Raw genomic sequence first — 57,671 nt, 5'->3', positions numbered from 1 at the left:
TTTTTACAAGCACTTATTAGTAACGATAAACCGCTCTGTGAACGCCCGTTTTTCGAGCAAGGCAGCGTGCATTTAGAGCAACAGCTTAGGCATTATTTAAGCAGTGAAGGCATTGGGGAAAATACCTTTGAAAAATCAATCGAAGCGGCTCAAAAACTCAGTAACATAGATACTAATAAGCGCTTTTGGTCTGCGCTAAAGGTTTTCAATGCAGCAGCAGGTAACTATTTTTTTGCGGAAAACACCAGTTCAAACAAAAAATGGCTACGCTTCATCAATATCATTGAGTCGTTACAAGGCTATAACGGTAGCCAAATATTCGCAGGCGTGGGCATTAAAAAAAGTCGTTTATATCGTTTGTATTTCGCCTATATGCTAACCTGGGAACACTTAAGATATCTCGCCGGAGATGATGACGACTTCACTCCAAGTGCGCAAATTATGGATAGATATGCCGATTATGAGCATGACCATCACCATGAATAATAATTAAACCGTATTGATATCAATACGGTCAACTAACTCAGCGTAACAATAGCGATCTATTGGTAGCTGAGTTAACGCAGAAAAACCCGAATGCTGAGCAAATATTATTTTAAAATGTATTTTTCAAAAACATGGGCAACACCTTCTTGGTCGTTGCTAGCGGTAATATAGTCAGCGTGATATTTTACTGCATCGGTTGCATTTTCCATTGCCACTCCCAAACCCGCAAATTGAATCATTTCTAAATCATTGGCGGCATCACCCACACAAATAATTTGCTCTGCTGTCAGTCCAAGATGCGCTGTTAATGCTGCCATCCCTTTACCTTTATTACTGTCTTTATTCATAAACTCATAAAAATGCGGCGTGCTTCGCGCCATTGAGTATTTTTCTTGTAACTCGGTCGGCAATAAAGGGATCGCATTTGAAAGTAATTCCGATTCATCAATCATCATCACTTTGAGAATATCTTCATCCACGTCAAGCAGATTAAAGTCAAACTCAGAAAATTCAATGTCATTCAGTGTTGCTTCAAAATCCGTATATTTATTCTTTTTAGGTGTAATCAAACCTCGCGTCATAGAATAAGCAAGAATATTTACCCCTAATTCATTTGCTAGTTGATGCAGTTCGATTGCATCTTGCCCTTTTAAAATCGCACGACTAACAACGGTTTTACAAGCAACTTTAAGAATTAGCGATGCATTGTAGGTCAGTACATAATCTTCTTCGCCATCAAGGCCAAGCGCTTTTAATGTCGGTAACATTCCCTCAAATGGGCGACCAGATGCAAGCACCACCTTGACTCCTTGTGCTTTAGCTTTAGCTATTGCAGCACACACTCTGCTTGTTAATGCTTTTTGGCTATCAAGCAAGGTGCCGTCCATATCTAAAGCAATCAGTTTATACATCAATTTTTTCCTTATCATTTAATCTGCGGACAGTGTATGTGAAATTGATTTGAGAATCGAATCCTCCTTTACAACAAAAAAGACCTTTATTTCTGCTCATTCGTTCTTTTTAGGTACTAAACCGCTTATCTATGTATTTTATAAAAATCACGTATGATTTTCGCTATCTGTCGTTTTTCTTTTTCTGTTACGGCACATCGATTGGTATTTGGAAAAATAGCTAACAAGGCGGTAATTAATTTATCTTTAGGTGCGACGGTTTTTGCAATCCAACGACTTAGCAGATCGCGACTGATATAGGCAGGCAAAGATCCTAATGTACCCAGATCATTCTGATCATGGGCTAATAACCCAGCAGTCGTGCCTCTATCTAGAGTGAGCACCTGATAAAAATAAAGAGTGTGGTAAGCCAATTGAGTATTTACCTGCTCTTTAGTTTTTGCCTTTACCCGCTTTGATTTATCACTAATTATTTCCGTATAAGCATTGATCATCGTCTCCGCAAAATTACTGGGAAATGCTAGAAATTCAGCACAATCGGGGTTGAAGCCTTCAAGATAGAAATGACTGACACCACGATGTACAGCCAAGGCAGGAATATTAAAATACTGTTCACCCAATGCACAGCCCTGCGCATAATACTCAGCGGCAGCAACACGAAGCGCATTATCAAAGGTTTGTTTATCGCTAAGATCGACGATAGCCGGATTTAAATCCGCCATTATTCGCCAGTAACTCTGACCATTTTTAAGTAATGTCCAACTGATATGCAGATGAAGTGAAGGAAGGCACGGATGTGCCGGATGGACAATGGTCGATAATGCGGTTGCGACGGTGAATTTTTTATCATCACTATATTCAAAATGAACCTGCGAGACATTCACTGAAGCTCGACTAAATAGGCCTGTCACGGCTAGCTGATAACGCAAGCCACCACCATGTTCACCTTTATCACGTAACCACTCTACCTTTTCAAAGGCATTGGGCTTGCCCGCTTGAGTACTCATAGTAATTAACTGCTGAACAAATTGTTTCTGAATCTGAGTCAGTAGTACCATCACCTGTCGTGCTTTTTCTGAAGTTGCTGCAACGCGCATAAAAGTCCTGTTATATTAGTTAGCTCAACATTGCGGCGCTGGCCATTCATAAATAAATTTGTTCTACAGTTTAAATAATGCCAGCTGGATATGATGAGCCAGCATCTGCTCTTGTTTTAAGGTTTTGCGACTGAGCATCATCTGCGCCAAGGCATCTTGGCACTTTTTAGGAAGGGCAGATCTATCTTGTAGATAACGGATAGCAGATTGCTGATTAAACCATTCATTTTCTTCACCCTGTAATGCCATATTGATAACGCCGCTGTCTTGCGGTGTTAACCAATAATGAGCATCACAAGTTAGCGCTATTTGTATGCCCGCAGGATCTAAATCACTAAAACAGATTAACTGATTGGTTTCTCTAAAACGACGGAAAAACTGATAAGCACAACTTGTTTGCTGCTGCTTTTTAAAATCGCCACGATAAAGCCATAACGCACTACGCAGCGAAGCTGGAATCACTAACGCATGCAAGTTAGCCATAATGGTCAAATTTTCGACCAGCACAATCTGCGGATGTTCAACAGAAATGATTTCATCCGCTTTGAGATACATACCTAATGAAGTAAAAGGATTACCCTGAAATTGTTGCTTATTAAGTTGCATCGTCTGTAAGCTATTGAGCAAAATAAAATCTTGGCTGACTGTATAACTATTGGTTTTTTCATTACGCTGTACTTTTGCAGTCAATGCACGGCTTTGCGCCTCTGGGTAGAGATCGCGAAAAAGATGCAAACAATTTTCCAATTGCACCCGCTCAATCAGAGAAGCCCTATCTTTTTCCGTGAAATAGAGATAATTGCCGTCAATCAAGCCAAAACCATAATCATCATTTAAACGGCTTAATAAGCTCGACAGTTTTAACTTACCCTTGTGTAGGGTTCTAAATTTTGCTTGGCAGAAAATATAGAGTGCTTTATTCATGCTTACCTGTGCAAATTTTCTTTTGCTAGTGGCTTTCTTTTAAAACAATGCGCAGATCACTGTAACTGTAATTATCAGAAGTACCAGAGACAAGTATGCCTGCCATTTTGATATCTAAAGCGGCCTGCTGCTCAAGTGTCAATTTGCAATAACTGCTAAACACCAGTTCAATCCAAGCTTTAGGCTCGATTGTTTGTGCGCTTTGCGACCAGTTTTGCAACTCACTCTGCCAATAACCGATAGCCGAAATAGACTCACCTGTGGTAATGGCCAGTTCAAACAATAATTCTGTTTGCTCTCCAAAATAATCCGGTTCAACAACCACTCGCTCGATAGGCTTAATCTCAACAGTACCCACTTCACGCGGATTAATAGCGGTTGGTTTAGTTTGCTTACGCAATGATTGCACTAATGCGAACAGCGGCTCTTCTACCGCACTGTCTTTAATATCTACATAACATTTAAGCTTAAGCGGTGCGGCAAACTTTAACTTTTCATTTAAGCTGGGATCTTCAAACAGTGCATCGCTAATTTCAAATTCAGGATGTTTACGCAGATAACGCGCCATATTACGCAGTAGGCTGGCCTGTTTTTCATCACGGCGTAACCTAAATAAACTCAGGCGCATATTGTCGATAATAAAACGCAAGCGTGCCAACGTTTGATTAAACCAGTAGATAAAGCCACTTATTTTTCGAGTGAAATCAACGGGCGCAGCCCAATTTGTCCACTCATAACAGGCTTCGGGATCTATCTGCTGCAACTCGGTCAAAAGTTTTTGTGCATAATCTAGCGCTTTTTCGTTTTCGCGGACCTTAGCACTTAAGGTACTGACAAAACCAAACTGACTGGAGATAGCATAATGCATATTATCTAAACTGACATTGAGATTGTCTTTTGCTTCATAAAGAAGATCGTCTAATTGATCCAAGTAATATTCAGCATCTTCATGCTGATTGCTTTGCACCGATAGCTGAAAATCGTTAACCGTATCATCTAAGATATCGATCACTTTCCCCATATCGGTTAGTTGCCGATAGCTGCTCTGCTTACGCATCAAACGATTGAGCATACGTTTTAATTCAGCGGTTACACGGTAATCACCGGGCTCATCATCAGGCCGCAACAAACCTTTTTTCTGGAGTAAATTAAGTTTACCCGCATCGAGCTGATCGCCGGCAATCGAACCATATACATAAGCATCTGCTAACAACTGTCCATTGCTACCGATCTGTTTTAGTAATTCAGCAACATCGCCTACATCATATCCCGCCATTAAAAGAGCAACTCCTCTTGTTGCTGCTGATCATTTTCCGGCAGTTCAACACGTTCAGAATCGTTTAGAAACTCGATTAACAGATAGATAATATCAAAACGTGCGGTGCCATAATAACGGCTACTACCGATGTTTTTACGCACTAAATAGCCCATCTCTTCGAGCTTTTGAAATACAAAAACTAACTGCTCACGGGTTTCTAATTTATTGCTTTTAAAAGGTTTGATAGAGGTTAAGTGGCGCAAATGCTCACGTAAGGTTTGGTCATGTTCAAAGGGATCGAACAACTCGTTAATATTCACTACCGATTTTGCATGCAGAGGCAGATCCGTTTGACTGACCGTCAGTAACAGCTCTAAAAACTCAACTAATGGACGAAAACTACTGCGCACCTCGCTAAACAAAACGCTTAATTCCGCACTATTACTTTGATCAACTTGCTGAAAAGTACAGTAAAACGCATCGGCGCTGTCAAGGTAGGTTAAATTTCTGTCTAAATTCCCTAAAAAATCGTTTACACGTTGACTATTATCATTGGCTTGTAGATATTCATATTCGTCAGCAAACGCCGTTTCGCAGATAATAGCGCCGGTTAATAGTTTTTGTACAGTCTGTTTAAACATTATTCAACCTCCACAGTTTGCTGTGCACTGCTCTGTTGTTTACGTTGCGCTAATAACTCATCTAAACGTGATATCGGTATTTCCGCATGGTAAATTTTATTGTCTTTTAATTTGTAATGGCGATCGTAAAGCGAAAGGATATGGCGATCCGTTGACGGAGAAGCGGACAACATGGAGATATTATTTTCATTAAACATTTTCAATAACTGATCAATGTTTTCAGCCGCTAATTCACCTAATTCATCGACTGGTAAAATAATCACAGAAGGCGTATCACCAGACCCCCGTAACATTCCTAAAATACCCGCAAATAAAGATAACATGGCCAGATAAGAAAGCCCGGTTGAGCTTATTTTTTTCAACTGACGCGCATTTCTTGCGTGTTTTAACTGCCCATTCTCGGTAATAGTGAATTCGATATCAAAGAGATTATTATGCGCCAATACAAAGCCATCACTAGGCAGATAAGCAGAAAGCTTGTGCATCGCATAGATAAGTTCATCTGGAATTTCACCGGTCCCTTCACGTAAATCATCACGATGTAGCTCAAATAGTTTTGAGAATTGCTGTAGAGGCCCCCAATATTCAAGCTCTTCCTGTTTCATCACGGTATAAACGTTGATATCTGCCAGCGCTTCAAAATGCGCTAAGGCAGTGACGTTTGTTGAAAGCTGCTTACCAATAATTTTAATGCGTCGCCCAAAGTTTTCGATATGCTGATAGAACTCATTAATCATGTTGGCATTGACCGTCACCAACTGATAAGTGTTTTTTTGTTTCTGCTCTGCAGAGCTCAGGAGGTCGGCAATCGGGGTACGGTATTTAAAAAGGCTTCTCGCACCTTGATAATTATCATTGTCAGCCACCAGTTTAAGCCAGTTTTCAAAGAGTTCGCTGCCGGCATGATTTTTTCTAAAAGATTCATTAAAACGGTTAAGTTGCTCCGTTAAACGTTTTTCAACGTTCTTAAACTGCTTTAACCAATCAAAACAAAAACTGACGGCTAAATCCGCTTCATTATGAGGTTCGGTTTCACTGGTTAATGGTGCAATGCCACTCATTTCACACAAACGTTGGCTTTCACTTAACTGTATTAACAGATCATCACTATCACGTAATTGTGTGGTTAATTTTTTCAGTAGCGTTTGATTGACCGCAATTAACTGCCCTTTTTCAGCAAGTAAATCTTCAAGGTTATTTTCTAATCCCCGTTTTTTTATTTCTCTGTTTTGATTAAGCTCAACCAGTTTATCGCGATGCACATAACGCTCATTCATAAACTGCTGATATTCTCGCGCCTTGCGTGCCCAGACGGCACATTCACCTAAAGCAAGCTCAAGCGTTTTACGCTCACGACTGCGTTTATCTACTTCACCATCAGGGTCGAGATCGCTAAGCGCGCTATTTTTCTGTTTTTTATAATCACGTAAACGCGTAGTCGCGCTTTCTTCAATGGCAGCAAGCTGTGCTTCAAGTTGATCAAGTTGGCTATCACGATCCGACTCCACCACCATGCGTTGATCCAGCATTAAGGTGTTAAGTTCAAACTTTTGCGTTTGCTGTGATTCTGTAAAGGCTGCAATTTTTTTTGTTATCTGCTTTTTATCACTGTTTAAGACTTTAATCTGCATTTCAACAGCGAGGTTTGCCTCTTTTATCGCACGTTGTTTTTTATCAACAAGGTTCTGTTTTTGCACATTAAGTTGGCTTAGCTTTAATTCACTTTGCTTAAGGGTTTGCTTAACTTCACTAATAGTGATTTTTTGCGCTGCAATCTGTTTGCTAGCAGTAATAAGTTGCTGATCAAGATCGGCTATTTGCTCGCTTAGTATCAACCTCTTGCTATCTAAATGGCTTAATTTTTCACGTAACTCATTTTCATTAAGCTGCAAATCATTATCTTGCAGTTGCTGTAAATCCAATTGCAAACCATAGAAACTATCATTTTGCCCACCCCAACTAGGGTCTAAATCAGTGCGAGACATTTGTTCGCTAGATAATAAACGCCCTATATTATCTTTCCAATGGCAAGCTAACGGCTCATTGCTTAAGTAGTATTGCAGCGAACCGACTTCGGGCAGCAGCTGCAATTCCAGCGCCGCACACTGTTGTTTTAGCAGCGCTAAATTACGGTTATCTTGTTTATGCTTATCAAGCAGTTTTTCCCGCTGTTTTTCAAGTAACGCAAGATGTTCATTTTGCTCATTAGTTTTTTGTAAAATAAGCATCTGTGTTTCATGGGTTTGCGCTAAATTATGTTGATTGGCTTCAATCGCCATTAATAGTTCAGCATCTATGATCGGGTTTTGTTGCGCTAGACTGGCCTGAGCTAACTGATTATCAAGCGTTTGTTGCTGCATACTGAGTTTTAAATAGGTGCTGTTTAATAATTCATTCAACTGTCCAAGCTGTGCTTGGTAAGATTCACTGATCACATTAAGTTGCACATTCGCAGATTCTTTAATCGAGGCAGATTGTTCTCTATTAGCGGCCACATCAGTGACTTTTTGCAGCGTTAAGTCTTGTATTAACTTTTCAAATTTGCGCTGAATTTTATTGATATTGCCTTCAAAGGCTTCAATGACATCATTTACTTCATTAAGCTGCTGCTGAATGCGTGGCGCCTGATCCGCTTGTAGCTGAAAACTAGCGGCATCATTATCATCATAATTCAGTTTATCTTGATCAAGCAGATCAATGCGGCTCTGATCCGCCTCCATCAAGGCCAATATATTAGCCATTTCTTTACGTAAAGATTCGCCACCGATTTTTAATTCGGTTTCGAGTTCATCTAATGTTTTACGGGTGACCTCTTTGCTCTCTTTACGTGTCTCCTGTAATGTCTGTAATTTTTGCTGATGATTAATGATTTCAAAATGCAGATGCTGCAATTTAATGAGTAAGCTATCAAGATTATTAAAATCACTCTGCCATATTGAAATTTTTTCAGCTACTTTTTGGATGGCGCGGCTCGCCTGAATATCCGCTAACCAATGAGTAATATCCTCTTTATTAAGGCTTATCTGCTCTTTCTCTTCAATGCTATTTCGCGCCAGATGATCACTGGAAATCGCCACCAGCATACGTTTAACCGCATCGAAATCGAGATTCTTTTCGATAGTGCCATTAATTACTTTATCAATATGCGGCGTCGGCAAATCGCTAAATGCGAAACGACTTTGCAATTGTCGTACATCTTTCAGTTTGCGCCCACTGCGTAAATTTTGGATCACTTGTCGGTATTTATCGACACCTAAATAACTAGAGCAATAACAGCCTGCACTGCGATAAATACGCTCAATCTCCGCGACTGCTAATGGGTGCTTGTCTTCACCAATAAATGAACTGCTATTATAAGATCCATCAATCAATTTAAATTGCACACTACGGCCATCACTGCTTGCCAGCACCATACAAGTTTGTCCATAGGGACGTTGGTATTCATACACTAATAAACTTGAATCGCGTGGCAAATAATAATCGGCAAAATTCCTCGCTTGATCAACCTTACTGACAATATCACTCGGTCGCATGCCATAAAATAGCGGTAACAAACGCATTAAAGAAGTTTTGCCCGCACCGTTGGTGCCTTCAAGTTGAGTGTGCCCAGTTAAATCGAGTTCATTAACCTGACCTTTCCAGAAACTGTCGATAATAATAATTCGCAGTAGAGAATAGGCTTGCTGAACCATAGTAAATCCTTGTTTGAACGGTTTTTATACAAAAAGTAATAGAGAAATAGTGATCGCCACAATTTATAAGGAATGGCCTCTTTTGTCGATGCTTTTTAGGTAACTTTGTGGATTTAAGCGTAGCAATAACCGCTGCGAAAAATGAGTGTAACCGTTTAGCTTATGGATAATTTAATAAAGCAGCGCCACGCACACCACCAGCAGCACCGAATGTCGCCGATCGAAGAGTCGGCAGACGCATGCCCTTTAATAAATGTTCAGGTAAGCGAGCAGTTAATGCCGGCACTAATGCTTCAAAGTTTGATAAACCGCCTCCTAAAATAATAACATCGGGATCAAGTACTAATATAACGCAGCCTAATCCGGCTGCAAACAGATCCAAATAAATATCAACCACGTTTATTGCAGTTTTATCCCCTGCACGGTATTTATCCAAAATATCAGGTGATTTCAGCGGCATACCTGCATAGTGTTTATATAAATTAGCTAACCCGGTGCCGGAGATATAGGTCTCTAAGCACATCTTCCGCCCACAACCACAACTAAACTGAGGCAATTTCGGGTATTTTAGAAGCATGGTTGCGGGTATCGGGCAATGACCTATTTCCCCTGCAAACGCATTATATCCACGGTGAATAGCACCGTTAACAAAAATCGCAGCACCAACTCCCGTACCGAGGGTTATCCCCAGTACCGTAGCGAAACCGTCACCACTTCCGCCATGACACTCAGAGAGTAAGAAACAGTTAGCGTCGTTTTCTAGAGAGACATCTCGTCCTAAGGTTATTGTCAAATCATCCGCTAAGTGCCGCCCTTCAATGGCGGGAACATTGGCACAATGCAAACGTCTATCACATGGATTTACGGCCCCTGGGAATCCGATCCCTACCGTTCCCCGACAAGAAAATCGCAGATCCGCTTGTTTAACCCAGTCATTAATCAACACCATAAAATCGGTGTATTCATGGGGGGTCGGTTGCTGTTCCGAAAAAACACAAACTAACTGCTGATCAAATACCGAAAAAGCGATTTTTGTACCACCAATATCAAATCCGTATAGCAAAAAAATTCCTTAACCTAATGTTATCGTCAGGCTCAATTTATCTTATTATCCATTCTTTAAACAAGCCGCTAATAGATTAACAAAAAATGCCTCCCCTTTTTTGCGGCAGAATTCAATATTACGTTGTGGAATAGCATCCGGATCCGGGTGCATATCTAATACACGAGCCATACTGGCTTCTCTTATTAAATGCAAACAAGGGTAAGGTGAACGATTAGTATAATTAGCGGGATCGCTTTGTGGCTCGCCAGCAAAACAGTAATCAGGATGAAACGTTGCTAACTGATAAACACCTTCAAACCCCTGTTCAAATAACAGATCATTCGCCAAGTCCACTAAATCTAGAAAATCATCAAACGGAGCAAACCCATCGGGCAGAATAAACAAAGTTGTTTCTGTGTGTTGATTTTGGTCTAAATATTGACATTCTTTAATAAGCTCAAGCAATACATCAGCGACCTCTGTTTGCTCAACAACGGTATAACGAATAGAACCACGCTCAACCTCTTGACGTGCAAAAGGGCAGATATTGTACTTAACGATAACTTGCTTAACCCAGTTTTCAGTCTGCGTTATAATTTCATTGTCAGCGTTCATTTTTACCTTCATTTCGGTGCATACTTATTCATATTGTATATGATATTGGCATTGTATCAGGGGAAACCGTGAAGCGATGCAACGTTGAATTAAAAAGGTAAGAATCAGCACATTATACGTACTGTTAAGCGAGTTTGTTGGTTCTTGGTAAGTTCAAAAACAATTAACAACGAAAGAAAAGGAAGGTCAAGTTCCACACGTTTTGTTGAGTAAACTAGGCAACAAGCAATAAAACCACTGGCTGTTCATAACATTATAACTAAGAAAGTGATTATCCGTTAAGGCCGTATAAGAAGCAGTGAGAAAGAAGCGAAACCTAGTAACCAAGGTGATCGCTTCTCAATGAGGTAAGTGAAATATTTACTTAAAAGTGGATTACTATTATGCCGTTGTATTAATAATAGAATCGTCTTCTTCCAATCCAAATTTTTCTAGCACACTCGAATAGATAGCTTGTTTGTCTTGATCGGTAAGAGTTGAGGTATCAGTTGATGCAAGTCTTTCTTCCATCAAATCCGCTAAATAACTTACCATAGAACTTATTTCCACTTCGTTTTGTGCTGGCGGAGGTGGTGGTGGCGGTCTGCTTGCATCACTGTCATTATTAACTAAGTCACCAAGAGTTTGAGCATCAAAGCCAAGCGCTTCCATCGCATCGCCAAGCCCAGAACCAGGTTGAATTCCGGCCTCCGAAAATGTCTCAACGATGCTCAACGCATCAGATTCTGTTAAATTTTCTGGGTCAAAATCAGCTAATGTATCTGAAATCAATGTCTTCTGTTCATCATTCAAAACTTGCTCGGTGCGTTTTGAGGGCATCGAGATTGACATAGAAGAACTGGCTGAATTAATAGAACTAATCATATAATATCCTTATATTATGGCTTTGGTGGGCGAGGTGGTTTGTGACTGTTATATTCTTGACTACTAAGAACACCATCCCCGTCTGTATCAATATCCGAAAAAACGGTTTGATAATCACCAAAAGGGATTTCTTGTAAAGAAAACTCATCAAAATCAATTGTGCCATCAGCATTGGCATCAATTTCTGTAAAACTAGGACGAGGTGACTTTCCCTCCTTTGGTTGCCCCTTTTCTTTGGCACTTACTTGGATCGAAAATGCTAAACTTATCGTTACGGCAATCAACAAATTACTATTTATATTCATTTATTTCCCCTGTGGCTCAAGTATAAAATCACAATAACAATAGAATGTGCAAATAAGGTGCAAGAAATAAGGAAATACTCAGATTTGTTATGGTAAAACTAAACAATATCCAGTGCCATAAACTGATTGAATCAGATCCACTCCTTGGCTTATATCATCCAATTTTCTACGCAACTTTTTTATATGGCTATCAATGGTTCGATGATTAACGATACGATGGTCAGAATACATACTTTGCATAAGTTGCTCACGCGTAAATATCTGCCCTGGTTTATGCGCCAAAGGTTTCAATAGTTGAAACTCAACTGATGTTAGCGAGACTTCTTGCCCACAGAAACTAACGCTCAAGCGGAACTCATGTAATGTAAACGCCGTAATATTTGTTTCTATGGTCACCGTTCTTCTTAAAACGGCCTTCACTCTGGCCACCACTTCTCTTGGACTAAATGGTTTGCAGATATAATCATCAGCACCTAGTTCCAACCCTAATAGTCTATCAATTTCCTCAACTTTAGCGGTGATCATCAGTATCGGCACATTCGAAAACTGACGTATTTCTTTGCACAATTCGATGCCATCTTTACCGGGCAGCATTAGATCTAATAAAATAGCTTTGGGCTGATTCGCTTTCACCCATGCAATGACTTCATCACCATGATGGATTTGATACGGCTTATACTCAGTTAAGTTAAAGTAATCTGCTAGCAGATTTGCCAGTTTTATTTCATCTTCTACGATTAATATTGAATTAGACATACTACTTTCCTGTATTTATTTACTCAGTGGTAATTCAATGATAATAGCTAATCCACCTAAATTAGACTGCGCTGCACAAATTTTTCCTTGGTGTGCAGCCACAATGTGTGCGCAGATAGACAACCCAAGTCCGGATCCCCCAGTTTTACGATTTCGAGAGTTTTCAACACGGTATAAATACTCAAACAAATAAGGCAAATGTTGTTTTTCCACACCGACACCATCATCTTCCACTTTGACAATTACCATTGCTTGGATTGGGCGTCTATCTATTTCAAGGGATATTTTGACTCGTTTTGCTTGTGCATATTTAACACAGTTATTAATTAGATTATCAAATAACTGGCATAGTCTGATGCTATCTGCAAAAATATTAGCCTGTTTAGGCTCTATCATAAGTTCGAGTGTAATACCGGCATCTGCCAAATAACTTCTATATTTATGCGCTGCTGAATTAAGCCATAAAGATAAGTCTTCATTTACCTTTTGACAATGTATACCGCCTATATCCGCACTGGTTAATTGCTGAAGATCATTAATCAAAAAATGTAAATGTTTTACTTCATCATTAGCTGACGCTATATTTTTTTTATTTAACGGCCGAACATCGTCCAGCATGGCTTCCAGTTCGCCGCGTAATATAGTAACCGGTGTCCGCAATTCATGAGATATATTCGCCAACCACCGTTTCCGAGCCTTATTATTTTGATCCAGCGTTAAGGTTAATTCATTAACATCTCGACTTAGTTCACCTAGTTCATCATTGCTCTGTGAATCAAGAGACTGTTCATAATCACCTTGAGTCAATTTATGCGTAGCTTGGGTTATTTTTTTAATTGGGCCAACTAAATGCCGTGCAAGTATTTGTGCAAGCAAAGCCACCAACATCATGATAACTAAAGCGATAATCCATAAATAACTTCGCTGCTGTTCAATAAAATCTAACTCATAACCATTCGTAATTTCATTTCGTTTGGGTATTGCTAAAAACCCCACATTTTTATTATCGACAATAACGGCTGTTTTACTATATTTAATATCTTTGCGGTAATGCCCAACGATAAGGTTTTCCCTTGCATCCAATAAAGCATAATTAGCTTGATGTACTGGCGGAAAATTTTTCTCTCGAGCCCTATTTTCGTTCCTAATTTTATTATCTCCACCTTCAAAAAAATCATTTTCAGGCGGTGGAGGTGGCCTACCTAAATGGAATGGAGGAGGTCCTGGCATATAATTATTTTTTTTAAAATTTAAAAACACCAGTTGTTCAAATGCCCTTTGCTGCCCTTGCATTTCTGACCAGTTATTTTGTTTTTGATAATGTAGCCCAAGATCAGCCACTAAAGGTTTCATCGCTTCAACCTCTTTAGTATTTACATACTCAACCATGCCCCGGCCAATACTCCATTGTATTAATAGAACCAGTGCGGTTACAAGTAACAGGCTAAAACCAAACAAAATTACAAATAGTTTGCGATGAATTTTCATTACCATGGATCTCTTTAAAAATAAATAACTGTAAACTTTAATCGTATCCACTTGTGGGTCAAGAAATAACAAGCAAAAGTACTTAATAATACCCAGTGATGATACAGTGAAATTGTGCAAGAAACGTGCAATTCCCACAAATGACGCTATCGATTAGTTTGATAATGCACTCAAATAGTTATTCTGCGTGTAAATAGGCTCTTTATCTCTTTAGCGCATGTAAATCTGATTGACCTTTTACAACTGATTTTATAGTGATGACAAAATTAAACGACTTACTTGTAGTTCCCTACTTGTGACTCGTCTTATTGCCTGTCATAATTTGCCCTTGCTCGCCCGCTCATATAGCGGCTCATACAATAGGATTGACATGGTTCTTTTTTCTCAAGAAATTTATACACTAATTAATGACGCTCTCACTGAATTAACTGCATCACAAGCATCAGGACGGACACCACACAACCCCCTCAGTGAAGCCCATTATTTAGGCGCCTGGGTAACCAATGCGATGAAAAAGAAACGGTTTGACGCAATTGTATTAGCAACCTTAAAGGGCTGGCAAAGACAAGCACGCAGTTTCGGCAAAGACGCAGGATTAAAAGAGCAATTTCTTTTCTTACAAAACTGTTATAACCAAGTGTTAGATGTAGATAAACAGGTTCAGCCAGTTCATCTTGCACAGCTTAAGCAGCTTTTTACTATTCTTTCAGATAAGCAATGGATGGTAACCACAGACCTTGAAGTAGGTGAAAAACTGAATCGCCATAGTGGTGGAAAAGAGTCATTAATTGTATGCGCACAGCAACTAAGCAATCACTTTGATGAGCAAGGTATTTTAATCAAACCACTGTCCTTATATGTTAGAGGTAATCAGCAAACTATTGTTGATCTTGCATTTACCCAAGATCTACTCTTATATAAAATAACGGATTATAAATCTAAGGTTAAGTACCACGGTGAATTTATCGTTTATCCTAATAATGATGGGACTTCGCTACCAGAATTTCCGCTTATAGCAGATGAAGAAACAGCAGATTAATTTAACCTTGTTAAAATAGCGTTATTAAATAATTAACTCTCATTCGGATAAGCAAATTGACACAGTGCAACTAATCCCAAGTGAAGGTTAATTATTAAATTGCAGCCCTTGTATTTTTTTTTAAGCTTAAGTACTGATTTAGAATAGCATGAGCATCGACACTTGAATTTTGAGTACTACGTTGATAATGCTGAATTGTTTTATCCAGATATTTTCGATGCATTGGATTGTTAAAATCCCACATTACACTTCCAACAGACGAAAGTGCTTTTAAGCTTTGCCGAGAGACATGCAGCAGCTCATAAAAACGCTTATTTTCTGCCACCAGTGATTCATTAATCAACCCCAGTTGATGAGCAATTAAAAACTGCCGCACTTTATAATTATGATGCACGGGGCACAAAACAAATTCTATCTGGTCGCTTGTACAAAGCGGCAACAACGCCCGCATAATCTCAATCAGTAACTCACCGCCAATACCCGCTATGATAATAAGGTGCTTATCTGTTTGCGCTAGCTGTTTAAGCGGCAATTCCGCCGCATCGAGGCAGTGTACCTGCCATGCTTGCTGACTTCCCTGCCAATGATTTTGCAGTTTTCCCTCTATATCGGTCATTAAGTCCGGCACAATATCAACAAAATGGACAGTCTCTGCGACTTGTGCGTTTAGTAAGCTAAAACCTAATAATCCATGATCGCAGCAGCAATCCCATATATGATCATAGTGCTTGGTTATCATCTGCTCAATTTGCTGCAACCGACGGCCTGTTTTTAGGTTTGTATTTGTCAATGTTTAACTCTTCTCTTTTACTTTCAGCTAGTTTTTTTATAAGCGCATTGTTAAAGCAACCCGTTTTCTGTTTAGGTCTAGTTCAAGCACTTTCACTTCAACTATTTGACCAGCCTTAACCACTTGTAATGGATCAGAGACAAATTTATCCGCCAATTGTGAAATATGCACTAACCCGTCTTGGTGGACACCAATATCCACAAAGGCACCAAAACTAGTGACATTAGAGATCACGCCTTGTAATACCATATCAAGCTTTAAATCAGTGAGTTTATTAACCCCTTTGGCATAACTCACGGTTTTGAACTGAGGACGCGGATCTCGGCTAGGCTTGCCTACTTCATTAATAATATCGTGGATCGCTATAGCGCCAAATTCGTGATTAACCAGCCTCTCAACATCTACTTTATTTAATATATCAACATTATTAAGCAGTTGTTTGACCCCCCTATTTTGCTGCGTAGCTATTTCATTAACCAAATTGTACGCTTCCGGATGCACTGAGGAGTTATCAAGTGGATGGTCTCCATCAATAATACGTAGGAAACCAGCCGCTTGCTGAAAAGCTTTGGCGCCGAGACGCGGCACTTTTTTTAATGTCTGGCGTGACCTAAAAACCCCATAAGTATCGCGGTAATCAACGATGTTCTGAGCAATCGTTGTATTTAATCCGGCAATAAAACTAAGCAATGATACCGAGGCACTATTAAGATCAACCCCCACCGCGTTAACACAATCCTCAACCACAGCTTGCAGCCGTTTACTTAATAAACTTTGGTTGAGATCATGTTGATAGAGCCCGACACCGATCGCTTTGGCATCTATTTTGACTAATTCAGCCAAGGGATCTTGTAGACGGCGTGCAATAGAAACCGCTCCACGTATTGATACATCTAGCTGAGGAAATTCCAATGATGCAAGTTCAGAGGCAGAGTAAACAGAAGCCCCCGCTTCACTAACAATCAGCTGTGTGACTTTGGCTGTTTGTTTACTCAAGGTTTCTCGAACAAAACTGTCGGTTTCTCGCGAAGCAGTACCATTACCAATAGCGATTAAGTCGACTTTATATTTTTCTATTAATTGCAGTAATAACCGCTCAGACGGGGCGCTTTTAAAAACAGGTGCGTGTGGGTAAATAGTTGCATAATCGAGTAATTTTCCCGTTTCATCAACTACCGCCACTTTACAGCCACTTCGAAAGCCAGGATCAAGCCCTAATACAACTTTACGCCCAGCAGGTGCCGCCATTAATAGGTCTTTTAGATTTCCAGCAAAAACCTCAATTGCGCTGTCATAAGCATTCTCTTTTAAAGCCGAGATTAACTGTGTTTCTAATAAACCCGATAATTTACTTTTCCAGCTTTTTTTAATCACCAGTGCCCGCCAGCTATCCAGTGGCACACTTTGTAATGAAAAACCTAAATGGTTGGCAATTAATACTTCGCAGTAGGATTGTTTATTGGCTTTATCTTGCTTGGGATCAGTTTCTAGTTTTAGCTTTAAGAAACCTTCGCTTTTACCGCGTAAAAGCGCTAATAAACGATGTGATGCTATTTTATTTAGGCGTTCACTATAATCAAAATAATCTTTAAATTTACTACCCGTCTGCTCTGCACCTTTAACAACTTGGCTGGTAAGCAACGCATTACCCAACAAATATTTTCGTAGTTTTTCTAGTAATGCACTATCGTGGCTAATACGCTCAACCAGTATCTCTAGTGCGCCATCTAATACCATTTTGATATCATCAAAACCTTTGTGACGGTTAATATACCGCCCTGCAAGGATCATTTTATCGGCGTCAGCCTGATACCATAACTTATCTGCAAGCGGGCCAATACCCGCTTCAAGCGCCAAGGTACCTTTGCTAATACGTTTGCTTTTGAAAGGCAGATATAAAAGTTCAAGTTCATTCTTACTTTCACAAGTCTCTATTTGCTTTCGCAGTTGGCTAGATAATTTATCTTGCTCGGTCAATGCTTTTAAAATGGCCACACGGCGAACAGCTAATTCACGCAGATAAATTAAGCGGGTTTCCAACAAACGAAGCTGGTTATCATCGAGGCCAGAAGTTGCCTCTTTACGGTAGCGCGCAATAAATGGCACCGTATTACCGTCATCATAAAGTAAAATGAACGCATCAACCTGTTGCTTGCTGATCGATAATTCAGTGGCGAGTTTTGCTTTAATTTGCGTTAAATTTACACTCATAATTTTTCACTACTTGTTTTATTGTTTCAGTTCAACATACTTATCCCCATGTTACTTAAAGATGCAAAATCAGCAAGCCAAATTACACTTAGATACAAGGCATTAAATTACAATATAATGGTTTTATATTGAGACTTTATAACGATGCAAATAAGGGGGCAGTATGCTTTTTTCTGTGGGAGCTTCGCCAGAAACAACACATGCAGCCTTAGACACGAAGCAGATAATATCCTCACTGCATTATAAAAGCGGATATCGATATTTTACTTTCGAGCAAGTATATCGCGCTATGGTGTATGACAGCGTAAAAATAGCCAACTGGGTATAATAAGAAATCACAGCAAGGAGTCACCTTCGTTATTTTAAAAATGGCGCGTTACTGTTGTACATTCCACTTCGCGTGAGATTCAATAGTTAATATTTTAATATCAGGATGATCGGATAAGTTGATGATTTTACGGGGTACATAACAGCGTTTTTTGCTATTGAGGATTAATTCGACTTGAGGTTTAAGCATATTGCCATCGATCTCAACTACCTTGGCCAAATAATCGTTACTTAACAAAACCAAACTTCCCACTGGATAGATACCCACGGATTGAATAAATTTATTGACCAACTCAGGATTAAAGTGGCTGCCGCGCCATTTTAGCATTAATCTCAACACTTCTGATGGCTCGCTCCCTTTGTGATAACAGCGATCCGCTGTTAGTGCATCATAGACATCAACAATAGCCGCCATTTGCCCATAAAGACTAATTTGCTCGCCTTTTAAACCCAAAGGATAACCCTTGCCATCAAACTTTTCATGGTGCTGTGCAACAATTTCCATTGCTATTTTAGAAAACCCTTGGCTTTTCTCTAAAATAATACGGCTGCCAACAACATGCTTTTTCATCACTACAAATTCTTGCTCAGTTAATTTCCCGGGTTTATTGAGAATATGGCTGGGCGTGAGTGTTTTACCTATATCATGAAGCAAACCGCCCATACCAACCTGTTTAATCACAGTAAGCGATAATCCCATGCTTTTAGCAAAAACCATCATTAACACAGAGAAGCCAACGGAGTGCTCAAAAGTATATTTATCCATTAAACGGATACGTGACAACCCTAATAAAGCATTCGGGTTACGCAAAATGGACACACTCATTTTGTTGATCACCGGTGTCACTTTTTCTAATTCAACATGTTGCCCCATTTTTACGTTAGCCATCATTTCAGTAATAAATTGTCCCGCTTCTGCATAAGCGACTCTTGCTCGGCCAAGCTCTTGCTGCGCAGTTATTTTTTTAGATAACGCCGCACTTAACACGTTCTCAAAAGGAACTTGCTGTGTTTTTAGTTCTTCAATAAAAACATCATCGCCTTTCTCGGTGTCAATTTCGACCACCTTTACACCTGCGGCAATAATTCTGCGAATAGCCGTTTCATTGTCTACTTTAAAACGGTTAAGTGTAAAAGGATGGTCCAACCAACCACAGTTTAAGTCGTTGATATACATCCCTTTACATAATTGTGTTACCTTTATTTTTTTTAACATAATGTCATCATGGTTGCTTTCATTATCATACTGATAATACCATTATTGCTAATGGGGTTGCATTTTATGAAAATTTATCGGCCAAAGTACTGATTGATAAGGCTCTCGAGATTATCAGCAAGTTGCTCTTCAAAATCATCTAAATTTTGGCCAAAGATGGTTAAGTATTGCTCCGCCTTACTTCGAGGTAATTTTTTTGATAGTATATAAAATTCCATCTCTGTTAAGGTTTTATCTAATCGGGGCTCAATTGACCAAATGATGTTCGTACTCGCACAGGCTTGTAATTGTTGTTGTGCAAACTCACAAAACTCCTTTATATAATCGCTGCCATTAGGCCCCAAAGAGCCAGGCTCCATACGGAATTTCACCAACAATTTTTTACTTTCAGCAAGCCCTCCATCTAGTGTCATTTATTGTCCTTTTAACTTATTAATACCAATATATAACAATAAGATAATACAAAAGAGAATCTAAAAGTAACAAAAATTTCACGGAAACAACGATTGACTCAAGTTAAACGGATAAAACGGCGAAATAAAAATAGCGAGGGAATCGTTTTAACTACAGCAACTGCAAAGTCGCCTCTTACATGTCCACATGAGACGTCCAGAGAGATGCTTTCGGGCACCAATATAAGGCACTGCATGAGGTATTGCGAGTGATTAACGGTGGTAATCCTCTATCTGCAGATGTCAATGCAGGCATTTAGCATCTTTAATAGCACTTCCCTTATGAAATGCGGCAGCGCAATACTGGTTTCTAGCAGAGTCCCACAGGGCAGTAAAATTACGCATAACTTGATAAGTTTAGAGCGCATTTTCCGAACTAATTAACGCAACGCAACTTAACTTAATCAGTAACCGCGAACTAATTTAATGCAGCAATCAATTCTTTTACATTTTTCAATGGATGAATCGACTGATCGGCTTTTACAAATTGCTGCATCGACTTATGATAAGCAACCGCGGGAATATAAATCTGCTTTTTACCATGGCTTAACGCCTCACGCACACGCGGTACAATTTGCGGTATTTGCCGTAATTCCCCAGTCAGTGCCAATTCGCCAATAAATACCGAATCTTCCGGCAGCGGTTTGGAGTTAATGGAGCTGAGCAATGCCGCTGTCACAGCCATATCCGTCGATGTTTCTGAATCGGACATTTTCAGTCCGCCAACTAAACTGATATTAATATCGTAATAGGTGGGGATACCGCCATGCTTTTTTAATACTGCAGTTATAAGTGATAAACGGCTATAGGAAACCCCGATACAGTTGCGAATAGATTTTTCACCTTCCACTTCGGTTGCTAAGGCTTGAATCTCAATAAGCAGATTTCGAGCACCGTCTTTGATCACTGAAATAGCCGAGCCTTCAAAGTGCTCTTCACTACCAGATAGAAAAAGTCGGCTCGGATTATCCACAGAGCGCATCCCTTTTTCAGTCATCTGAAAAATGCCGACTTGCTCGGTATCACCAAAGCGGTTCTTATCAGCACGTAATATTCTCACTGACGCATCATTTACTTCAATATGAATCGCGGTATCAATAATATGCTTTAATGTTTGTGGCCCAGCCATTTGCGAGTTTTTATTGACCTGACCAACCAGAATTAAGGTAATTCCGTGCTGCTTACATAATCTATTTAATATTTTCGCACAGGTCTTTACTTGTGTGACGCCACCCGCAGAACCGTCAACAGAGCTTGATTCAAATGCTTGAATGGAATCGGCAATTAAAAATTTAATATTATTAGTGATGCACTGATCAACGATATCTTCAACGCTATCCGTATCGGATAATAAAAAGTTAGCTTCATTAAAGTTCAGTTTTAAACGTTCAATGCCACGTTTAGCCCATTGGCTTAAGCTTTCTTCTGCAGTCACGTAGAGAGTTGGCATGGCATGTGACATTACCTCGGCAACCTTCGTCAACAAGGTCGTTTTACCAGAGCCGGGATCACCACTGATAAGCACGACTGAGCCAAGCGTTATACCACCTCCGAGGACACGGTCAAGCTCCGTCAACCCGGTTGTTACACGAGCCGCATTTTCAACTTGAACAGCAGAAATTCGCTGTACACCACTGCTTAATACGCCCGCATAACCACTGTCTTTATTACGATTTATGGCTGCATTAACAGATTTAGAGGTACTCGATGCTTCCCTAAATTCAGTAATGCTATTCCACGCTTTGCATTCCCCACACTGCCCCTGCCATTTACTATAATCAGCACCACAGTCACTACAGAGATATGATATTTTTGTTTTCACTTTGGCCATGAATCTATCCTGAAATTTATTTTAGTGACGACCCAAATTTTACGATAAATATAAGCTTTTTAAATATCGACATTAATTTTCCCATTAAAGGCTTTGATTGCATCCGCTGCATCAGCAAAGCTATGCCCTCTGGAAATCAATAGACGCAGCGCTTTATCCTGTGCTTTGCGTTCTACAATTGCCGTTTTAAATTTACGAAATAGCAGCGTAATCGCTTCATTCAAACCGTCACAATCCTCTTCAATATATTTCTCATTATGCACTTCAATGGCTTTAAATATATCATCAAACGAATGCCCTTTCCCCTGCAGAAAAGCCATCGCTTTTTGCTTCATACTTTGGTTTGCAATGCGTTTACGATATTTACCCGCTAAAAGTGTCACTGCAGCGGTAATATAATCACATTGATCATCAGTAAAATAATCGTCTATATTATTAGCATCAATCCCTTTTCGCTGTAAATCACGTTTAATACGGGTAGCCCCCCAGCCTCTATTTTGCGATGCACGAATAAAGTTATCTAGAAATCGGCTATCATTTAAATAGTTATTAGCAAGACACTCACCTATAACTCTTTCAATCCAATCCTGATTATTACTTTTTCGAGCAATTTTTTCACGTAACTCTTTTTCGCTATGATCACGGCGTCCCAAATGCCAAAGAGCCGACCTGCGCACGCCGTCTATATCTTTTGCTGCCTGTATGGGTTTATTAAATGACATATTTCTCCAACGCCCATCAACTGTTTAAATAGACAGTTAAATTGTAACCCTAAACAATATTAAAGCAAACTGAAATCGGACAATTGTTTTCGCGCTGAGAACATGATTCTTAGCAATCAATAAAATTGTGATAGAAGGTTACTTTCAACATATTAAGCTGCTTAGAATGTTATTCTCGGCAGTTTTTTAATTAAAAAGTAAGATAATTTATCCCTTTTCAATTAGTTTATAAAATAGCTTTATATCTGCGATTAAGAGTTAACAGGGATATTTTTTCACGATAACGTCAAGATTAGAACTTTCTTAATCAGCGAGCTAATAATACAAGTTGCCACTTTAATGAATCACATTAGCCGTCCATCATTTATTCTCTGAATGGGTAAAGTTAATGATTATATTAGAGTTACATTCGACCTTTGCTCATCAGAATAATAAGAATAAATAACATGGTAAATAAGCAATCACTTTCAACTAATATGCTACGCTTATCGACTGATAACAAGCAGTTATTACTCATGATGAAAGCCGTTAATAATGAAGTGACAGCGGATAATTTGTTCGCCGTTTTCCAGCAGTCTGATTATGCCAATCTAAAGCTCAACCTCACGGGGATCAAAGAAGCCGTTCAAAACTTTCAAGACATGGCGCATGAGAGTGAGCAAACAGCGGAACTTAAATCAATTGCCATCGCTGATAGATTAGATGCACAGTTAAGCATCGAATTTGATCCGCTTAAAATGGTTGCTAAAGCGAAAATAATCTCCGCTTATGGAGGATTAGCGATCACCTCTGAACAATTACAAACGGCGATGGCGAAACTAAAAATAAGCCAAGGAATAAATGGTAAGGCATTAACATTACTACTCGAAAAATCACAACAAGCAAAACCCGGCGCCATCTACCAAGCAACTATAGCGAAAGGAAAGCAGCCAGTTAATGGAAAGGATGCAATTTTTAAACGGTTAGTTGAAACCCCTAGAGAACGGTTGTTAAAACCTCAAGAAAAAGAAGATGGTCGTGTCGATATGCGTAATCTGGGAAAATTAATTACCGTCGATCCTGGTAGTGAACTAATGCGGAAAATTCCCTATAGCGAAGGTTCTTCAGGAATAGATGTGACCGGTAAAATCGTTAAGCATACCCCAGGAAAAGACTTTTCTCTAGAAGCCGGCGTCAATACCGAACTTTGTGCCACAGATCCAAATCTGCTTATTGCCAGCATTTCAGGTATCCCCAAGGCATTGAACAACAGCATGCTAGTAGATGATGTCTTGTTAGTAAAAAGTGTTGATGTCAGTTACGGAAATATTAATTATAAAGGCTGCGTTGTTATTGAAGGTGATATTTGTGATGGTATGAAAGTATCCGCGACGGGAGACATTAGCGTGTCCGGTTTTATTGACTCAGCACAGGTTAATTGTGGCGGTGATTTAATTGTTGGAAAAGGGATTTTAGGTCATAAAGTAGAGTTCGGCAGTCAAGATTTCTCTTGTGAGATCAATTGCCAAGGCGCTGTCATTGCAAATTTCAGTCAATACTCAAAAATCAATGCGGGACTAGATGTGAATATCCAGACACAATTATTACACTGTCACGTGATTTCTGGAGGGGGCATTAATGTTCAAGATGAGGCGGGCATAAAAGGGACTATATTAGGTGGTTTCTTATCTAGCAATAAAGGGGTGAATACTGTCACGCTAGGGGCAAGTGCCGGCAGCAAAACAGTAATTGATCTTGTCGGTTTCTATCCGAAACTAATGGACAGTAAAAAGCAACTTAATAACACGCTTATTCAAGAGCAAGAAAAATTACAAAGTCTCATTGTTGCGCAACGAAAAATTGATCAACTACCCCTTTCCGAGAAAAAGCAGGTTTTAGATGCTCGCTTAATGCTTACCAAGGAAGAGGTGAAAAAACAGCTGCTCATTCTCAAAAGTGAGCAGGAAAAAAATCTCGTTGAGTTACAGCTATATTTCGAGAATGCCAAAGTTATTACTCAAAAGGGGTTATATAGTGATGTTGCAATCTCTATCGGCCGTGATAGCTTTCGTGCAGCCCGCTCTTATGGTCCGACAAAAGTCAGTGTGAAAAACAACAAATTATTAGCTGAGCCTTACCTAAAATAAATTGTTGTTAACTTATCAACCCTTCTGCAATTGTCTGCAAATAAAATGTAATTGTTTAAGCTGCTTTTTACGTTCACTAGCGGGTAAAGTCATATCATATTTTAAGCTATTGTATTTGCAAACAAAATTTTCAAACTGTGCGGCAGGCAGATTAGACTGTAAACTGACTTGTTTGCAAAACTCGGTGATAGTTTGTCCTTTCCTACGAAATACTCCTTTTTTTGAGTAATAACGCTGTAATTGCAGATAGCACTTATCGGCAACACTTAAATTATCTCTAGCCCAAGGTTTAAATATCAGTAAAACAAGAATAATAAACGCCAGGCAGAGCATCATTAATCCCGCATAAAGCAAGTTTAACCATTGCAGCTCACCAAACCAAGACTGCAGCAAACGTAGCTGTTTGTGATTATCATAATTAATAACCCAAGTTGCCCATAAATAATCTACCTGCGCCAGTTTTGTTCGTAGTTGATTTAGCAGCTCAACATTTCGCCACCTCTGCAACGATAAATACTCATCTGCTAAAAATTCATTACTGTCTGATAAGCTTTGTTGTAACCCCAATTCAACACGTTCAGGGGCAACATATGCTGTCGGGTCTACCCTAAGCCAGCGATCTTCTTGCCAAATTTCAACCCATGCATGTGCATCATACTGGCGAATCGACATGAAATTATCTTCAGCTTGCCACTCTCCCCCCAGATACCCCGTCACCATACGTGCAGGTACGCCTAAACGGCGTGCAACATAAAGATAAGCACTGGCGTAATGCACACAAAATCCAGCTTGTGTTGCAAAGATAAAATCATCAACTTGGTCAATACCCAGTGGTGGGGGGTTGAGTGTGTAACGAAAATTGTCTGTTGCAAACTTATTAAGCAGTTGCTTAAGAATCTGCTGCTTATTAAGCCCCTCTTTTAGGTTGACGTCGATCCAGTTCTGGGTTTTAAGATTCCCTTTTAATGGCGTATTGGTCAGTTGCTTTGTTTCTATTTTCGTTAGCGGTTGTGGATTAACCTGGTGATATAAATTAACACTAAAAAGCGCTCTTTTAACCACCGGGTCGACTGTCCGCAATGCATAATCGCTTAAGCTAACAGTGTGTAAACTTTGCTCTGCATAATCCAAAGCTGGAATCCAGTAATTATAGTGAGGCTCAACAATGACATCATAATTACTTTTTGGGGAGCTGAGTATTAAGGGCTTTCCTTGCCCTTGCTTAGCGGCTCGCTCCTGATCTTTCTTGGCGCTACTTTGTGACCAAGTTTGCCCGTCAAACGCGTCTAATATCATCACTCGCCAATAACGTTCACTTTCAATTACCGGTTGCTGTGAAAATGAAGCTCGAAAGGCTAATTCACTAGAGCGACTTAACTGTGCAATTTCGCCCGGACTCACTCGATCACTTAAGCCCGTCGTAGCATGTTTTTGTAACGGCATTTTCCATAATGTGGGAAAACGAGGAATTACAACAAACAGTACCAGAGCGAGTGGTAAACTGATTAAGCTACTTTTAAGTAATAATTTAATAAAGCGGCTGCGAATTAAGCTTGATCCATGAATGCTTAGCAGTATAGCTAATAATAATAGGATGAGAAAAACACCAACAATCGCCATCAAAATCGAGAAATTAAAAATAAAAAATAGAGCGATTAATACAACACCTGTATTTACAAAGAAATGTACATCGCGAATAGATTTCAGTTCCAAAAACTTCAAGCTAAAACCGAGCATAATGAGATGCAACATCACATTAAAGATACCCTGCTGATAAACCAGTAAAATAATCACTATGCTGCTGAGTATTGCAGTCAAACTCAAAAGTAACGTTGACATCAAGCGTAAACGGCCATAAAAATTAAGTACACGATAACTAGCGCACAGCAGACCAAAAATAATTAAAGCGGGATTTAGGTGATCAAATAACGCCGTCACCACGCCAATATAGGTAATGATAATAAGCGATAAACTGAAGCGATTAAGAAACTCTTTCATTCTCTTAACCCATACAGAGCCAACGCTTTTAAACACCGCGTTTTATGTTGTAAACCGTGTTCAGCGACAAACGTTGTAGCACCAAGTTTTAAGGTATAACTAAGATGCCGCTTATCTAGTTCTATTATCTGGTAGCTAAGTAAACTGAGTTTTTTTTCTAAATCTAAATTTCCATATAAGGCCAAATCTAAGAGTACATCACCACCTTGATCTTGTTCAAATTGCTTACTAAACCACCCCCTACCTTGTGCCAACTGTTTCCATGCCACGGATTTTAAAGACTCACCCGCTTGATAATTTTTCAGCATAGAAAATTGATCAACACCAAGCGCTGTATTTGTTATACCTTGAGTGCTTTGCCGTGTGGATAAACTAACAAGCGGTTGCTTATTTTTCTGAGGCTGAGGGTACAATAAAGCGCGCAAGTCAAAATCAAGAAACGTCCACACCGTAAATAAACCAAAAGGAAATGTTGATGCTATGGTGACTCTCCCCGGATTAAACCAACCTCTTTTTTTGGATAATCCATAAACTAGCACTTGTTCTTCACTTATTAACGATTGCAGCCCTGAACTTTTTTTCTGAAAATAGATACTCATCTCCTGACCAAGATTGCTTTTTTTCGCCATACGCAAACAGAAAACGCAATCAGAGCCAGCAAATTGAGGGGTAACCGGAGTTGCAGTCAGGGTTATATGTGCAATATTTTGATAACTTAGAAATAAACAAGTGACCATAAAACTGCACAGAAAAAACAGCACAAACAAAATCAAATTATTTTGGTAGTTAGTGCCCAGCAAAAACAAAATAAAACAGAGCAATAAAAAATGCCGACCAAACTTAGAGGGGAAAATAAAGATATTGCGATGATTTAAAATAAAACTGTTTTGCGCAGGCATGCGCGCAGTTAACCAACGCTGGAAACGTCGATCAATTAGTCTTTTTAACGGCGCGGTAAGTTTGCAATATATTTTCATCAATTAACCAAGCGGATCAACACTGTCGAGTAATGTTTGACTAAGCGCTTTATTCCCTTGCTTATAGCCATCCTGCCCTGCTAAACGGTGATCTGTCACGGCAACAAAGACAGCCTGAATATCTTCAGGAATGAGATAATCTCTTTGCTCAATGAACGCCATCGCTTTGGCTGCTTGCAGTAATATTTTACTGCAGCGAGGTGATAGTGGGTTAGCTGAAATACCGCTATAACGACTTTCATGGATTAGGCGTAAAAGATAATTTAACACCGACTCATTAGCTTGAATTCTATCGACAGCAGCTTGCATCATCAACAGCTCTTCAATATTTATAATAGCTTCAATTCGGCGTTTGTTAGATGCAAAAATAGGTCCTTTTAGCATCTGTAATTCAGCCTCCATATTAGGAAAGCCAAGTTCAATGCGCATCATAAATCGGTCTAATTGAGACTCGGGTAAAGGAAAAGTGCCCGCTTGATCTAAAGGGTTTTGTGTGGCGATCACAAAAAAGGGTGTTGGCAATAGATGGGTTTCACTGTCCAATGATATCTGTCTTTCTTCCATCGCCTCTAACAATGCGCTTTGTGTTTTAGGACTGGCACGATTTATTTCATCTGCTAATAATACCTGACAAAAAATGGGCCCCTTATGAAACTTAAATTGCTGCTTACTGCTATCAAATATGGATACACCGAGAATATCTGCGGGTAACATATCACTGGTAAATTGCACACGTTGGTAATCAAGGCCAAGTGTTTTTGCTAAAGCCGATGCAAGCGTTGTTTTTCCCATACCAGGTAGATCTTCAATTAACAGATGCCCATCCGCAAGCAAACAAACCAACGCTAATTTAGTCTGCTCTTCCTTTCCCAATAAAACACTATTCAATTGTTTAAAAATTTCAGCTATTTTATTGTGCATTAATACCTTTACCTTGTTTAACTATCGAACGAATATTGATTATAGCGGACAATTTATCATCAAGTTCAATATTTATTAATTCCGCACTAGCGTACAGACACATTTACAAGGTAAAATTCTAACCAATATTTTTAATCCATAACAATGCTATATCTTAGTAATGTTATGACCAACAAAAGAGTCTAATTAGATGGGAAGAGCATATCAAAACCGCAAAGAGTCTATGGCGAAAACTGCGGGCGCTAAAACTAAAGTTTATTCGAAGTATGGTAAAGAGATTTACGTTTGTGCTAAGAGTGGTGGTTTCGACCCCGATGGGAACCTCTCTTTACGTCGTTTAATTGATGGAGCAAAAAAAGATCAAGTACCTACACACGTAATTGAACGTGCAATCGAAAAAGCCAAAGGCGGCGGCGGTGAAGATTATGAACGCGCCACTTATGAAGGTTTTGGCCCTGGTGGCTGCTCAGTTATTGTTGACTGTCTAACCGACAATAATAAACGTACTTGGACCGATGTGCGTAACTGTTTTATGAAAACAGGCGCTAAAATTGGTTCTCAGGGTACCGTTGCCCACATGTTTGAGCATCAAGCTGTATTTGTATTTAAAGGCTCAGATGAAGAAGATGTTTTAGAAACATTAATCATGGCTGACGTTGATGTGACTGATGTTGAAAGTGAAGAAGGCAATATCACCGTATTTTGCCCACACACTGAGTTTTATAAAGCAAAAACGGCACTCACTGATGCTAATCCAGATCTTGAACTCGATGTTGAAGAGATCACCTTTGTAGCGCAAACCGATACTGATATAGCCGCTGAACATGTCGAAAAATTCGAAAAATTTATTGAGATGTTAGAAGACAGTGATGATGTGCAAAACATTTACCACAATGCAGTATTACCTGATTAAATAGTTACCACTTTGTGAGTGCAATGAGACATGAAAACCACATTATCTAATGTGGTTTTTTTATGCCTGTAAAACTATTTAACCTCAGTTCTGGATAATGGAAGCGAAATAAGATTAAATATCAACAAGTTAAAAAACATATTATACAGTGCTGTTAGTTTTGCGTAGTTCAAGGCGAATCATCGCAGCAATAACTGGTTATTGGCAGATGATTTAACGCAGAAATACGCGTAAATAACGGTACTGTATCGTTTAGCTTATCCAGAATTGAGGTTATTTAACAACAATATCAGCCACTGTCATATTGAGGCCCACAAACAGTTGCTCAAAAAATTTAATTAATATTGATACTCATAAGCACCAATATCAAAGGCACCATCAACAGCCCTACGATTTCCTTCTAAGTCATCTGTTAATTGGTCACTCAAATTCAGACCAGCATCAATTGCAACTGAGTCAGAAAAGAGGCGGTAGCCATTTGCAGAATCGACTCCGGCGTTATCTGTAAATATATTCCCCTTTCCAGATGTTTCAGAAAGACATGCAGGTAATATACTGTTTGTTAATGACAATCCGTTTAAAACATTGTCGCAGTATGACGCATCCGCATTTATTATAAGATTATTACTACCATTTGCAGTGTTAACGGCAAAAGAGACAAGGGACGATAAATTAACAATAGTATTATTTATTAAATTAAGAGAACCGTATTCACCACTTTCAATATCATAAGAACTTTGCCAAAGTTTACAATTTGAAAGGGGCGGAGCTACAAACAAATTATTAGCAACAAATGCCCTGCCTGCTGACTTAAGCAGATAACTTGAACCGTATGTCTCATTTTGACTCACTTCATTTGCGATGAAGTGTAATCCCTTATCAGAATTCACTAAATATTGAAGATATGTAAGTGGTTGTATTTCAAATCTATTATGACTAAATATACCTTCTGCAATAGTAAAGTTACTGCCATTATTTATATAAACATCAAAACCATCAAAGTCTAAACGCTGAGTTGATTTAAATGCGCCATTTCCATCATTAGATGTCAGCCAAAGTTCAACTTTATCTTCTCCTTTTAAACTTAATTCGCGATCTAAAGCGATATTACCAATATAGATACCTGGGATAACAGTTATTTTATTTTCTTCTGTCGCATCTATTTGCGCTTTTAAAGCACTCATATTCTGGCCAATAGAAATACTTCCCGTTGTTTTTTTTGATTGCGATAAGTCAGGCGTGTAAATCGTTTCAGTCGTAAATTCTAAATCTAGATGACCATAATCGACAGGTTTTGTAAAACCTAATATGAATTCAGAGTTAGCGTAAATTGATATGTTATAACAACTAAAATCAAGATCGCTAAAAGTGCATCTTACCCCATAGTTATCGTTGCTATCTACCCCATTAATAAATATGCCCGCTTCGTTAGTAGTTACTTTCCCGAAAACATTAACTGTTGCATTAACAGGTCGACCTTGCGGATCCGCCTTTACAACAAAGGAATATTCAATATTATCTACAATATCGTCCTTAACAAGGCCTAAAGAAGCAGCTTGTACACGAGAAGCCAAATCACTGCGATTAGGGGTTAACTCAAGAGTTAAGTAATCATCGTTATAGGGAATATCGGTTTCAAGCTTTGCCTGCAATTTAATCTGTGTGGCATCGTTTAAAGTAACTTGTAGGGTGGCAAGCGAAAATGTCTCAGAATAATCGGTGGTGGATAAATTTATGTTATTACAACTTAAAACAGGCTGATCTCTTTCATCATTATTTAAAATACGGCAACCAGAAGCGTTATCAAGCACAGACCAGCTATGCTCTGGAGTTAAAGGCATCGTTAATCGCGTGTTTTTCATTAATGTCGCTAAGCCATCGTTATTCTCAATTTTTAATGTTAATGGGATTTCAACAGTCTCATTAACATAATAACCAGGGTCGAAAGTAGATACAAACTCTATTGAAAAGTGAGGGTAGGTGTAAATATCCAACGGATCTGTATTGGCTAAATATTCATAATAATCAAGAAAACCATCTTTATCACTGTCACTATTCTCATTTGAAAGCGTTTCATCTAAGCCGTGATCTATCTCCCAATGATTAAGCAGTCCGTCATGATCGTCATCAGCTAAATCACTGTATTTTGTGTCCATTAAATACCATGACGGCACAGAAATTTCGCGGTCTATATTTTCATCATTATTATAATTAGCAGATATTGTCGTAAGCGAAATTTTGTCATAAGTATAAGTTGTCTTAGTTTCAAGCGTCATACTGCTTAGCGCATTACTAAGGCGTAATTTACCTGCTGTTAATTGCTTATCCTCATTTAGCTTAATTGGAGTCTCTGTCTTAATGTTCAGATAGCCCATATTTGAGAAATAAACTTGACCGCTTATATTTTGCTCTGGTGTTTCTCCATAATTCTCCACACAGGTAAACACCTGAGATTTTAAATCAACATCGAGTGTACTCACTTTGTTTGTTTCAAGCAGGATATTAGATGTCGTTGTCTGCAGGCAACTACCTCCTCCAGTAAAGGCGAGAGTACCGGTTAATGTTCTATAATCAGCAACATATTGTTCCGTATAGTTATCATAAACGATATTAAATTCTCCTACCTCACCTTCCCCCCAAGTAAGCAAATCATAAAAAATAGAGCCCGAAAAGGTAATGCCCCCCTCAACGCACTGATCATAACGATATGATGCTTGACCTAAACCCGGCTCTCTCATGTTTTCTGTGACAGTCAGTTTTCCACCATCTACACAGGCAATAGTTTGTTTCACTTTATTGTTACTATTCGCCGCTTTGTTACGTGTTTGAAATGTTGTTTTAATTGAAGCTAACGTTGCTAAGCGCTTATCTTTCATTGCAGTAAGGCCTGTAACGTCGCCCTTAAACAAATAACTTAATACTGGGTAGAGTTCATCTTCGGTTAATTGAGCGGCTTCAGTACGGCCCGAATATTTGCTCATTAATTGGCTTGATGAAATCTCCGCAACAATCACAGAGGCACCACCACCACCACCACCACCACCACAGGCGAGTAAAGAGGAAAGAAGTAAACCGCTAAATACAAATTTGAATATGCTTTGGAAGGGAGTCAAAATTACATCCTTGTGAATAAATAATACAAAAAAAGAGACTAGCCAAAGAAAAAACAACTATTTCAGGTAAAAAAAATCGGCGCACAAGACGCCGATTTTGTCAATAGTTGTTAACTCTATATTTTACTGAGCAGCAACTTCACACATGCTAAACGTACCTTGTACGGCTTCAGCACTTAAGTCAGCACCGTCATTAAAAGTAACTGTATATATATAGTTACCTGCGCTGGTATCCAATGTTGTGTTGTTATTAGCTAAGTTGATGTCTGCTAAATTTACAGCACCAGATAGGTCATATTCAACATTAGTCTGAACATCAGCGACAGCAACATCAGCCATAGTCACATTAAACTGTGTTGTCCAATCAGCATCACCACGCATTTTGAAACCGTCAGCACCTGTAAGCGCTGTATCAGCAACTAAAACCTGGTAAGTATTTGCTCCTTTATAGCTAAACTGTAAAGAAGTATCGTAGTTCCAACCAGAGATATTACCTATTAAAGCAATGCTAGTCTCACCTAAAGGACCTACTTCTGCACTATCAGCAAGCTCAGTACAACTAGCCACTTCTTCCGCAGTTACTGTCAGTGTTGGAGCAGCTATATCGCTTGCATTAAACATAAAGGTCACTACAGAATCAGCAGCTAATGTAAGGGAAATATTATTAGCACCACCTAATGCTAAAGCTTCACCTAACACTAATGTACCATCGGTACCGTAATTAATAGTACCCCAGTCAGCATCAGCCACTTTAAACTCGTATGTACCTGCTTCTAAAGTTTGCGTCATACTGTAGACACCAGCGCTAGTGAATGTCATCGCACCGGTAGTTCCCCACTCATTCATGCCGCCACGAATTAATGGAATAGTATCGCCAAATGGAGGAATTGAAGTTAAGTCTTTAGTACTGTTATCAACAGGCAAACCAGCACCTTGTGCATCACCTTGCGCTTGAATAAACACAGCAGTCGTTAATGCAGGAACGGTAAATTTACCAGCAGCAAAAGTAGCAGTTCCTTCAGCTAAATCAGCGTGTAGTGCAAAACCAGTCGCGCCCGTTACAGGGATAACTTGCTCTTGATTTGTTGCATTAATGACCGTAACAATCGCGTCAACAGCAGGATCTAAATCAGCACCTGCAGAAGTACCATCGTCAATGCTCATTACAATAACACCCGCCACTGAATCTGTACCTGTGTTTTGGAAATCAACACGCGCTTCAACTTCAGCCGCAGTTGCAAGGCTAAATAATGGTGAACTGGTACGGATTTTTAACAACTCTTTAAATCGCGTATCTGTCCATTCAATATCAGCGATTGTAGGCGCAGCCTCAGGATCAGCAATGATGGTTGTGATTAACGGCCAGTTAGTGCCATCTTTATCTTCACGTGGTAAACCCACATTCCAGTTATTACTACTCATATCGTAGTTAACAGTATTGAACCAATCACCCGAATCGTAGCTATCACGCTGCATTGATTTAGAGCGTAAAAGTTCAGAGCCCATATGGAAGAATGGCACACCTTGTCCTAACATGTTGGTACTTAATGCAAGTATTTGCATTTGTGCACGCTGTGCAGAATTAACGGTTGTGTCAACTTTATACATGTTGTTATCCCAAAGCGTTTGATTATCATGCTTAGAGACATAAGAGATATTTTCTTGTGGATCAGTTGTATAACCTGCTTTTTGCCCGTTATAATCAACATCTTGGCCGCGCTTAGTATCACCAGCTTGATCAAGTAGAACAAAATTGGCTAAATTACCCGCCATACCTAAACGGATGATATCACCGTCTTTTCTTAGCTTAAGTGTTGAAGCAGCGGCATCTGTCTGCAGCTCATTCCAAACACCTGCAGTGGCAAAACCTTGGTTTGCACGTAAATCATTACCACCATCAAACGGACCACCACCACGTACTGCATCACGTAGACGATCTGAGAAAGTACCAATCTCTGTACCGCCCATATTCTGTTGTGTCGCTTGTACAAATAACGCATTATCTGCTACTTCACCAAAGTTCCAGCCTTCACCATAGAAGTAAGTATCATCATCAACGGCTTTAACCGCAGCAAGTGAGTCAACCATAAGCTGTTTAGGTTGATGTCCCATTAAATCGAAACGGAAACCATCAATCTTGTATTCTTTAGCCCAAGTAACTAATGAGTCAGTCATTAGTTTACCCATCATAATGTTTTCTGTTGCAGTATTAGAACAACATGTTGACGTCTCAATATAACCAGAAGCATTTAGACGCTGGTAATATCCAGGGACGATTTTATCCAATACGGACTTATCATCTATACCAGCTGAATTTGTATGGTTATAAACTACATCCATAACAACGCGGTAACCCATCGCATGAAGCTTCATGATTAGAGTACGATACTCTTCAATACGTGCGGTACCTTTAGCATCTACTGCATAACTGCCTTCAGGTGTAGTGTAGTGGAAGGGATCATAACCCCAGTTGAATGTATCGTACATACGCAGATCATTCATTAAGGCTTGTGCAGCGCCTGTTGCTGGATCATAGCTTTCAAGCAGATCTTGAAGCACTTGGCTTTGATCACCAGTACAAACAGCAGCAGCTGTATTAATTGCACATAGATCGCCAACTGTATCCGTTAAAGCCACTGATTCTGCTTCATCAACCGTTGCAATATCAAACAGGTTCATCAAGTGAATGAGATTCATGCCATTCTCTGCAAGTGAAGCTAACTGCTTAACACTGGCACGCTCAGTTTCTTCAATCGCAAGATATTTTCCATCAAGCGCATCAGTTCCACCATCACCAGGCGCAGAAGTCAGATCACGCAAATGAGTTTCATAAATAACCAACTTCTCAGGCTCAGAAATGGCAGTTACACTTTGATCATCCCAACCACTCGGTTTAGCTTGATTTTCCAAATCAACCACTTGCGAGTACTTACTGTTAACAGATAAGCTTAAAGAGTAAGGGTCTGTTACTTCGAGTGTTTCAACCTTATCTAAGGTTGCATGGTATACTTCAACTGTATAACGGTAATATTTACCAACCACACCAGCAACATCGGCAGTTTCCCACGTACCATTCGCTTTACGCGTCATGGCAACGGGGGCACCAGATACACTCAGATCATCATTATAAAGAGATAGAGACACTGATTTAGCTGTTGGCGCCCATAGTCTAAACACCGTTGAATCACCCGTTACTACCGCGCCAAGCATTTCATTTTGCGCGCCCGTATCACCAGTTGCATATACTGCGTCTAAAGCAGGTGCAAGCTGAATGCCTGTCGCATCAATAACTTTACCTTCTGCATTTTTAGCAACAAGCACCAATTGACCGCTAATTAATGTTGCTTCATCCATTCCATCTGGAAGTTCAAAACCAAAAGCTTTATAATTATCATAACGTTTCGCGGTGCCCGCTGGCATATCTTTACTAGTCAGAACAAGCATTTCTGAAGTCGAGGTCTCTTGTCCCGTTGCGTCATCAACTTCGAATCCACCCTCAGCTAAATAGTGAACTTCAAAAGAATCGGCACTGCCCGTGTCCCAAGCAACGGTTGTTGAATCAATTAATGCGCCTTTTTGACCTTCATAAACAGAAAGCGCTAGAGGTGTTGCTGAAATATCTGCTTTACCTTGTACTATATAAACCGTGTCGCCTAATACGGACATATCCCACTGACGATCGCCACCAGGCTCTTTTTCATCGCCTTTATGCATAATAAAGTTGAAACAAGTGCCACCTTCTTTCATCGGAATTTTGTAAATAGCACCATTAGCAGCAACAGAATCGAAGGAAAGTGGCGTGTCCCAGGCTGTTACAGCGTCATCAGCAAGACCGTCACAATCAGGTGTATTCCATGCGTGTAGTCCCCAACCGTCATAACTTGCATCTTTACGCAAGTAATTCATCTCTGGAGAATCGCCCTCAGGAAGAGGAGTAGTAGTCGTATTATCACTACCACATGCAACCAGTGTAGCGGCGACTAATAGCGGCATAGTAAAACGCGCTAATTTTTTTATTTTCAGTTCCATTGATATTCCTTATTTGTTTAATTATTAAGTGTTTTTTTTATTAAAGAAGTAAAAGTACCCCCCTTTACACCGTGCAAAATGATATGGGATTAGCTGCTGTTAATATGTGATCCGCACCGGAGAAACACTTTTTTGAAAATTCAAAAAGGCGTGAACAAATTACTTTTGTGAGCCATGTCACTTCAATAAAGGCAAATTGATAAAATAGCCCTTGATCTTAAAACAAAACAAATGTAAGCGCTTACTTTGCAAGATGGGTGATAAGCTGTTTATTCGTATGAATCCGCTCTAAATGGCTAAAAAACAGTGTCCAAAAGCACAATAACGTGACCTGTGTCACTAACAGTTCATTTCGGCAATCTAATTAATTATTCTTTATTTTTAATGGGTTAAAACCAAGTAAGCGCTTACAACCCTTTAATATAGGCACTTTGACTGTTAAAGTAAGTGACAATGCAGCTGTAAATTTAGCAATAAGTTAATCATTCTCATGTATCCTTCTATAATAAATGTAATGCAACTTAAATTAGCTCTTTTTTAAGCCCGTAGCATTAAGCTGAGATAGTGTTGAGCGCTATAAGATCTATTAAAGAATTGCGACAAGTTTGAGTTCTTTAAAGAAAAAATCAATTCGATGAGCATCACTCGGTGTGCCTTTCAGCGGGACATTTCCATTATCCTTTTTTAAAAACCAAACAAGGTAAGATGTGGATTTCGTTATTAAAAAATAAGCGACGATCGGTCGCGAGATATTCGTTATTGCGCCCACAAAACTGCGGCATGGCGATCTTCGTATACTGCTACGTTATCTGCATCGGCTAGTAAAAAAAGTGCATGGTTTATATGGTTATAAATAACCTCAATTCTGGATAAGCTAAACGATACAGTACCGTTATTTACGCGTATTTCTGCGTTAAATCATCTGCCAATAACCAGTTATTGCTGCGATGATTCGCCTTGAACTACGCAAAACTAACAGCACTGTATAATATGTTTTTTAACTTGTTGATATTTAATCTGATTTCGCTTCCATTATCCAGAACTGAGGTTAAATATTAAAAATAGCGATAGCGCAACGGCATCAGCGAGTTGCCAACATGAGGCGTAACACGATCCATCAATTAACGGCTTATCTTATTAAGCAGTTTAATGAGGTAGAGGTCTATATGTTAAGGGAGTGATGGCAAATGGAAAATTGGCACGACACATTGCTAATGTGGGATTCTACGAGTTTACAGAAGACAGTTAAGTTACAAATGCACGTTCATGCAATCGCGCTTGATTATTGCTGATAGATGGATCGCGTCAAGCCAGCTTTGCACTGATTACTATCGCCGTAAACTGAACTTAACGCACTGGGGAATAACGGCGCTATCTTTGCTGCCTAATAGCAAGAATAGTTGAAAGCGGGAGAAACCAGCAACCTGTGTTGAGGTTTTTATAAGTGTTTTAGGGTAGGCAACATACTGTTTAGATAAACGCAAAACTAACAGCCACTGTCTACAATCTCATAAATTGGTAAATCGTCTTTATTGATGGCTTGGGTGTATTTAAAATAACAATTATCATCTTTTACCTTGCTATCTTGATCCGCATCATAACCGATATAGGTGAAGTCCATGCCTTCATATTCGATAGTAAAATTATCAGAAAGGTCAATGCGTTTTTCAATATCCGTATTATCTAAATAATACCATTTTAAGCGCGTATCAATGCTACCATCACCATCCGTATCGACATCAATCAAATCAAGCCGATTGGTAACAGGTTGCACTGAATAACTGGGCAACTGAGATTTAAGAAACATAAAGTCGTTAGCCACTTTCACACTCACCTTAATCTGTGTAAGCACATTTATTTTTGCATCCTTCGATAGCGATACAAATTGAGGTAGTGCGGTTGCCGCTAGTAAACCTATAATAACGATCACTATTACTAACTCTATTAATGTAAAACCTTTATTTAATTTACTGTTTGCCATCTTTTTTTTCTCTTAAATTCAAAGCCTAATATTATCGAAACAAAAAATAATGTTAATGCTTGATCATTAAAATGGAGAATTACTTTTAATAACACTTTTCTGCGCTTTCTCTAACCAGGCAAGATCAATTGATGAACGGTTATCTTTAATGCGCTTAGCGATTACCACATAACGTAAATCACTGTTAATAATATGACTATCAAAGGGATAGCAAGTGATCAGCGTGACGGTTTCCTGCTCTTGAGCATGTAAAACAGAGAGATCACTTTGATTGACAATGCTAATATCAATCACCTGAAAAAACAATGGCGAATTAAGGACAGTGGTCACGATTAGCTCATCCCCCAAGATAATATCTTTAAGTATCTTAAAATGCGTATCATTATGACCCGCCAACACACTATTCCCTCCTCGATCAAAACGTGCTGAAGAGACCATCCATGCGGGAGCAAATGCAAGGTTACTGCCGCTCGCTCCGGCCAGAACAATCAAAGGATCTTGCCCTGCAATACTTAGCTGAGCAAACGGCTCACTATCAGCCCACGGCCACGCTTTATGTGGTTCACCATCTTGCATATGCCGCCCCCAAGCAAAACTTAACAGCTGCTGTGCAAGTAAGGCTTTGCTTTGCATATATACCCCTTTGCTAAACAATAACAGCCCAGCAAGCAATATTATTAACATCAACTTGTGAAACAAAGACAGCATTTTCCATCTTTTTGTGTTGCAGGCAATCACTGCTGAAACCATGTTAATCCCTCCTTTATACGTTTATTTTGACAAAGACAGGGCTCAGCCAGCCACAATAAGGAGACTAACAGCAATAACAATAACCCGAGCTGTTGGTATAGTTCACTCGCCAAGCCTGTTTGCGGCAGATACATAGTATTCCCCTGTGGTAATTCTGTTTTAACCTGTTTATCAAAACTATTCGTTAAGCTCGGACGTGATCTGTTTTGCTCTACGGCAAGCAAACTTGTGTGCTCTGTAACAATATGAAATTTTAATCCTAGTGCAGTAATTTTTTGCTGCTTTTCTATGCTGGAAAATTGACGATTTAAGTTAATGCTATCAATCTGCTCTTTCGCCCATAAAACAGCGATCCCTTTTGCCCCTTGCTGCTCTGCAACAGCGAAATTTTCTGACCAAGGGGTTGCCCTATTTTGTATAAACCTTACCCCACCAATATGTAATGACGTTTTACCTTCTGGTATTTTAAACGTCACCTGTAATGGATCCCCTTGATAAAGGTCCGTTATCGGCTGCGGCCAGTAATCAACAACAGAGCCATCTGCCCACTGCAGCGTTATATCCCGCATTACGGGGGCAGAAAGCTGCGCAAATAGCGTCGACATTTTCATATCGACCTGATTAAGGTCGCCTATGCGGGTATATGTTCCCTTGCCCAGTTTTGCGCTGCTTTTCATAAAATAGTGATTAGGTGCAGAACCGATTCCAACCATAAATAATCGGCTATCTCCTTTTTGTGACTCAATTTGCGTTAACAACTGCTGCTCATTACTGATACTTGCATCAGTGATAAAAACCACTTGCCGTAACGCGGTTTTTTGATCCGGATACACATTACGTTGACCGAGCAGAGAATCTGTTAAAGCGAGCGCCATATTAGTGCCGCCTGAGGCTTGCAGCTGGTTGATAAAAGTATGCGCCATCGCCTTGCTGCGATTATCGACAGGCAGTGAATTTGTTGCAAAAAATTCACTATTATCACTGAAACTAATGATATTAAAGCGATCATTCTCAGCCAGCTGCTCAACAGCAAAATTGAGCGCAGACTTTGCCTGCCGTATCGATGTGCCAGACATAGAGCCCGATACATCGATAACAAATACAACCTCTTTATTAATACGCGCAGCTTCTGTGTATTGCGCAGCTGGTGGCATTAACATCAGCAACCCATATTTATCTGTCGCGGGTTTATCGCCAAGCGATGTTTCGCTGCTCATGCACTCAACAAACAACGCACTTTCCGCTTTATCACTTTGTAACAATTGCCAGTTCAACACAAAATCGCGGTTAGCGATAACAGCGTCCTTTTGAAGGGAAATCAACTGCGCACCCGCATGTAGTTTGTGTATATTAATAACGTGCGATGGGCTGACAATTTGCGCAGTCTCTAATGGCGTATTTAAGACTATTTTTATTTTCAGCAGCAAACTGGGATCCGCTCCCTTTTTAATGGTCTGGATAGTCTGTTCTGCGAGTTGGCGACTTTCATCATCGAGTAACCAACTATCCCAGCGTTCAGACCAGAGCAAATTTTCCGCACTGTCGTCACTTCCCATTAATAAATGCGCTAGATAATCTTGTCGCGCAACGCGCCCTAATTGAGGCATCGGTGGTGCGTAACGAGGCGTAATGGCCATCGGAAAATATAAGCTAAATAACCCTGCTTTATATTGAATCCTCTGCTGATACTCAATTTTGATTGAAATCATTTCGCCCGGGCCAATATTAGCCACTTGTGTAGTGAAAATGTCATTACGTTTGTGTGCAATTAAAGAGGCTTTTTTACCCTCTATTTTGGCTTTTTCAAAAGCACGTGTGGCAATCATTTTTTCTTTTATTTCACCAACAATCAAACGTTTACCTATGGTCATAGTGAGGTGATCCAGTGCAGCGTTTTCGGGTAAAGGAAAAATATAATCTGCATTTATCCAATGCCCACTTTCATTTTCAAACACCTGTGTAATAGCGACTCGATTAATCAATCCATTGACATCCATTTTGACTGAGCTGCTTAGTAATGGCGCGCTTATTTTTGCACCGTCCGTTTCATAAACAAGCCCAGTTAATGGCGCTATATCTGACTGTTCACCAGCGAAAATATAAGGTGAAATAAATCCACATACCAGCAACACTATTTTTAATGGCAAGATATGAAAATTATTTTTTAATTTTGATTGGCACATAACAACTCCTTAAAAATCCATTGCGGTCGTAAGCGGTTGCGCTGCTGAGGTAAAAATTACCGCCTCCTTTTGCGGCGTAGCTTTATTTAGTGACCATGAGTTTTCTGTTGTTTTATCGGGGGACGATTGCAATTTTTCGGGGACTGCAGTTGAATCAACTAACTGTGCCACTAGCGTTTCAATTTCAGCTTGATAGACATGAATTTCAACGCGCCGTGCTAAACGATTGTTTTCTGGGTTAGAAACGTCACCTTGTGTCTCACTCTCACCTAATGAGAGAACAGCTAACTGCGCGCGATCAACGCCTTGGTCGATCAAGCATTGTGCAACCGCTTGTGCGCGTTTTTTGGCAAGCTGGTTATTGTATAAAGCATTGCCCCTTTGATCCGAATAGCCGACCACCTGCCAGACCATTTTATGGTCCGATTTAGCACTTTTGATAAGCGCAGCTATTGCATTTAACGACGGCAAATAAACGGGCCTTATCTGACTAGAATCAAATGCAAACAACACCCTATTCTCAATCACTTTTGGGGCTTCATCTAACACCACAATATCTAAAGAAGTACGGTTTTCCTCAATGGAAACGGCACCGTTCTCCTTTGTGATGGCATTTTTCGCCACCAGCGGCTGAGTATCAATCTCGTCGAGCTGAGCTTCAATCTGTGCTTGTGACATTAAGTTCGCCTCTGCGATTAATGCCAATTCCTCAATATCAGTCGTCACCATACTGTGTTCAAATAGGCCACCTATTGGCAATACATTACCTGTAGGTAAAAATTCAGGCTCACTTTGGTAGCGTTGTAATGCAATTAGTCCACCCGTGATAGTTGAGATGATCACAATACTCAGTAGTGTTTTTTTGAATGTGGTTGGTTGTTTATGATTACTCATTTTATTATCCCTTTAGTGTGTTTTATGAGTGAACAAGACAGGCTTGCAAATTTATGTACCAATTTAAGCAAACAGTTATGTTTTTAAAGAGGTAATAAAAGGGCAACTAAGTGATCAATTGTGTTCAAAAAAAGGCAATCGTGATCCGTCTCTTTTTCATGTCAATATTTCACGTATACTGCAGCTAAAAGAAAAAGAGGAAAGAGGGAATATAAAATGAAACGCATCGCTATCGTTGAAGATGAAAAAAATATTCGCGAAAATTACACCGATTTAATGAGTAAACACGGCTATTTAGTCAGCAGTTATGAAAATCGCCAGGATGCACTGCGGGCTTTTGAAGTGCGTCTACCGGATCTTGCTATTATCGATATCGGTTTAGGCAATGAATATGACGGTGGATTTCTACTTTGCCAGTCACTGCGTTTACTGTCAGCAACCGTGCCGATTATCTTTTTAACCGCACGTGATAATGACTTTGATAGTATTTCGGGTCTGCGTTTAGGTGCCGATGATTATTTAACCAAAGATATTGGACTTGAACATTTAATGGTACGCATCAGTGCCCTTTTTCGACGCATTGAATGTCGCCAGCAACCCAGTGAACACCACAACAGAGTCATGCGCGGTTTATTGACTATCGACAGCGACAGAATGCAAATTTTTTGGGCTGAGCAATTACTGGATTTCACTATCACCGAATTTTGGATCGTCCATGCACTTGCGAATCGCGCGGGCATAGTACGCAATCGTCAGCAATTAATGCAAGATGCAAATATGGTTGTTGATGATAATACCATCACTTCCCATATCAAACGAATCCGTAAAAAGTTTGTGCATTTAGATCCCCATTTTAATGAGATAAGCGCCATCTATGGCATGGGATATCGCTGGGATATCTCTACAGAGAAGCCGCTGTGAAACGCTTTTCAATCGGCCTGCGCGGTAAAATAATTTTTTTATCGAGCTTTTTATTGATTTTGCCTTGGCTGGGTTATCATTATGTGTCAGAGATGGATAACTTTCTACGCCAAGGTCAACAGCAAACATTAATCGGTACAACGCGTGCAGTGGCAACGGCTTTGCATGAGCGTCCAACGTTATTTAATGCACAAGCCAGTTTTTTACCTGAGGTTCAGGCGGGCAAAGATCTTTACGCTTACGATATTAAACAAGCGATACAGCTTGATGGTGTGTTAACAGATTGGCAACACAATAAAGAACAGCGTTTTTTTTATGGTGCTGAATATGTTCGTTTCCAAGCACAAAAATATCAGGACAACCCAATCAGTTTCACTCATATGGTGGGTAAAAAAGAAGGTTATTTATATGGATACTTTCAAGTTACTGATAAATACCCCGTATTTCGCAGCACCACTGCACGCCAACTCGACAAAAACGATCACCTTGTAATAGCCCTTACCTCGGCGCAGGGAATACTTCAGCACTATATAATCTCCGTTCATAAAAGTGGTTGGTTTAATGCCTTTTTAAAACCCGATAACGACAACGAGTTGGGAAAATTAGCGCGCGAAAAACGCATCCAAGGTTACTGGCAACAAACAAATGTTGGCTATAATATTGAATTTAGGCTTCCTTTGACAATGCTCGGCAATAAATTAGGTTTCGCGCTATACACGGTTTCAGATAAGAAAAATCGCCAAATAACTAATATCATCGCCACCTCTAATATTCAAGATGCTACACAGCTTGGCACTGTCTTGATCCCCTCGCCCGAGATTGAGCAAATTTTAAAAGGGATGAGCCATACACAATCGCGAATTTGGGTGGTTGATCGCCATCAGCGCGTACTGGCTAAAGTAGGCGACATTCTCCATGCAGACGGCGCTTGGCCTGCTGATAATTCGCTACCGGAAAAACCTTCTTGGTGGGATAAATTTCATAATGCATTACTAGCACCTCTTTATGCACTGCTTTTATCACCTCCTATTAATGATTTTAATGATGACTTAAAAGATTCAACACAACTCAACAGTGCGTTTATAGAACAAGCACTGGCGGGGAAATCACAGTCAAATTGGTCTTTAAGCAGTGATGGTAAAGCGACGATCCTCTCTGCCGCGACGCCGATACTGGTCGGAGATAAAGTGATGGGTATGGTAGTTGCTCAAGAGACCACCAATGGTATTCGCACACTGCGCAATAAAGCGTTGGAAAAACTCTTTAATATCATGCTTGCGCTTATTTTTATCGCCACTTTAGTGCAATTTATCTTTGCTTCTCATATTGTTTTTCGAATTCGCAGATTACGCGATCAAACAGATAACGCCATCGATTCACAAGGACGCATTTTAACCCCTTTTATCGCGGCTCAATCAGGAGATGAAATTGGCGATCTGTCACGCGGCCTTTTCGATATGGTTAGCCGCTTAGGGCAATACCACAATTACCTTGAAAATCTAGCGGCGCGTTTATCACACGAACTGCGCACCCCGGTCGCAGTAGTGCGCTCATCATTAGAAAACTTAGCTTTTTTGCCGCAAAATAGTGACAATAAAAAATATATAGAACGAGCCGAAAATGGACTTAATCGTCTCAATCGTATATTAACTAGCATGAGCGAAGCCTCACGCATAGAGCAGAGCCTGCAAAGCTGTGAAAAAGCGATCTTTCCGCTTAATGGGCTACTTGAAGGGTGTATACAAGGTTACCAAATGACTTACAGCGCGTATCATTTCCTTTTCACGCAAGCAGATCAGCCACTTTTAGTCGATGCGGAGCCCGATCTTATCGTGCAATTATTAGATAAGCTAATCAATAATGCATTGGAGTTTAGTGAGCAAGCCAATGCAATTGTGGTATCACTTGAGCAGCTCGGCAATGATGCGGTAATTACCGTTGCCAATATAGGGCCACTATTACCTGAAAAAATGGGTGACCAATTATTAAATTCGATGGTATCTGTACGCTCGTCGAGCCAACAAACCGAGCCACATCTAGGTTTAGGACTATTTATTGCCAAAATAATTACGCAGTTCCATCAAGGCGAGATCCGTATACAAAACCGAACGGATAATTTAGGTGTGCAGGTAGAAGTCCACCTCCCGATGGCATCTAGAGCTAACAGATAGGCATCCTGATAGTCACTTGCAGTCCACCCAGTGGCGATTTAGCAAAACTTAATTCGCCTTGATGAAACTCAACAATAGTATTGACTAAGGTTAAGCCTAAACCAGCTCCTTTGCTTTGTTGTTGATGCTGCCGGTAAAAACGTTCCGTTAAACGTATATATAAGGCAGGATCAATCCCGATCCCTGAATCTTCGACCACTAACAGCATTTGCTGTCCCGCTCGTTTAATGGTTAATTTAATCACTCCTTTATCAGGCGTATATTGACTGGCATTATCGATTAAATTGCGAATTAAAATTTCCAGTAAAAACTCACTGCCGAGTAAGCAGATACCCTGATCTTCTTTTTCACAACAAAGGACTAATTCCTGATTTTTATTGATGATTTTAACGGCCATCTCAGCCAGTATGTTTTGACAGAGTTGATGAAATATAAGTGCTTTTTGCGGCAATGTTTCTGGGGTTATTTTTGATAATGTGAGTAATTGCTCGAGCAAACGTGCAACGCGTTTAACGCCACTATCAAGCTCCCGCAGCGCGATATCGCGATCTACCTCATTGTCACTATTTAGGGCGTTTTGTGCATGAATCAATACCACCGATAAAGGAGTACGCAATTCATGCGCAGTGTCTGCGGTTAAACGTTGCTCTCGTGTTAACGCATCATCTAAACGAGTAATTAATGCATTAATGGCATTTAGGACCGGACTTAACTCTTTCGGGATAATATTAAGATCAATCGTTTTCAGACTGTAAGCTTCACGACGGTTGATACTGCTCACTAACTGCTCTAACGGCGCCAATCCAAAACGAATAATAGCCGCAAGCAATAATAGAAAAATAGGAAAGATCACCAACGCAGGCAACATTATTATCTTCACAGAGATCCCTTCAGATAATTCATTCCTGATTGCGCCACTTTCTGCTACATATAGCCAGAAATCCAGATCCTCATCATAGAGCGTATAAACCCGCCATAATCTGCCTTTTATCTGTAAGCTGCTATAGCCCTTTTTTTTATCGCTAAATGCCACATCGGGGGCGCTACTTGATTTGATCAATAATTTTCCCTGTTGGTTGAACACTTGATAGGCAATCTTATTTTGACGCACGGCATCTCTCACCGCTCTCTTATCAACTTCAAAACCATGATAAACAATAGGCAAATGTAAATTAGTTTGGTCTATCAAAGAAACATTTTCACCGAGCACGTTAAATAAAATAAATGCGCTGTGCGCCAACTGAGCATCAAAAATCTCATCTATTTCATGTTTAGCACGGTGCGCACTTATCAGATAGACTGCAACGAGGTAAAAAGTAAAAAGGAGCGTAATAACAATCAGTAAAAAGTACTTAATTGAGCCTGACTTAACAAGCAAGGCATCACTAAATTTCATCTTTAACCGCCATATAACCAACACCACGCACTGTTTTAATCAGTTTTTTATGTATTTTTTTGCGTAGATTATGAATATGCACCTCCAGCGCATTACTTTCAATATCATCATCCCAGCTATATAAGGTCTGCTCTAAGGACGAACGCGACATCACTTTCCCTTGGTTCTGCAATAATACTTCGAGAAGATTTAACTCACGTCGGGATAAGATCACGGGTTGATTATGGAACAAAACTTCGCGGCTATTAAGATCCAGTTGTAACGGGCCAAATTCGATAACATGGGTGGCATTACCGTGGCTGCGTCTTAATAATGCACGGATGCGAGCCTGCAGCTCACTTTGATCAAAAGGCTTAAGTAAATAATCGTCCGCACCGAGATCTAAGCCCTTGATCTTATCTTCCACGCGATCTCGAGCTGTTAAAATAATGACTGGGCTATTATGTTTTTGTCGGTATTTTTCTAAAAAAGTTAAACCATCAGCATCGGGGAGCCCTAAATCTAAAATAATCAGATCGTAATGCTCATGCATGCAGGCGTTAATCGCTAAACTAACCCGATCGAAATGGTCCACACAGTAGCCTTGTTGCTTAAGGTTTTGCATGACGCCGTTAGCGAGTGCTATATCATCTTCAATAATCAGTAAACGCATTAGATTTCCTTTGATTTTAATAATAGCTATGACGTCAAATGGTTCTGCTTTACAGGCAAGGACTCACTGCCAGCGAAGGTTAAATGAGTGGCTACACTATATAAATACGCATCAAGGGCTAGAAACATAACATAGTTTTTCGAGATACCAAGCGCATCAATAGGGCTTTTTTAGTATCTTGATAATAATGTTCAAAAGCACCGCTGTTTTGGTGACCATTTGCCGTTTTAAAAAATAACTTAAAAGCCCAACTGGATACCCACATCCCCGCAACTCGCAAAAAGCGTTATTAATATGTTATTCATGCACACTTCCTTTGCTTTGTTGATTGCGAGGTAATTGAGCAAGGAGTTTTACTATGCTCGCTTCATAGACTGTTTGTTGGCTTTTTTTAAAACCGAGATGGCGATCCGTTAATTTCCCATCAACAGAAAAAAGATAAGCGCTAGGCATAGCGGCCACCTCGTACTTTTGGGCGAGCACCCCTTGTGAATCTGAATATAAATGGAAATCAGCAGGGACATTATTTAGAAAGCGACGGGCGGTTTGTATATCCTGATCCACATTGATACCGATAATGACTAACCCTTTATCCTTATATTTAGCGTGCATCTTATTTAACCAAGGGAATGATTTACGGCAAGGAGCACACCAAGACGCCCAAAAATCCAAATAAAGCACTTTGTTTTGATATTCAGACAACTCGATTTTATCTAACCACTGCTCCTGAGCAGTCACTTGAAAGCTTGATATCAATACAACAAACAAACTTAATAGCGGTATTATTTTTTTCATTAGTTCCTTTGTTATTAGCTTCGATTAGTGATTTTTATTATGGTCAATAAAACTTAAGGTTTCCTTAACAATTCCTTATTTAACCAAGGGTAATTGGCATTATTAAATCAATTTAGACTATTATCCACTGAAGAGATAAACCAAAACCATATAAACTGCTAGGTGGACTCTGCAAAAAATGATTTTATTAAACCGTTCTTAAAGCTTAAAGACATATGAAATTTGCTGTTAAGCTTGTAAAATAGCGAAAAATCACAGGAGAGTCTAATGCAAACAATAACAATAACCCGTCCAGATGACTGGCATGTACATCTACGTGATGGGGATCAGCTCAAAGATACTGTGCGTGATATTAGCCGTTATATGGGACGAGCGATTATTATGCCAAATCTGATCCCACCAGTGATCGATACCGCACTAGCGCTCGCTTACCAAAGCCGTATTATGGCCACTAAACCTAAAGCTAGCTTTACGCCTTTAATGACGCTTTATCTAACTGATAACACCACCAGCGATGAAATAAAAAAAGCCAAAGCATCCGGTCAAATTTATGCAGCTAAATTATACCCTGCAGGTGCAACCACTAATTCAGATTCCGGCGTAACTAGCGCCGATAAGATCAGTGATGCACTACAAGCGATGCAGGAAGTGGGTATGCCACTTTTGTTACATGGCGAAGTCACCGCCAATGAAATAGACATCTTTGATCGTGAAGAGGTCTTTATAGAAACAGTACTCGCCCCAATAGCTGCTGCATACCCCAATTTAAAAATTGTGCTGGAGCATATCACCACTGCCAATGCAGTTGAATTTGTCAACAATGCAGGTAAAAATATCGCCGCGACCATTACCGCACACCATCTATTGTTTAACCGCAACCATCTCCTCGTTGGCGGTATTAAGCCGCACTTCTACTGTTTACCTATTTTAAAACGTAACACCCACCAACAGGCATTGATCAAAGCGGCAACCAGTGGTTCTAGTAAATTCTTTTTAGGCACAGACTCAGCGCCGCATGCCCGCGAACATAAAGAGTCTGCTTGCGGTTGTGCCGGCGCCTATACAGCACATGCTATTATTGAGCTCTATGCGGAGGTTTTTGAAGAGGCCGGTGCATTAGATAAATTGGAAGCATTTGCCAGTTTTAACGGCCCAGACTTTTATCAGTTAGCGCGTAATAGCGATACCATTACTCTCGAAAAAAGTACTTGGAATGTACCTGCAACGCTTACTTTTGGTAACCAGCAACTGGTGCCCATTAAAGCTGGCGAACAGCTGCATTGGAAAGTCCGTTAAGACTCAGGACAATGAGTATACTGCATTAATGTGTTTCTCATAGGTTGATGCATAAGAAGCGGGGTTATTGCTAGAGCCCCCGCTTCTTAGCAAGCTAATATGTAACTGTCCATTAAGATCCGAGAATCTTCAGCGGTAACGACAAGAGTTGATCCCCTGAACTTGCAAAATAAAAAATAATCGCAATGAGCCCGGCAACAGTAAGCAGATACCAAACAGCGGAAACAAGCTGGGCGTATTTATCCAGCGGTAAGAGTGGACTTTGAAATCGAGTCCGCCACTCAAAGAATATTTCCAAACTACCAATTAATAATAAAAAACCTAATAATGCCAACCCTAACCGATAACTGACAAACACACCTAGCGCAGCACCTAAAACACAAGCAACAAGCCCAATTTTACTGTTCATTGAAAAACTGATACTTTTCAAAATATGCCCACCATCAAGCGGCAGAATAGGCAGCAAATTAAATAGATTTAATAACGCATTAAACACCGCCAGCCCCGCCAAAAAAGGACTCCCAGTAAACCAGTACCCCAAGAGACAGGCACAGGATAAAATTAATCCAAACGTGGGTCCCATAATAGAAATAACGACATCTTGCCAGCGGGTATTAATTTTTTGATCCGTGAGCGCAAGTCCGCCAACAAAGGGGATAAGATAAATCCCTTTGGTTTGCATTGAAAAATATCGCATCGCGCGGATGTGCCCATATTCATGAAATACCAAGCAAGCAATTAATGCTAAAGCAAATTGGAAAGAAAAAAACCAGCTGTAGGCAGCTAAACTCGCACCGGCTAGCACTACTTTTATAATTTTGGCACTTTTAAAGAGCTTAAATAGAAGTGATAACAGTCCGACTGTGCTGGTTTTTTTTTCAACTTTAAGTGTCTTTATCGGTACTTGTTGCTCAATATCTTTACTGTCTTTTTGCCCTGACTGCACCACACTATCATCAACAAATAATTGATACTTCATTGCAAAAGGCTGCCAGTTTAAGACTATCTCTAAACGGCATTTAGTAATCTGCGGCGCTTCTATACTTGCCGTCTGCTTCACAGCTTGAGAAAATTCAAAGTGATGGGTCGATTTAGCAAATTTATTTTCCGTTGCACTTAATTGAGATACGATTTGATCGCCCCAATATAATTGTTGCCACCCCGCGACAGAGGCCTGTAATCTTAATGTCTGCCCAAAATGTTCCAGTTGCAGTAATTCCACAGCAGTAGCTCCCGTTAAATCAATCGCTAATTATGCCTTTAATCTACGCCAAGGAGAAGCGACTACATGTTTTATGATATCTTTTTATTTTTTTATGCACAGATCGCAGTTTCTAAGGTGTAAGGTAAATTAAGGCCTTGATAAAAAAGGGTCTATGCCATAATAACGCTTACAAGATGGCGTCCTATTTTATAGGTAAGAGTTTATCGGTTAAACGTAAAGAGCTCATTCCCGCCATTTAATTAAGTAACAAAGAACGTATTTTGACGGTTATTAATTTTAAGGAGTGACAAATATGAACTATCAGAACGTATTTATTACGGGTGCTACTCGAGGTCTGGGCCGCGCGCTGGTAATTGATCTGTGCAGTAAAGGGCATCGAGTTTTTGCCACTGGACGGGATAAGATACTACTGCAGCAACTGATCACAGAAAGCGGATGTTCAGGTAAAGTTTGCGATCTAACTCAAGCGGAGGATGTTCTAGATATTTTTCACCAAGCCAAGCAAGCCCTAGGGCAGATCGATGTACTCATCAATAACGCAGGCATGAATTCACGAAAATGTGAACTGTCGGAAACCAACTTAGCAGAGTTTGAACTGCAATATGCAATCAATTTACGCGCCCCTTACCTACTCTGCCGCGAAGCGATGCAACATATGCTCCCAAAAAAGCACGGCTATATTATCAATATCGTCAGTACCGTTGCTAAACGCAGTAATGCTAGTATGAGTATCTATACGGCAATGAAGCAGGGATTTGCTGGTTTAAACAATGTATTAATGAAAGAAGCTCAGCCCCATGGCATCAAAGTAACGGCTATTTACCCAGGAGGTATCAACACCGCATTTCGCGATCAGCCTCGCCCACAATATATGCAACCAGAAAGTGTAGCTACTATGATAAGTCAATTACTCACCAACCCTAACGATCTGGTCGTACATGAACTGACTTTTAGGCCACTCGTGGAATTAGAATAGCAAGCCAATACGAGCGGCATAGACTCATGCTACTCCAAGAAGCTAAATTAGCATGCGAAGTTGAGCCTAGATGCGGGCCATAAAATTACAGCCTTGTGATGCCACATTGAGAATTAATTACCACGCAGGTCAGTACAATTTGACTTGCCCTACGGCGACTCAGGTCGCTAGGGCCTATTTTTCGGCACGCAGTAAGCGACCTGATTGTGATCTCCAATGAAGATGCGATCTTCTAAATGCGCTATTATTAGCGTTTTATTAATAGCTGATTTGTTAATTGAAAAAACGACAATTATGGTCCTTCTTACACAAAAAGATGAGACTTACTCGCAATGAAAAAGAAAAATATGACACTAAGTAACGTGATGGCGAATAATAAAGAGAATACTGACTTTAGGGATATTATTATGTCTCTAAGACATGCCTATAATACTCCCACACTAGAAAGCAAAATTCAGGATCTCGCTGCCACGGCGACGGTGTCAAATAGGTTTCTTATCAAAATGGAGATCATGAAGCTTTCTCGCAATGTGCAGCGGGTGATTGATCTGCGTGATGTTTTTAAAGCGGGATGTAAAAAATTCACTTATCAGGGAATATCGCATTTTCTTGATGACAAATCGAAAAATGAGTTTGAAAATGAGATAAATAAATATGGTGGCAACTATACGCTTGGTGTTTATGAGCATATTATGCAAAAAGCCAAGGCACGATATCAAGCAGATCCACATGCATTACTAACCCCCACAAAAAAAACAGAAACGGTGTATCTCACCCAATTTTTCCAGCGTAAAGACGAACGCTTGTATTTTATAAAGAAAGTAAGTGTTTTCTACAATAGTCCGGAGAAAATGACTCAGAATGTATTTAATAATTTCGCAATAGAAGGCTTAACAACCAATATATCTTCAACGGGGCTATCAATTAAAATAGCCAAAGAAAAGGTACGCAGAAAAGACGGCTTGATCCATGTTTGGATGCACGGTATTGAAAGTGAGTTTAAATTTTCGGATCATGTCATTATCACCTACGATATCAAAAAAACTGAAGAAAAAAACGGCTATATCTACTTCAATCTTTATTATCACAACAAACAGTTTTCAAAAGTAAAAGATGAGTTCATCGTTTTTTCTGAGCGCTACCTTAATGCACAGAAAAAGCGCAACAACCTGCCCGTTGAAAACACCATCAATGCTGTCAAAGTAAAAGCGACAGAACAGCTTATCATTGCAAGGTTAAGTGCACTTCCCGTCTTCCTATTGCAACAAAATGGAGTATGGCTACCGGCTGCACAATTTAAAACCAAAGATAATAGCAACATTGGCTTAATTGCTAATATAAAGGACAATAAAGATTTCTTGCGTTCATTCTCTGTCTTGCCATCAATACAGTCAAGAATAGCGTTAGGTGAGCGTTTTCATGATTACCTGTTTGTAATGCCCATCAAGGATAAAAACAATAAAGCTTATTATGTTGCTATCCCATTTGAAGCGTTGACTAACAATAGTTTTATAAAAAAAATTGCACGTAGCGCTTATCAGAGAAATCAACTTAAACTGTACCGGGTTGATGGAAATACAACGATACCAGAAACTCAAAGCCATGTTCCAAGCTCCCTTCCGTCCTCGGCAGGTGAAGCTTTTGAACGTATGAATCAACAGCCGATTGATCGCGTAAAATCACTTTCGGATCAACTAAAAAGAATGCTCGTATTCAGCGATTTTTCAGATGCAATTGTTCATCTCAACCTGTTAGATGCGGATGGGGGGGGAGAAACTGAAATCAACCTAGCGCAATATATATTAAAAAAACCGGTCAACTCAATTGACTTATACGGCGCGTTCGCTGAGAAAAATGATTTGCGCATGGAAGACCGATTTGTATGTAAGATAAATCTTCTATTGCAACAAAAAGCACTGCAAACACAAGAATTTATTCCTTGCCATACCATTAATATATCAACCCGAGGGTTAAAAATAGTACTTTCAACTGCCACTGACTTAAAGGTTGGAGATATAGTATTAGTACATATTCCAATGCTTATAGGCAAGGATCACAATGACACAAGATATCAGCCGTATCATGTGGTAGGGAAAGATAGCGAGCTAGCGTATCGATTATTCATTGAAGGCAATGCCGCTGCTCATGATGGCCGTAAGGTATTCAAAGAATACATTAATAAAAATATAAATGAGATACAGGCAGTCGGTTATGAGAATGAAGTTTATGGCCTCTCTCGTGCATTAAGAAATATATTTGCAAACAATATACCATTTCCCTATGGCATAGTGGCAAAAGAAGGCCCCGCACGTTATATAAAAAACATTGCGACATCAGAAAATGCCATCCATCCAGATCTCGGTCAAAACACCATTGAAGACAGCGAATCATTGATGGAGTCAGAGCTATTTAGAACAGCTATTATTGAAAAAATAGAGTTGATAAATAACGAAAACCCTTTTCAAATTCTATATTTTATTGTTATGTCAAAAAGCCGTAGTAATGGAGATGAGTACTTTTTAATTAAAGAAATAACAGAAGCAAATAAAGATACAGATTTAAAGCCATTAATGGATTCACTTAAATGCATTGGAAAGCCGAGACTATTAAGAATAAAGATCGCTAAAAAGGAGCGCGTATTTGATAAGTATTTCCGAGATGAAATGGCCTATATAGAAAGATTTGCAACGGCTAAAGTCAAAGCGATAAAATCGACACTTCGCGACACAATTGGCGCATTTGAAATTTCCGATATAAGCGATCTTATCGATTAGATAATAGAAAATCGCAACTGAAGGCCTGCTAGCGAATGTATTGTATGGCCTGCAGATTTTAATAATAAGGGTAACAAAGTTATCAATATTTATTACTCTGTATAAACGGAAATAACATAAATAACGATTTCACTTTTTATAATGAGATGAACATTGCACACTAATTTAATAACCCCAGAGGGTTTTAAAAAATTACAGACTGAACTCGATTATCTGTGGCGCGAATATCGCCCCGAAATCACTCAAAAAGTCGCTTGGGCAGCCAGCCTAGGCGATCGCTCTGACAATGCTGATTACAAAGAAAATAAGCGCCTCTTACGACAAATAGACTCACGTATCCGCTTTTTAGGTAAACGCATCGAACAACTCACCATCGTCACGCCTTCACCACAACAAGCCGGCAAAGTATTCTTTGGTGCATGGGTAACAATAGAAAATGAACAAGAGGAGGTAAAGCGTTTCAAAATTGTTGGCCCCGATGAAATTTACCAACGCGGGGGGCTCGAACAACGTAAAGATTACATTTCCATCGATAGCCCAATGGCACGCGCCTTACTAAAACAAGAGATCGATGATGAGGCGCTAGTGAAAACACCCAGTGGTTTAGTACGCTGGTATATCAACAACATTGAATACGATTATTAATGGCAGTACAGTCATTGACCTAACTCCCAAGTTAGGCTCACTATCTTATATAATAGCCGTTCTAGGAGAACGAATTTGGCCATTACAGAAAACGAAATAGTTAATCTATTAACCACCTTAGAGTGTCGCACCAACTTTACTATCAAAAAATTAACTGAATACATGTTACCTAAACTCAAGGAAGCATTTTACCTACATATAGAAAGCAATACGCCGCATATTATTATCCGCCCGGTCTTTGAAGTATTTGCTGCCGAACTAGCCGCAATTGAAGGAGTAAGAAAAAGAGAAAACTATTTTCACAGCGCCGAGATGACCCGTTTCCCAAAAAGGATCCATAAAGGAATGAATGAAATTCATTACGGTATTTCGTTTAAATTTGATAATACCAAAGCACTAAAACTGTTTATTAAAAAGTTAATTAGCATTATCAGTGGTGATTAAAAAAAGCAGGATTTGAAATGTAGAAGCGTTAATAAAGAGCCCTTTTAATTAAGGGCTCTTACTCAGATAAGTCTATGGATTGAAAAACGCAGAGATATTCGTCAAAACATCGGTGCTGATAGCGTTCCAATATCGCCAAGTATGATTTCCAGGCGCTTTATTATAGGTAAAATCAATCCCGCCTTTTTTCAATAACTTAACTAAAGCTTCATTACTGGCATAACTAATATGGTCATCGGTGCCGCAATAAAAATACAATGTAGATTGCAGGACTGATTTTTCAGCCTTAAATTCTGGATAATTATGCATATCAAAATAACCGCTAAGCGGCACCGAAAGACCAAAAACCTCAGGGTGTCGCTGCGCTAAATAAAAGGCGCCAAATCCCCCCATCGATTCCCCGGAAATAGCCGTGTAAGCGCGCCCCAACTTAATATGATACTGACTGCGAAGATAAGGAATCAATTCATCCATAATATGCGTTTCTCGGCCTTTTATATACTGGCTCTTCGCACCAGAGGGCATCACGATAATAAAGGGTTTAATGACACCAGCATTAATAAGATTATCCATAAAGTGTTGAATTTTACCGACCTTGACCCACTGTTGAAAATTGGCTCCGTAACCATGCAACAGCACTAAAAGAGGATAAGTTTTGCCACTTTCTGGCGAATAACCGGGTGGTAAGTAAAGCGAAAATGGACTTTTTCCAGCCAAAACTTTGCTATCAAAATCGTTATTAATAATAACACCGTGCGCAATATCAGGATTAGGGATTGATGCTGCAATCTCTTTGCCCAAAACAATAACCGAATTAAATCCATCAAAGCCATCATCTATAGTTTTAGGGTTATTGTGATCATAACGCCACTGCTCATCGATAACGAATTTATACTGCCAAGCGCCCGGTAGTAAATACAAGGTTAAATCCCAATTGCCCTTCTCTCCTTGTTGCATTTTAAAGACATCATCTTGCCAATCACTCATCTCGCCAGCAAGATAAACTGTTTTGGCATCAGCAGCTTGTAATGAAAAAGTGTGGGCAATCGTTCCCTCTCTGGGAGAAAGCATCGGATTTTTTTCTTTATTAACGGCTTGTCGTTGCACTTTTTCTCCATTATCCACAAGCGATCCATGGAGTTTGCTAACACCTGAACATTGATAGTGACCATCACTCCATGTCCACTCATAACTACCTATTATCTGTTTACCCTGTATTTTTGCAGAGGCTTGCGAGTAGGTGACGTCACCGCCATTAACAGACCAAGGGGGCATCGTCCAAGTAATATCCGTACCATCAATGGTTCCCATCGACCCATTATCATTTGTTAATTGGCACTGCTTCTGGGTAACCGTAAAAACCGTTTCCTCCGTCTTTCCTGAACCACCACAAAGTGAATCATCGGTCTCGGTGATTAAACTCCATTTACCCGCAACCTGAGCACAAACTGAGGAGAGGGGCTCAGAGGGGGTAACTTTGGCATCACCACACCCGGTCAGCGCCAAAAGTAACGGGGCTATCACCATCCCAGTAAAATATCTTGCTTTGTTTATTTTTCTCATACTATGCCTCTACTATGATCATCATCATCACTTCAATTTACTGATATTTATTTGCCAATTAGCGTTCGCTAAAAAGTTGTTTTTTTATTCGCTTTTCTAAATAGCTACTGTCCGCCAACAGACCGTACTATATTAACCTGAGATCTGGATAAGAAACTGCATTTATTAAGCTGTCATTACACCCGATTCGCTTGTTGACAGCTTAATGCATGGCTTCTGTTTTTTTACGCAGTAAGCTACTATTCCTGCAATAATATT

The 57,671-nt window shown here is 39.7% G+C and carries 43 protein-coding genes and 1 pseudogene (1 of these 44 running past the window's edge); 11 read left to right on the top strand and 33 right to left on the bottom strand.

Annotation, left to right across the window (positions count from 1 at the left end; all coding sequences use genetic code 11):
• Positions 1 to 486, top strand: the 3' portion of a protein-coding gene (locus KSO91_RS06445; protein WP_238742140.1) for a hypothetical protein. 21 nt of this gene lie to the left of the window's left edge; only the last 486 of its 507 coding nucleotides appear in the window; the start codon falls outside the window, past its left edge; the stop codon is at positions 484 to 486.
• 104 nt (positions 487 to 590) lie between these two features.
• Here the strand turns inward: KSO91_RS06445 and KSO91_RS06440 are convergent, their stop codons facing one another.
• From KSO91_RS06440 to KSO91_RS06385, 12 genes are all read right to left on the bottom strand, one after another.
• Complete coding sequence (locus KSO91_RS06440; protein WP_238742139.1) at positions 591 to 1,397, bottom strand: Cof-type HAD-IIB family hydrolase; 807 nt, start codon at positions 1,395 to 1,397, stop codon at positions 591 to 593.
• 125 nt (positions 1,398 to 1,522) lie between these two features.
• Complete coding sequence (locus tag KSO91_RS06435; protein WP_238742138.1) at positions 1,523 to 2,494, bottom strand: coproporphyrinogen III oxidase; 972 nt, start codon at positions 2,492 to 2,494, stop codon at positions 1,523 to 1,525.
• Positions 2,495 to 2,557: 63 nt separating this feature from the next.
• The gene (locus KSO91_RS06430) at positions 2,558 to 3,418 is read right to left on the bottom strand and encodes a DUF7281 domain-containing protein (RefSeq protein WP_238742137.1); all 861 of its coding nucleotides are present in this window, start codon (positions 3,416 to 3,418) and stop codon (positions 2,558 to 2,560) included.
• A gap of 25 nt (positions 3,419 to 3,443) precedes the next feature.
• Positions 3,444 to 4,694 (bottom strand): hypothetical protein, encoded by a 1,251-nt coding sequence (locus KSO91_RS06425; RefSeq protein WP_238742136.1) that lies wholly within the window; start codon positions 4,692 to 4,694, stop codon positions 3,444 to 3,446.
• Positions 4,694 to 5,317: a hypothetical protein gene (locus KSO91_RS06420; protein WP_238742135.1), complete on the bottom strand. Its 624-nt coding sequence runs from the start codon at positions 5,315 to 5,317 to the stop codon at positions 4,694 to 4,696. The genes KSO91_RS06425 and KSO91_RS06420 overlap by 1 nt, the downstream gene beginning before the upstream one ends.
• Positions 5,317 to 9,009, bottom strand: coding sequence for an ATP-binding protein (locus KSO91_RS06415; RefSeq protein ID WP_238742134.1), 3,693 nt, complete (start codon positions 9,007 to 9,009; stop codon positions 5,317 to 5,319). The genes KSO91_RS06420 and KSO91_RS06415 overlap by 1 nt, the downstream gene beginning before the upstream one ends.
• A 160-nt stretch (positions 9,010 to 9,169) precedes the next feature.
• Entirely contained in the window at positions 9,170 to 10,072 is a 903-nt protein-coding gene (locus tag KSO91_RS06410) for an ROK family protein (RefSeq protein ID WP_238742133.1), read from the bottom strand.
• A gap of 45 nt (positions 10,073 to 10,117) precedes the next feature.
• Positions 10,118 to 10,669, bottom strand: coding sequence for a DUF1415 domain-containing protein (locus KSO91_RS06405; protein ID WP_238742132.1), 552 nt, complete (start codon positions 10,667 to 10,669; stop codon positions 10,118 to 10,120).
• Positions 10,670 to 11,050: 381 nt separating this feature from the next.
• The gene (locus tag KSO91_RS06400; protein WP_238742131.1) at positions 11,051 to 11,533 is read right to left on the bottom strand and encodes a hypothetical protein; all 483 of its coding nucleotides are present in this window, start codon (positions 11,531 to 11,533) and stop codon (positions 11,051 to 11,053) included.
• A gap of 14 nt (positions 11,534 to 11,547) precedes the next feature.
• On the bottom strand, positions 11,548 to 11,838 hold the full coding sequence (locus tag KSO91_RS06395; RefSeq protein WP_238742130.1) for an EF-hand domain-containing protein: 291 nt from the start codon (positions 11,836 to 11,838) through the stop codon (positions 11,548 to 11,550).
• An 87-nt stretch (positions 11,839 to 11,925) separates the two neighbouring features.
• Complete coding sequence (locus KSO91_RS06390; RefSeq protein ID WP_238742129.1) at positions 11,926 to 12,594, bottom strand: response regulator; 669 nt, start codon at positions 12,592 to 12,594, stop codon at positions 11,926 to 11,928.
• Positions 12,595 to 12,609: 15 nt separating this feature from the next.
• Entirely contained in the window at positions 12,610 to 14,220 is a 1,611-nt protein-coding gene (locus KSO91_RS06385; protein ID WP_238742128.1) for an ATP-binding protein, read from the bottom strand.
• Between the two features lie 232 nt (positions 14,221 to 14,452).
• On the opposite strand from KSO91_RS06385, the gene KSO91_RS06380 reads away from it, so the two are divergent.
• A complete protein-coding gene (locus KSO91_RS06380; protein WP_238742127.1) occupies positions 14,453 to 15,121 on the top strand; it encodes a DUF2913 family protein in 669 nt (222 codons plus the stop codon).
• A gap of 94 nt (positions 15,122 to 15,215) precedes the next feature.
• On the opposite strand, the gene KSO91_RS06375 is transcribed toward KSO91_RS06380, so the two are convergent.
• The 6 genes from KSO91_RS06375 to KSO91_RS06350 form a co-directional block, all read right to left on the bottom strand.
• Positions 15,216 to 15,911, bottom strand: a complete 696-nt coding sequence (locus KSO91_RS06375; protein WP_238742126.1) for a tRNA (adenine(22)-N(1))-methyltransferase — start codon at positions 15,909 to 15,911, stop codon at positions 15,216 to 15,218.
• Between the two features lie 36 nt (positions 15,912 to 15,947).
• The gene (locus KSO91_RS06370; RefSeq protein ID WP_238742125.1) at positions 15,948 to 18,122 is read right to left on the bottom strand and encodes a Tex family protein; all 2,175 of its coding nucleotides are present in this window, start codon (positions 18,120 to 18,122) and stop codon (positions 15,948 to 15,950) included.
• A 376-nt stretch (positions 18,123 to 18,498) separates the two neighbouring features.
• Positions 18,499 to 19,665: an HD-GYP domain-containing protein gene (locus KSO91_RS06365; RefSeq protein WP_238742124.1), complete on the bottom strand. Its 1,167-nt coding sequence runs from the start codon at positions 19,663 to 19,665 to the stop codon at positions 18,499 to 18,501.
• A gap of 74 nt (positions 19,666 to 19,739) precedes the next feature.
• Positions 19,740 to 20,078 carry a hypothetical protein gene (locus KSO91_RS06360; protein WP_238742123.1) on the bottom strand — a complete coding sequence of 113 codons (339 nt, stop codon included), beginning with the start codon at positions 20,076 to 20,078 and terminating at the stop codon, positions 19,740 to 19,742.
• A gap of 457 nt (positions 20,079 to 20,535) precedes the next feature.
• The gene (gene radA, locus KSO91_RS06355; protein WP_238742122.1) at positions 20,536 to 21,948 is read right to left on the bottom strand and encodes a DNA repair protein RadA; all 1,413 of its coding nucleotides are present in this window, start codon (positions 21,946 to 21,948) and stop codon (positions 20,536 to 20,538) included.
• Positions 21,949 to 22,007: 59 nt separating this feature from the next.
• Positions 22,008 to 22,670, bottom strand: a complete 663-nt coding sequence (locus KSO91_RS06350; RefSeq protein ID WP_238742121.1) for a regulatory protein RecX — start codon at positions 22,668 to 22,670, stop codon at positions 22,008 to 22,010.
• A 446-nt stretch (positions 22,671 to 23,116) separates the two neighbouring features.
• On the opposite strand from KSO91_RS06350, the gene KSO91_RS06345 reads away from it, so the two are divergent.
• On the top strand, positions 23,117 to 24,796 hold the full coding sequence (locus KSO91_RS06345; RefSeq protein WP_238742120.1) for a DUF342 domain-containing protein: 1,680 nt from the start codon (positions 23,117 to 23,119) through the stop codon (positions 24,794 to 24,796).
• A 15-nt stretch (positions 24,797 to 24,811) separates the two neighbouring features.
• On the opposite strand, the gene KSO91_RS06340 is transcribed toward KSO91_RS06345, so the two are convergent.
• From KSO91_RS06340 to KSO91_RS06330, 3 genes are read right to left on the bottom strand one after another with little or no spacing between them, the layout of a single operon-like run.
• Entirely contained in the window at positions 24,812 to 26,794 is a 1,983-nt protein-coding gene (locus KSO91_RS06340; RefSeq protein WP_238742119.1) for a transglutaminase TgpA family protein, read from the bottom strand.
• On the bottom strand, positions 26,791 to 27,771 hold the full coding sequence (locus tag KSO91_RS06335) for a DUF58 domain-containing protein (protein WP_238742118.1): 981 nt from the start codon (positions 27,769 to 27,771) through the stop codon (positions 26,791 to 26,793). The genes KSO91_RS06340 and KSO91_RS06335 overlap by 4 nt, the downstream gene beginning before the upstream one ends.
• Positions 27,772 to 27,774: 3 nt before the next feature.
• On the bottom strand, positions 27,775 to 28,692 hold the full coding sequence (locus tag KSO91_RS06330; RefSeq protein WP_238742117.1) for an AAA family ATPase: 918 nt from the start codon (positions 28,690 to 28,692) through the stop codon (positions 27,775 to 27,777).
• Positions 28,693 to 28,882: 190 nt separating this feature from the next.
• On the opposite strand from KSO91_RS06330, the gene KSO91_RS06325 reads away from it, so the two are divergent.
• Positions 28,883 to 29,605: a YebC/PmpR family DNA-binding transcriptional regulator gene (locus KSO91_RS06325; RefSeq protein WP_238742116.1), complete on the top strand. Its 723-nt coding sequence runs from the start codon at positions 28,883 to 28,885 to the stop codon at positions 29,603 to 29,605.
• Positions 29,606 to 29,943: 338 nt separating this feature from the next.
• Here the strand turns inward: KSO91_RS06325 and KSO91_RS06320 are convergent, their stop codons facing one another.
• From KSO91_RS06320 to KSO91_RS06295, 6 genes are all read right to left on the bottom strand, one after another.
• Complete coding sequence (locus KSO91_RS06320; RefSeq protein WP_238742115.1) at positions 29,944 to 32,718, bottom strand: choice-of-anchor Q domain-containing protein; 2,775 nt, start codon at positions 32,716 to 32,718, stop codon at positions 29,944 to 29,946.
• A 123-nt stretch (positions 32,719 to 32,841) separates the two neighbouring features.
• Positions 32,842 to 36,747 (bottom strand): pullulanase-type alpha-1,6-glucosidase, encoded by a 3,906-nt coding sequence (gene pulA, locus KSO91_RS06315; protein WP_238742114.1) that lies wholly within the window; start codon positions 36,745 to 36,747, stop codon positions 32,842 to 32,844.
• Positions 36,748 to 38,233: 1,486 nt separating this feature from the next.
• The gene (locus KSO91_RS06310) at positions 38,234 to 38,728 is read right to left on the bottom strand and encodes a prepilin-type N-terminal cleavage/methylation domain-containing protein (RefSeq protein WP_238742113.1); all 495 of its coding nucleotides are present in this window, start codon (positions 38,726 to 38,728) and stop codon (positions 38,234 to 38,236) included.
• A 66-nt stretch (positions 38,729 to 38,794) separates the two neighbouring features.
• On the bottom strand, positions 38,795 to 39,412 hold the full coding sequence (locus KSO91_RS06305) for a class GN sortase (protein ID WP_275113925.1): 618 nt from the start codon (positions 39,410 to 39,412) through the stop codon (positions 38,795 to 38,797).
• A gap of 50 nt (positions 39,413 to 39,462) precedes the next feature.
• Entirely contained in the window at positions 39,463 to 41,661 is a 2,199-nt protein-coding gene (locus KSO91_RS06300) for a marine proteobacterial sortase target protein (protein ID WP_238742110.1), read from the bottom strand.
• A 9-nt stretch (positions 41,662 to 41,670) separates the two neighbouring features.
• Positions 41,671 to 42,555: an OmpA family protein gene (locus KSO91_RS06295; RefSeq protein ID WP_238742109.1), complete on the bottom strand. Its 885-nt coding sequence runs from the start codon at positions 42,553 to 42,555 to the stop codon at positions 41,671 to 41,673.
• Between the two features lie 216 nt (positions 42,556 to 42,771).
• On the opposite strand from KSO91_RS06295, the gene pdsR reads away from it, so the two are divergent.
• Positions 42,772 to 43,476 (top strand): proteobacterial dedicated sortase system response regulator, encoded by a 705-nt coding sequence (gene pdsR, locus KSO91_RS06290; RefSeq protein ID WP_238742107.1) that lies wholly within the window; start codon positions 42,772 to 42,774, stop codon positions 43,474 to 43,476.
• Positions 43,473 to 45,647, top strand: coding sequence for a proteobacterial dedicated sortase system histidine kinase (gene pdsS / locus KSO91_RS06285; RefSeq protein WP_238742106.1), 2,175 nt, complete (start codon positions 43,473 to 43,475; stop codon positions 45,645 to 45,647). Before pdsR ends, pdsS begins: the two co-directional genes overlap by 4 nt.
• Here pdsS and KSO91_RS06280 read toward each other — a convergent pair.
• The 3 genes from KSO91_RS06280 to KSO91_RS06270 all read right to left on the bottom strand — a co-directional run bounded on the left by KSO91_RS06280 (position 45,637) and on the right by KSO91_RS06270 (position 48,490).
• On the bottom strand, positions 45,637 to 47,043 hold the full coding sequence (locus KSO91_RS06280; protein WP_238742105.1) for an ATP-binding protein: 1,407 nt from the start codon (positions 47,041 to 47,043) through the stop codon (positions 45,637 to 45,639). The genes pdsS and KSO91_RS06280 overlap by 11 nt on opposite strands.
• Entirely contained in the window at positions 47,033 to 47,695 is a 663-nt protein-coding gene (locus KSO91_RS06275; RefSeq protein ID WP_238742103.1) for a response regulator, read from the bottom strand. Before KSO91_RS06275 ends, KSO91_RS06280 begins: the two co-directional genes overlap by 11 nt.
• A gap of 297 nt (positions 47,696 to 47,992) precedes the next feature.
• Entirely contained in the window at positions 47,993 to 48,490 is a 498-nt protein-coding gene (locus tag KSO91_RS06270; protein ID WP_238742102.1) for a TlpA disulfide reductase family protein, read from the bottom strand.
• A gap of 267 nt (positions 48,491 to 48,757) precedes the next feature.
• On the opposite strand from KSO91_RS06270, the gene pyrC reads away from it, so the two are divergent.
• Positions 48,758 to 49,786: a dihydroorotase gene (pyrC, locus tag KSO91_RS06265; protein WP_238742101.1), complete on the top strand. Its 1,029-nt coding sequence runs from the start codon at positions 48,758 to 48,760 to the stop codon at positions 49,784 to 49,786.
• A 112-nt stretch (positions 49,787 to 49,898) separates the two neighbouring features.
• Here the strand turns inward: pyrC and KSO91_RS06260 are convergent, their stop codons facing one another.
• Entirely contained in the window at positions 49,899 to 51,008 is a 1,110-nt protein-coding gene (locus KSO91_RS06260; RefSeq protein WP_238742100.1) for a site-2 protease family protein, read from the bottom strand.
• 295 nt (positions 51,009 to 51,303) lie between these two features.
• Here KSO91_RS06260 and KSO91_RS06255 point away from each other — a divergent pair, with 295 nt between their 5' ends.
• The 4 genes from KSO91_RS06255 to KSO91_RS06240 all read left to right on the top strand — a co-directional run bounded on the left by KSO91_RS06255 (position 51,304) and on the right by KSO91_RS06240 (position 55,850).
• Positions 51,304 to 51,987: an SDR family oxidoreductase gene (locus tag KSO91_RS06255; RefSeq protein ID WP_238742099.1), complete on the top strand. Its 684-nt coding sequence runs from the start codon at positions 51,304 to 51,306 to the stop codon at positions 51,985 to 51,987.
• 332 nt (positions 51,988 to 52,319) lie between these two features.
• On the top strand, positions 52,320 to 54,761 hold the full coding sequence (locus KSO91_RS06250) for a PilZ domain-containing protein (protein ID WP_238742098.1): 2,442 nt from the start codon (positions 52,320 to 52,322) through the stop codon (positions 54,759 to 54,761).
• Between the two features lie 153 nt (positions 54,762 to 54,914).
• Complete coding sequence (greB, locus tag KSO91_RS06245; RefSeq protein ID WP_238742097.1) at positions 54,915 to 55,406, top strand: transcription elongation factor GreB; 492 nt, start codon at positions 54,915 to 54,917, stop codon at positions 55,404 to 55,406.
• Positions 55,407 to 55,481: 75 nt separating this feature from the next.
• Positions 55,482 to 55,850: a hypothetical protein gene (locus KSO91_RS06240; protein WP_238742095.1), complete on the top strand. Its 369-nt coding sequence runs from the start codon at positions 55,482 to 55,484 to the stop codon at positions 55,848 to 55,850.
• A 72-nt stretch (positions 55,851 to 55,922) separates the two neighbouring features.
• Here KSO91_RS06240 and KSO91_RS06235 read toward each other — a convergent pair whose 3' ends face one another.
• Both KSO91_RS06235 and KSO91_RS17850 read right to left on the bottom strand, forming a co-directional pair.
• On the bottom strand, positions 55,923 to 57,413 hold the full coding sequence (locus KSO91_RS06235; RefSeq protein ID WP_238742094.1) for an alpha/beta hydrolase-fold protein: 1,491 nt from the start codon (positions 57,411 to 57,413) through the stop codon (positions 55,923 to 55,925).
• A gap of 165 nt (positions 57,414 to 57,578) precedes the next feature.
• Positions 57,579 to 57,671: pseudogene (locus KSO91_RS17850) on the bottom strand (IS982 family transposase); the annotation flags it as partial.

The organism is Psychromonas antarctica, assembly GCF_022267535.1.
In the GTDB taxonomy this organism is placed as follows: domain Bacteria; phylum Pseudomonadota; class Gammaproteobacteria; order Enterobacterales; family Psychromonadaceae; genus Psychromonas; species Psychromonas antarctica.
This window is presented reverse-complemented; position numbering and strand designations above follow the sequence as displayed.

What these genes read in the sequence shown, in the direction of transcription:
- KSO91_RS06380 (WP_238742127.1), top strand. Translation starts at nt 14,453, where the DNA reads ATGGTTCTTTTTTCTCAAGAAATTTATACACTAATTAATGACGCTCTC.
- radA (WP_238742122.1), bottom strand. Translation starts at nt 21,948, where the DNA reads ATGGCCAAAGTGAAAACAAAAATATCATATCTCTGTAGTGACTGTGGT.
- KSO91_RS06440 (WP_238742139.1), bottom strand. Translation starts at nt 1,397, where the DNA reads ATGTATAAACTGATTGCTTTAGATATGGACGGCACCTTGCTTGATAGC.
- KSO91_RS06425 (WP_238742136.1), bottom strand. Translation starts at nt 4,694, where the DNA reads ATGGCGGGATATGATGTAGGCGATGTTGCTGAATTACTAAAACAGATC.
- KSO91_RS06370 (WP_238742125.1), bottom strand. Translation starts at nt 18,122, where the DNA reads ATGAGTGTAAATTTAACGCAAATTAAAGCAAAACTCGCCACTGAATTA.
- pdsR (WP_238742107.1), top strand. Translation starts at nt 42,772, where the DNA reads ATGAAACGCATCGCTATCGTTGAAGATGAAAAAAATATTCGCGAAAAT.
- KSO91_RS06335 (WP_238742118.1), bottom strand. Translation starts at nt 27,771, where the DNA reads ATGAAAATATATTGCAAACTTACCGCGCCGTTAAAAAGACTAATTGAT.
- KSO91_RS06270 (WP_238742102.1), bottom strand. Translation starts at nt 48,490, where the DNA reads ATGAAAAAAATAATACCGCTATTAAGTTTGTTTGTTGTATTGATATCA.
- KSO91_RS06420 (WP_238742135.1), bottom strand. Translation starts at nt 5,317, where the DNA reads ATGTTTAAACAGACTGTACAAAAACTATTAACCGGCGCTATTATCTGC.
- KSO91_RS06360 (WP_238742123.1), bottom strand. Translation starts at nt 20,078, where the DNA reads ATGACACTAGATGGAGGGCTTGCTGAAAGTAAAAAATTGTTGGTGAAA.
- KSO91_RS06275 (WP_238742103.1), bottom strand. Translation starts at nt 47,695, where the DNA reads ATGCGTTTACTGATTATTGAAGATGATATAGCACTCGCTAACGGCGTC.
- KSO91_RS06325 (WP_238742116.1), top strand. Translation starts at nt 28,883, where the DNA reads ATGGGAAGAGCATATCAAAACCGCAAAGAGTCTATGGCGAAAACTGCG.
- KSO91_RS06255 (WP_238742099.1), top strand. Translation starts at nt 51,304, where the DNA reads ATGAACTATCAGAACGTATTTATTACGGGTGCTACTCGAGGTCTGGGC.
- KSO91_RS06330 (WP_238742117.1), bottom strand. Translation starts at nt 28,692, where the DNA reads ATGCACAATAAAATAGCTGAAATTTTTAAACAATTGAATAGTGTTTTA.
- KSO91_RS06280 (WP_238742105.1), bottom strand. Translation starts at nt 47,043, where the DNA reads ATGAAATTTAGTGATGCCTTGCTTGTTAAGTCAGGCTCAATTAAGTAC.
- KSO91_RS06345 (WP_238742120.1), top strand. Translation starts at nt 23,117, where the DNA reads ATGGTAAATAAGCAATCACTTTCAACTAATATGCTACGCTTATCGACT.
- KSO91_RS06340 (WP_238742119.1), bottom strand. Translation starts at nt 26,794, where the DNA reads ATGAAAGAGTTTCTTAATCGCTTCAGTTTATCGCTTATTATCATTACC.
- KSO91_RS06310 (WP_238742113.1), bottom strand. Translation starts at nt 38,728, where the DNA reads ATGGCAAACAGTAAATTAAATAAAGGTTTTACATTAATAGAGTTAGTA.
- pulA (WP_238742114.1), bottom strand. Translation starts at nt 36,747, where the DNA reads ATGGAACTGAAAATAAAAAAATTAGCGCGTTTTACTATGCCGCTATTA.
- KSO91_RS06300 (WP_238742110.1), bottom strand. Translation starts at nt 41,661, where the DNA reads ATGTGCCAATCAAAATTAAAAAATAATTTTCATATCTTGCCATTAAAA.
- KSO91_RS06435 (WP_238742138.1), bottom strand. Translation starts at nt 2,494, where the DNA reads ATGCGCGTTGCAGCAACTTCAGAAAAAGCACGACAGGTGATGGTACTA.
- KSO91_RS06250 (WP_238742098.1), top strand. Translation starts at nt 52,320, where the DNA reads ATGAAAAAGAAAAATATGACACTAAGTAACGTGATGGCGAATAATAAA.
- KSO91_RS06295 (WP_238742109.1), bottom strand. Translation starts at nt 42,555, where the DNA reads ATGAGTAATCATAAACAACCAACCACATTCAAAAAAACACTACTGAGT.
- KSO91_RS06235 (WP_238742094.1), bottom strand. Translation starts at nt 57,413, where the DNA reads ATGAGAAAAATAAACAAAGCAAGATATTTTACTGGGATGGTGATAGCC.
- KSO91_RS06415 (WP_238742134.1), bottom strand. Translation starts at nt 9,009, where the DNA reads ATGGTTCAGCAAGCCTATTCTCTACTGCGAATTATTATTATCGACAGT.
- KSO91_RS06365 (WP_238742124.1), bottom strand. Translation starts at nt 19,665, where the DNA reads ATGTTAAAAAAAATAAAGGTAACACAATTATGTAAAGGGATGTATATC.
- KSO91_RS06395 (WP_238742130.1), bottom strand. Translation starts at nt 11,838, where the DNA reads ATGAATATAAATAGTAATTTGTTGATTGCCGTAACGATAAGTTTAGCA.
- pyrC (WP_238742101.1), top strand. Translation starts at nt 48,758, where the DNA reads ATGCAAACAATAACAATAACCCGTCCAGATGACTGGCATGTACATCTA.
- KSO91_RS06350 (WP_238742121.1), bottom strand. Translation starts at nt 22,670, where the DNA reads ATGTCATTTAATAAACCCATACAGGCAGCAAAAGATATAGACGGCGTG.
- KSO91_RS06400 (WP_238742131.1), bottom strand. Translation starts at nt 11,533, where the DNA reads ATGATTAGTTCTATTAATTCAGCCAGTTCTTCTATGTCAATCTCGATG.
- KSO91_RS06390 (WP_238742129.1), bottom strand. Translation starts at nt 12,594, where the DNA reads ATGTCTAATTCAATATTAATCGTAGAAGATGAAATAAAACTGGCAAAT.
- KSO91_RS06430 (WP_238742137.1), bottom strand. Translation starts at nt 3,418, where the DNA reads ATGAATAAAGCACTCTATATTTTCTGCCAAGCAAAATTTAGAACCCTA.
- KSO91_RS06405 (WP_238742132.1), bottom strand. Translation starts at nt 10,669, where the DNA reads ATGAACGCTGACAATGAAATTATAACGCAGACTGAAAACTGGGTTAAG.
- KSO91_RS06305 (WP_275113925.1), bottom strand. Translation starts at nt 39,412, where the DNA reads ATGTTAATAATATTGCTTGCTGGGCTGTTATTGTTTAGCAAAGGGGTA.